This window comes from Streptomyces sp. NPDC006309, assembly GCF_040613095.1.
Taxonomy (GTDB): domain Bacteria; phylum Actinomycetota; class Actinomycetes; order Streptomycetales; family Streptomycetaceae; genus Streptomyces.
The window spans coordinates 171,944-223,299 of record NZ_JBEXRO010000011.1 but is presented as its reverse complement, the minus strand read 5'-3'; the positions used below and the strand labels follow the sequence as shown (position 1 = coordinate 223,299).

The 51,356-nt window shown below is 71.2% G+C and carries 45 protein-coding genes, 1 tRNA gene and 1 pseudogene (1 of these 47 cut by a window edge); 36 read left to right on the top strand and 11 right to left on the bottom strand.

The genetic code is table 11. The annotated features are described in order from the left end of the window. The first annotated feature begins 532 nt into the window (after nucleotides 1–532). Nucleotides 533–1,300 (top strand): hypothetical protein, encoded by a 768-nt coding sequence (locus ABZ117_RS17460; protein ID WP_356821612.1) that lies wholly within the window; start codon nucleotides 533–535, stop codon nucleotides 1,298–1,300. A 278-nt stretch (nucleotides 1,301–1,578) separates the two neighbouring features. Here the strand turns inward: ABZ117_RS17460 and ABZ117_RS17455 are convergent, their stop codons facing one another. The 3 genes from ABZ117_RS17455 to ABZ117_RS17445 all read right to left on the bottom strand — a co-directional run bounded on the left by ABZ117_RS17455 (nucleotide 1,579) and on the right by ABZ117_RS17445 (nucleotide 5,504). Next, nucleotides 1,579–2,403, bottom strand: a complete 825-nt coding sequence (locus tag ABZ117_RS17455; RefSeq protein WP_356821610.1) for a DUF4365 domain-containing protein — start codon at nucleotides 2,401–2,403, stop codon at nucleotides 1,579–1,581. Between the two features lie 1,074 nt (nucleotides 2,404–3,477). Beyond that, nucleotides 3,478–3,903 carry a hypothetical protein gene (locus ABZ117_RS17450; RefSeq protein ID WP_356821608.1) on the bottom strand — a complete coding sequence of 142 codons (426 nt, stop codon included), beginning with the start codon at nucleotides 3,901–3,903 and terminating at the stop codon, nucleotides 3,478–3,480. Nucleotides 3,904–4,406: 503 nt separating this feature from the next. Continuing rightward, entirely contained in the window at nucleotides 4,407–5,504 is a 1,098-nt protein-coding gene (locus ABZ117_RS17445) for a DUF1152 domain-containing protein (protein WP_356821605.1), read from the bottom strand. Between the two features lie 83 nt (nucleotides 5,505–5,587). Here ABZ117_RS17445 and ABZ117_RS17440 point away from each other — a divergent pair, with 83 nt between their 5' ends. From ABZ117_RS17440 to ABZ117_RS17420, 5 genes and pseudogenes are all read left to right on the top strand, one after another. Continuing rightward, nucleotides 5,588–6,328 (top strand): GntR family transcriptional regulator, encoded by a 741-nt coding sequence (locus tag ABZ117_RS17440; protein WP_356821603.1) that lies wholly within the window; start codon nucleotides 5,588–5,590, stop codon nucleotides 6,326–6,328. Nucleotides 6,329–6,421: 93 nt separating this feature from the next. Next, nucleotides 6,422–6,595: a hypothetical protein gene (locus ABZ117_RS17435; protein WP_356821601.1), complete on the top strand. Its 174-nt coding sequence runs from the start codon at nucleotides 6,422–6,424 to the stop codon at nucleotides 6,593–6,595. 5 nt (nucleotides 6,596–6,600) lie between these two features. Further along, the gene (locus ABZ117_RS17430) at nucleotides 6,601–7,038 is read left to right on the top strand and encodes an ATP-binding protein (protein WP_356821600.1); all 438 of its coding nucleotides are present in this window, start codon (nucleotides 6,601–6,603) and stop codon (nucleotides 7,036–7,038) included. Between the two features lie 92 nt (nucleotides 7,039–7,130). Then, entirely contained in the window at nucleotides 7,131–7,862 is a 732-nt protein-coding gene (locus tag ABZ117_RS17425; RefSeq protein WP_356821598.1) for a GntR family transcriptional regulator, read from the top strand. A gap of 34 nt (nucleotides 7,863–7,896) precedes the next feature. Continuing rightward, nucleotides 7,897–8,160: pseudogene (locus ABZ117_RS17420) on the top strand (integrase); the annotation flags it as partial. Between the two features lie 90 nt (nucleotides 8,161–8,250). Here ABZ117_RS17420 and ABZ117_RS17415 read toward each other — a convergent pair. Beyond that, nucleotides 8,251–8,324: transfer RNA gene (locus ABZ117_RS17415), tRNA-Gly, on the bottom strand. A gap of 281 nt (nucleotides 8,325–8,605) precedes the next feature. Here ABZ117_RS17415 and ABZ117_RS17410 point away from each other — a divergent pair. From ABZ117_RS17410 to ABZ117_RS17400, 3 genes are all read left to right on the top strand, one after another. Next, nucleotides 8,606–8,806: a hypothetical protein gene (locus ABZ117_RS17410; protein WP_356821596.1), complete on the top strand. Its 201-nt coding sequence runs from the start codon at nucleotides 8,606–8,608 to the stop codon at nucleotides 8,804–8,806. A gap of 73 nt (nucleotides 8,807–8,879) precedes the next feature. Beyond that, nucleotides 8,880–9,455 (top strand): dCTP deaminase, encoded by a 576-nt coding sequence (gene dcd, locus ABZ117_RS17405; RefSeq protein ID WP_121787742.1) that lies wholly within the window; start codon nucleotides 8,880–8,882, stop codon nucleotides 9,453–9,455. 13 nt (nucleotides 9,456–9,468) lie between these two features. Beyond that, nucleotides 9,469–9,972 carry a phosphoribosyltransferase gene (locus ABZ117_RS17400; protein ID WP_356821594.1) on the top strand — a complete coding sequence of 168 codons (504 nt, stop codon included), beginning with the start codon at nucleotides 9,469–9,471 and terminating at the stop codon, nucleotides 9,970–9,972. Between the two features lie 230 nt (nucleotides 9,973–10,202). Here ABZ117_RS17400 and ABZ117_RS17395 read toward each other — a convergent pair whose 3' ends face one another. Both ABZ117_RS17395 and ABZ117_RS17390 read right to left on the bottom strand, forming a co-directional pair. Beyond that, a complete protein-coding gene (locus ABZ117_RS17395; RefSeq protein WP_356821592.1) occupies nucleotides 10,203–11,306 on the bottom strand; it encodes a YIP1 family protein in 1,104 nt (367 codons plus the stop codon). Between the two features lie 86 nt (nucleotides 11,307–11,392). Continuing rightward, a complete protein-coding gene (locus ABZ117_RS17390) occupies nucleotides 11,393–12,877 on the bottom strand; it encodes an FG-GAP and VCBS repeat-containing protein (RefSeq protein ID WP_356821590.1) in 1,485 nt (494 codons plus the stop codon). 259 nt (nucleotides 12,878–13,136) lie between these two features. On the opposite strand from ABZ117_RS17390, the gene ABZ117_RS17385 reads away from it, so the two are divergent. Then, nucleotides 13,137–13,466, top strand: a complete 330-nt coding sequence (locus tag ABZ117_RS17385; protein ID WP_356821588.1) for an antibiotic biosynthesis monooxygenase — start codon at nucleotides 13,137–13,139, stop codon at nucleotides 13,464–13,466. Between the two features lie 186 nt (nucleotides 13,467–13,652). On the opposite strand, the gene ABZ117_RS17380 is transcribed toward ABZ117_RS17385, so the two are convergent. Further along, nucleotides 13,653–15,947 carry a (Fe-S)-binding protein gene (locus tag ABZ117_RS17380; protein ID WP_356821587.1) on the bottom strand — a complete coding sequence of 765 codons (2,295 nt, stop codon included), beginning with the start codon at nucleotides 15,945–15,947 and terminating at the stop codon, nucleotides 13,653–13,655. 208 nt (nucleotides 15,948–16,155) lie between these two features. Between ABZ117_RS17380 and ABZ117_RS17375 the strand changes: the two genes are divergently transcribed. From ABZ117_RS17375 to ABZ117_RS17345, 7 genes are all read left to right on the top strand, one after another. Continuing rightward, nucleotides 16,156–17,208 (top strand): MraY family glycosyltransferase, encoded by a 1,053-nt coding sequence (locus tag ABZ117_RS17375; RefSeq protein ID WP_356821585.1) that lies wholly within the window; start codon nucleotides 16,156–16,158, stop codon nucleotides 17,206–17,208. A 94-nt stretch (nucleotides 17,209–17,302) separates the two neighbouring features. Beyond that, nucleotides 17,303–19,147, top strand: a complete 1,845-nt coding sequence (gene dnaK, locus ABZ117_RS17370) for a molecular chaperone DnaK (protein ID WP_356821583.1) — start codon at nucleotides 17,303–17,305, stop codon at nucleotides 19,145–19,147. After that, on the top strand, nucleotides 19,144–19,797 hold the full coding sequence (gene grpE, locus ABZ117_RS17365; RefSeq protein ID WP_356821581.1) for a nucleotide exchange factor GrpE: 654 nt from the start codon (nucleotides 19,144–19,146) through the stop codon (nucleotides 19,795–19,797). Before dnaK ends, grpE begins: the two co-directional genes overlap by 4 nt. Nucleotides 19,798–19,830: 33 nt before the next feature. After that, nucleotides 19,831–21,006, top strand: a complete 1,176-nt coding sequence (gene dnaJ / locus ABZ117_RS17360; RefSeq protein WP_356821579.1) for a molecular chaperone DnaJ — start codon at nucleotides 19,831–19,833, stop codon at nucleotides 21,004–21,006. A gap of 5 nt (nucleotides 21,007–21,011) precedes the next feature. Continuing rightward, complete coding sequence (locus ABZ117_RS17355; RefSeq protein WP_121791104.1) at nucleotides 21,012–21,461, top strand: helix-turn-helix domain-containing protein; 450 nt, start codon at nucleotides 21,012–21,014, stop codon at nucleotides 21,459–21,461. A gap of 427 nt (nucleotides 21,462–21,888) precedes the next feature. Then, nucleotides 21,889–22,995 (top strand): substrate-binding domain-containing protein, encoded by a 1,107-nt coding sequence (locus ABZ117_RS17350; RefSeq protein WP_356821577.1) that lies wholly within the window; start codon nucleotides 21,889–21,891, stop codon nucleotides 22,993–22,995. A gap of 247 nt (nucleotides 22,996–23,242) precedes the next feature. Further along, the gene (locus ABZ117_RS17345) at nucleotides 23,243–24,286 is read left to right on the top strand and encodes a LuxR C-terminal-related transcriptional regulator (protein ID WP_356821576.1); all 1,044 of its coding nucleotides are present in this window, start codon (nucleotides 23,243–23,245) and stop codon (nucleotides 24,284–24,286) included. A gap of 42 nt (nucleotides 24,287–24,328) precedes the next feature. Here the strand turns inward: ABZ117_RS17345 and ABZ117_RS17340 are convergent, their stop codons facing one another. Then, the gene (locus ABZ117_RS17340) at nucleotides 24,329–25,339 is read right to left on the bottom strand and encodes a helix-turn-helix transcriptional regulator (protein ID WP_356821574.1); all 1,011 of its coding nucleotides are present in this window, start codon (nucleotides 25,337–25,339) and stop codon (nucleotides 24,329–24,331) included. 300 nt (nucleotides 25,340–25,639) lie between these two features. Here ABZ117_RS17340 and ABZ117_RS17335 point away from each other — a divergent pair, with 300 nt between their 5' ends. Beyond that, nucleotides 25,640–25,975 carry a hypothetical protein gene (locus ABZ117_RS17335; RefSeq protein WP_121787728.1) on the top strand — a complete coding sequence of 112 codons (336 nt, stop codon included), beginning with the start codon at nucleotides 25,640–25,642 and terminating at the stop codon, nucleotides 25,973–25,975. Between the two features lie 144 nt (nucleotides 25,976–26,119). On the opposite strand, the gene ABZ117_RS17330 is transcribed toward ABZ117_RS17335, so the two are convergent. Beyond that, a complete protein-coding gene (locus ABZ117_RS17330) occupies nucleotides 26,120–26,533 on the bottom strand; it encodes a TIGR03618 family F420-dependent PPOX class oxidoreductase (RefSeq protein WP_356821572.1) in 414 nt (137 codons plus the stop codon). 136 nt (nucleotides 26,534–26,669) lie between these two features. On the opposite strand from ABZ117_RS17330, the gene clpB reads away from it, so the two are divergent. Both clpB and ABZ117_RS17320 read left to right on the top strand, forming a co-directional pair. Next, a complete protein-coding gene (gene clpB, locus ABZ117_RS17325) occupies nucleotides 26,670–29,267 on the top strand; it encodes an ATP-dependent chaperone ClpB (RefSeq protein ID WP_356821570.1) in 2,598 nt (865 codons plus the stop codon). 225 nt (nucleotides 29,268–29,492) lie between these two features. Next, nucleotides 29,493–30,023, top strand: a complete 531-nt coding sequence (locus ABZ117_RS17320; protein ID WP_121787725.1) for a YbjN domain-containing protein — start codon at nucleotides 29,493–29,495, stop codon at nucleotides 30,021–30,023. A gap of 242 nt (nucleotides 30,024–30,265) precedes the next feature. On the opposite strand, the gene ABZ117_RS17315 is transcribed toward ABZ117_RS17320, so the two are convergent. Next, nucleotides 30,266–31,459, bottom strand: coding sequence for a pyridoxal phosphate-dependent aminotransferase (locus ABZ117_RS17315; protein ID WP_356821568.1), 1,194 nt, complete (start codon nucleotides 31,457–31,459; stop codon nucleotides 30,266–30,268). 800 nt (nucleotides 31,460–32,259) lie between these two features. On the opposite strand from ABZ117_RS17315, the gene ABZ117_RS17310 reads away from it, so the two are divergent. The 6 genes from ABZ117_RS17310 (at nucleotide 32,260) to fbaA (ending at nucleotide 39,111) form a co-directional block, all read left to right on the top strand. Continuing rightward, entirely contained in the window at nucleotides 32,260–32,805 is a 546-nt protein-coding gene (locus ABZ117_RS17310) for a DUF2617 family protein (protein WP_356821567.1), read from the top strand. 79 nt (nucleotides 32,806–32,884) lie between these two features. After that, a complete protein-coding gene (locus ABZ117_RS17305; RefSeq protein WP_356821565.1) occupies nucleotides 32,885–34,519 on the top strand; it encodes a polyamine aminopropyltransferase in 1,635 nt (544 codons plus the stop codon). Nucleotides 34,520–34,611: 92 nt separating this feature from the next. Then, nucleotides 34,612–35,379, top strand: a complete 768-nt coding sequence (locus tag ABZ117_RS17300; protein ID WP_356821563.1) for an SRPBCC family protein — start codon at nucleotides 34,612–34,614, stop codon at nucleotides 35,377–35,379. 1,209 nt (nucleotides 35,380–36,588) lie between these two features. Further along, nucleotides 36,589–37,377 carry an aldose 1-epimerase gene (locus ABZ117_RS17295; RefSeq protein WP_356821561.1) on the top strand — a complete coding sequence of 263 codons (789 nt, stop codon included), beginning with the start codon at nucleotides 36,589–36,591 and terminating at the stop codon, nucleotides 37,375–37,377. A 10-nt stretch (nucleotides 37,378–37,387) separates the two neighbouring features. Beyond that, entirely contained in the window at nucleotides 37,388–37,936 is a 549-nt protein-coding gene (gene pyrE / locus ABZ117_RS17290) for an orotate phosphoribosyltransferase (protein ID WP_356821559.1), read from the top strand. A 152-nt stretch (nucleotides 37,937–38,088) separates the two neighbouring features. Then, nucleotides 38,089–39,111, top strand: a complete 1,023-nt coding sequence (gene fbaA, locus ABZ117_RS17285; protein WP_356821557.1) for a class II fructose-bisphosphate aldolase — start codon at nucleotides 38,089–38,091, stop codon at nucleotides 39,109–39,111. Between the two features lie 217 nt (nucleotides 39,112–39,328). On the opposite strand, the gene ABZ117_RS17280 is transcribed toward fbaA, so the two are convergent. Continuing rightward, nucleotides 39,329–39,748 (bottom strand): DUF3151 domain-containing protein, encoded by a 420-nt coding sequence (locus ABZ117_RS17280; RefSeq protein ID WP_356821555.1) that lies wholly within the window; start codon nucleotides 39,746–39,748, stop codon nucleotides 39,329–39,331. Between the two features lie 250 nt (nucleotides 39,749–39,998). On the opposite strand from ABZ117_RS17280, the gene ABZ117_RS17275 reads away from it, so the two are divergent. The 10 genes from ABZ117_RS17275 to ABZ117_RS17230 form a co-directional block, all read left to right on the top strand. Then, entirely contained in the window at nucleotides 39,999–41,180 is a 1,182-nt protein-coding gene (locus ABZ117_RS17275; RefSeq protein ID WP_356821553.1) for a M23 family metallopeptidase, read from the top strand. A 237-nt stretch (nucleotides 41,181–41,417) separates the two neighbouring features. Next, nucleotides 41,418–42,266: a tryptophan 2,3-dioxygenase family protein gene (locus ABZ117_RS17270; protein WP_356821551.1), complete on the top strand. Its 849-nt coding sequence runs from the start codon at nucleotides 41,418–41,420 to the stop codon at nucleotides 42,264–42,266. After that, nucleotides 42,259–43,443: a kynureninase gene (kynU, locus tag ABZ117_RS17265; protein ID WP_356821549.1), complete on the top strand. Its 1,185-nt coding sequence runs from the start codon at nucleotides 42,259–42,261 to the stop codon at nucleotides 43,441–43,443. The genes ABZ117_RS17270 and kynU overlap by 8 nt, the downstream gene beginning before the upstream one ends. 257 nt (nucleotides 43,444–43,700) lie before the next feature. Continuing rightward, on the top strand, nucleotides 43,701–44,627 hold the full coding sequence (locus ABZ117_RS17260; RefSeq protein WP_356821547.1) for an alpha/beta hydrolase: 927 nt from the start codon (nucleotides 43,701–43,703) through the stop codon (nucleotides 44,625–44,627). Between the two features lie 160 nt (nucleotides 44,628–44,787). Next, nucleotides 44,788–45,831: an alpha/beta hydrolase gene (locus ABZ117_RS17255; protein WP_356821546.1), complete on the top strand. Its 1,044-nt coding sequence runs from the start codon at nucleotides 44,788–44,790 to the stop codon at nucleotides 45,829–45,831. Then, complete coding sequence (locus ABZ117_RS17250) at nucleotides 45,824–47,083, top strand: acyltransferase family protein (RefSeq protein ID WP_356821544.1); 1,260 nt, start codon at nucleotides 45,824–45,826, stop codon at nucleotides 47,081–47,083. Before ABZ117_RS17255 ends, ABZ117_RS17250 begins: the two co-directional genes overlap by 8 nt. Before the next feature lie 10 nt (nucleotides 47,084–47,093). Continuing rightward, a complete protein-coding gene (locus ABZ117_RS17245; RefSeq protein WP_356821541.1) occupies nucleotides 47,094–48,473 on the top strand; it encodes a sensor histidine kinase in 1,380 nt (459 codons plus the stop codon). Beyond that, on the top strand, nucleotides 48,470–49,153 hold the full coding sequence (locus ABZ117_RS17240) for a response regulator transcription factor (RefSeq protein ID WP_356821540.1): 684 nt from the start codon (nucleotides 48,470–48,472) through the stop codon (nucleotides 49,151–49,153). Before ABZ117_RS17245 ends, ABZ117_RS17240 begins: the two co-directional genes overlap by 4 nt. A 364-nt stretch (nucleotides 49,154–49,517) precedes the next feature. Then, entirely contained in the window at nucleotides 49,518–50,867 is a 1,350-nt protein-coding gene (locus ABZ117_RS17235) for a histidine kinase (protein ID WP_356821538.1), read from the top strand. Then, nucleotides 50,864–51,356, top strand: the 5' portion of a protein-coding gene (locus ABZ117_RS17230) for a response regulator transcription factor (protein WP_356821536.1). 173 nt of this gene lie beyond the right edge of the window; the window shows 493 of its 666 coding nt (coding positions 1–493); its start codon is at nucleotides 50,864–50,866; its stop codon lies beyond the right edge, outside the window. Before ABZ117_RS17235 ends, ABZ117_RS17230 begins: the two co-directional genes overlap by 4 nt.

Genomic DNA, 51,356 nt, shown 5'->3' with positions numbered 1-51,356 from the left:
CAAGGACTCGTTGCCTTGCTGACCTGCGGCGATAGAGCAGAGGCTCCTGACGGCTCGCCGTATTAGTCCCCGGTGTTCCCCGTCGCTCCCCGTTGGATCTGGCACGTGTCTGGCACGGACCCCTCGTCCGCAACTGCTGGTGGGACGGTCACTATCGGGCTACTCGTCTGTCCGTCGGCTACCCACTCGCGAGCGAAGGGCACATGAGGGCACTTAAGCCCCGAACCTGCGGAAGGGCATGGGAAGATGGGTAGTTACCCGTATTCATCCGCACTGCACCCGGGCGCCGGCGACTTACGGTGCAACTAGGCCGTCAGGGCTCGGAACGCGCAGCAAAGCGAAGGGACACCTGCCCGTGCCGTCTTCAGAGCCGACGAGCAACGCACGGACTACTGGACCTGTATCGACCAGTGTCGTGCGAGCTGCTATCGCTGTGTGCCGCGATGCCTTGCATTGGCGTGACGATCTGCGCGGCATCTTCTTGGCAGCGGGCGTCCCTCGCCAACTCTATGAACGGTACGACCAGCTGGGGATGAGCAAGGCAAAGATCGCTCGGGCCATCTTTGACGAGTTGCAAGAGCAGGGTTCGGCTGGACACGCGGCCCAGCGCAAGATCATTGAAGAGCTTTGCCACATGCGGAAGCCTCACGCGGATGCTCCGGACCAGAAGGCAGGCGCGGAAGCACTGGCCGAGCTGAAGCGAGCGGCCCAGGACCAAAAGATCCTTGTCGACCCGGAGCTCGCAGCCGCAGCTGCCCGCCGAGCTGCCAACAAGAGACGTCTCCGGGGGCTTCAGGAGCGTCAGCAGATCCTAGGAGAGCTGCGGCCTAAGTTCTTGGAGCTCGTGCGGCAAGACGCAGGCGAGGCGGCCCAACGGCGCGGATACGAACTTGAGAAGCTACTGGCACAGCTGTTCCGAGCCTACGACCTCGACTACCGTCCGTCCTACCGCACCGCCCACGAGCAGATCGACGGTTCGTTTCACTTTCGAGGCTTCACGTACGTCGTCGAGGCGCGTTGGAGGACGGCACAGCCGGACTTGGGTGACCTGCTCGGCTTCAAGGGAAAGGTTGACGGCAAGCTCGACAGTACCCGTGGCGCCTTCGTCTCGATGGCCGGGTACGACACTGAGATTCTTGACTACTTTGTGCGCAACTCCCGGGGCAGTCGAAACAACATCATCATGTTCACGGGGCGGGACATATCCCAACTATTTGAGGGACGCATCGGCCTGGTGGACGCGCTCACCAAGAAGGTCGACGCAGCCGAGCAGGAAGGCCGAGCGCTGTGCGAACTCTGATGGGAAGACGGTAGCTCTGGAGGCAGAACGGCAACGGTGCACCTCTGTGGCATACATCGACACTCGCTCTATGAGTTCGATCCATCCGGGGGCATTGGGGTCCATCCGCCTGCCGTGAGGCCATGGGCGACCGTCGACATCTACGGCTGTGCGTAGTCGTTGATGTCAGCGTTGGATGTCAGTGCATTAGCTCTGGCCCTGAGCAGAGCCGCTGAGTCGGGTGTGAACGGATGCGTCCTGGGAAGTGGTGTACCGGTTCCCAGGACGCAACCACGCAGTCAGTTGTAGTCGGGGTCTCGGGCCCATCGACTTGCACTAAAGCAGGCTGCCAGCCAAGTGGCCTCATCGTCATCGAGAATTACATCTCCCACCGTCGGAACGTTGGCGAAGGCCCGCATCCATTCCGGCAGCTCGTCAAGCTGGTATCTGGCAGTGAGCCCCCCACAGAAGCGCAGCATGTCTGGTGTGATGCGTTGGGGGTCCCAGTCCAGGTCACTGTGAAGCAAGGTGGCGAAGTCCTCACCTCTTCGCTGCCAGAAGATCAGATCTTCGCCGTGGACATTGATGAAGTGCAAGACGAGATCAGCCGTCCCGAACTCCACGCCGGCCATTTCACCTAGCTCTGTGAGCAGGGCTCGGTTGCCGCGATAGCGGCCCACGTAATGACGCACCCGGGAGACGAAATCGGGCAGAGAGGCATCGTTTAGCAGTGCCTCGGAGGGTACCCGGATGGTCTTCAGCGCCACGCGCTCTCGACGCGCCCGCAGCAACTGAACCGTCGCGTTTGCCCAGTACAACTCTTCGTCGTCTGGGTCGTACACCACACAAATAACCGGAACATTTCCATTGGCCCACGTCTCGGAGTGCTGCGCGACAGGCACGCCGTAGCCGTATGAGCGACGCCAAGACTTGCCGCCCTTCACCTGTACCTTGACTACGTCACCGGTGGTTTGTCCGCCATCGGTGAAGGTGACGTACAGGTCCTCACCAAAGTCGTTCTGTCCATCGACCTCCTGAACGATGTGATCATGCCGCTCCAGTAGTGCTCGGAGACAGTTAACTGCCGCTCGCCCGGTCCGTCGGCTGCGCGGTACGCCCGCCATGTGCCCTCCCCTGCAGCCCTTCGGCTAGAAGGCGAACTGTAAGAGACGGCAGTGACAACGCTTGAGCTTCTGGTCCGTAGCTCTACAGGGATCGGTCAGAAATGGTCATACAGGTCACGCTTTGACTCCATGGCGGACGCTGCGGGGTGGGGCGGGTTGCTGCGGTTGCTGTATCCGGCTGTTACGGCTTCGCTGCTGCATGATGCGGCTCGTCTGGCACTCTCGGTCGCCATCGGTCGACCTCGGGCGCTCTTGCGCGGCCCAGAGCTGATCACCGCAGGCACCCGTCCGACGGCTGCCACCTTCGATGCGGGCGGCCTAGACCTCGGCCAACGACAGTCAGCCACGACGGCGGGTGCGCCGACCGACCAGGCACGCGTATGCCTCGCTGCACCGCCACAGACCTCAGCCACGCTGCTTCTCTGTCGTGCCGGACGGACGAGCCCGACGACGACACCCCTGTCGGCCGGCCTTGTCGTGTCTCCAATGCCGCACGGCTCAACACAGCCACAACTGATCACCGGCGGCCGTGACCTGCGGTCGCCTAATCGATCACCGCTCTGACCTGCTGCTGAGCTGTCGGCACCTGTCGACGTTGGTCACCATTGAGCACCCTTCCTCGGCCCGAGGACGGCCCGGGAGGGCGCTCGTGCGTGAGGGTCTGACGTCCCTTCTTGCCCCGCTCACAGTGTGTTGCCGTCCTGGGTAGTCAATCACTCGTTGACAAGCTTGGGATCTTGGACGGAGACCTTCGAGGCCCTCACCTGTGACGTTGCGAGCCGTGGGGTCTTATAGGTCCGGATAACATTTTCCTGTTCTGCGGCCCCTTCCTTTACAAGTGTCACTATTGCTTAGTCGGTAGCAGCATTCCGGAAGGTAAAGGGGTGGACCTACTAATGCGAACCTCCCGATACGGGAAAATGATGACCCTCGCGCGCGTTCTCAATTTGAGGATGTTCGTCCAACTTGGGCTACTCATTGCCTGTTCGCAATTCGTCAGTCCAGAGCAGATGACGGCTGTGTCGGGGATGCTCCTGTTGATCCAACAAGTCCACGTCCACGGAGGGGGTGCGTCTAGTTCTCGCCCTCAGGATCCTGCGCGACTTCCTCCGGAAGGTCTGCATCAAACGCAATCCAGCGGAACGCCAGATTCAGGTTCGTGATGTGGTTCTCGTGCCTGTCCTGGGCGTCTACGACATACCCGAAACGCGCCTGGCGGCGGCGATTCATATGATTCTGTTCGGCTTCTCCCTTGCCTCCGGCGAGGCGGATAAAGCGCTGTTCTGCGGATTGCCTGCTTCGCATGGTCATGGCATCGGCTATCTCGCGAAACGTGATCCCTCGACGTCGAGCCTCTCGGAGCAGTCGCTCCTCTGAAGCCTCCAGTAGTACCTGCATTTCAGCCACCAGGGTCAGGGCGTCTAACACGTCCTGATCTGTTCTGCGCGTCCCGCGGGACGGGTGCGACATGATGGAGATGAATGCGGCGACGTCGATCATAAAATGCCGCGCTTCTTGGAATTTCTTTTCATGCCGTTTGGATAGCCGAATGCAGGCGCGTACTGCTTGGTGAGGTAGCCAGGTATACCGATCCATTCTGTTCTGATCGCGAGGAGCCATACGGCAACTCTAGATCCGTCGGGTGAGACGGGAGTCTCGTTCAGTGAAGGTCGGTGGAGCGGCTTTGGGCTGGAGCTGCTTTGGCGCGAGTGATCATGGCCCCGCAAGCTTCCGGCGCGTCGGGCAGTCTGTGGACCTGCCCGCTAAAGCACGACGTTGGGGCCATGATCTTCGAGGCTCGCGCCAAAGTGGCTGCCTAAAGCCGTGGAGCCGACCACCCCAGCCACGACGTGCCTCTTCTGGCATCAGGTGGCTGGCTGCTTTGAGCGCGGCCCGGGTGTCGGCCGGGCTGAGCGGGGCGGAGACAGGTGCGCAGGCCCGGCCGGGGGCCGGGCCGCGCGCGGGGAGCGGAGCGAGCCGCCTCGAACCCGTAAAGAAGGTTGTTACTCAGCTCGGTTGGCCATACGCCACAAGGGTGCCTCGTACTGCTCCGGATGGTTCCTGATCAGCAGTTCACGCAGGCTCTCGCGCTGGGTACCGCTGTAGTTGAGGGCTTCGGTGATGCGGCGGAACGTCGTGTGGGTCACTCCGCGGCCAGTGGCTTCCGCCTCGAACACTTCGAGTTGGGCCAGGACGGTATCCGGGTTCAGGTCCGCCGGCGGCTGGTCCTTGAGCCATGTGGCCTTGTTGCGTTCGTAGTCGATTTCCGAGTAGCCGCAGACCTCGCGGCTGTGGGCCTCGACCTCGTCGAGTGTCTCGGTCGTCATGATGGCGCGGGCGAGCTGGTTGCGGCTGACGGCGTCGTCCAGGTCCACTTCGTGGACTGTCGGGCTCTCGTCCGTGAGGTGGACGGGCAGGCCGGCGTCTCGGATCTCGCAGGTTCCGCGGACGCCTCGTGCGGTGGCTGCGAGCATCCCGGTTGCCTCGGAGGGGTGCCAGTCTAGGACCGTGCCGAGTCTGTCCACATCCGCTGCGGTGAAGGTGTGGATGAGGGGGCCGAGCAGGTCGCGGAAGTCGTCCGGGGGAAGCTCGCCGTCCAGACCGGGGCCGGCGACCAGGAGGCGGACGGGGGCGTTGACCTGGCAGCACGCCGCGAGGGTGAGCGCGTCGGCCAGAGGGCTTTTCAGCGTGGGCTCGTCGCCCCGGGCCAGGATGTCGCCGCCCACGTCCAGGAGATCGATCGACGTGGGGGACAAGTGGCTGATGAGTTCCTCGAGTTGGCGGGTGACGCCTTCCACGCCGTGGTGCGGGTCGAGCAGAGCGAAGGTGTGCGGGAGCTCTGCCGCGAGTCTGGGGAGGGTCGAGCCTGCTGGAGCGACAGGGCGAGCCTCTGCCGGTACCTGCCGTACAGCGGGAGTCATCGGGAGAAGGCCGGCGAAGTTGTCGGCTCCCCGCGGTCCCGGTACCGGATCGATCAGCAGGCGGTCCCACGCGTACGTGAGGATCACCGCCCGGTCCTCTTCGCCGTAGAGACCCGCGTCAAGCATCGCGGCGGCGACCGTGTCGCCTCCGCCTCCCGCTGCGACGATCAACCGCGTCATGCTTTCAGCCTACGGGTTCCGGGGTTGACCACTCACCCTATAGTGGCCAGAGGCTATAGCCACTTGTCGACTCAGGAGGGGACATGCCGCAGATCGAGGAGACCCAGCCGAAGTATCTCCAGATCGCTCATTACATCCGTGACCAGATCTTGCGTGGTGATCTGCGGCCGGGTGACGAGGTTCCTTCGGAGCGGCAGTTGGCGGCCGACTGGTCCGTTTCCCGGCCGACGGCCGCCCGGTCCTTGGAGGCGCTGAGTCATCAGGGCCTGGTCGAGAAGCGTCAGGGTTCGGGTACCTACGTGCGGAGCCTCGAAGTGAACCGGCGTGCGCGGGAGTTGTACGGGCGGGCACGGCAGACCGGCAAGATCTACACCGCCGGTGAGTACGCGGTGATCACGTCGGCCGGCTGGCTGGATGCGCCGGACCATGTGGCCGAAGCGCTGGGGTTGGTCAAGGACCGCCGGGCCGTCCACCGGCGTCGCGTCACGAACAACCAGGACGGGCCGATCAACCTGTCCACCTCGTGGTTCGCGCCGGATGTCGGCCAGCGGGCGCCCAAGCTCCTGGATGCCGAGCGCATCCAGGAGGGGACTCTGATGTACGTCGAGAACATGACCGGTCGACAGGGGAGTTACGCCGAGGACCGCATGTGTGCGCGGCAGGCCACGGACGAGGAAGCGGAGGAACTCCGCCTCGCCCCGGCGTCGGCGGTGCTGATCGTCCACCAGGTCGTCTACGACCTCCAGGACCGGCCGCTCGAGTTCGCCGAAGCCACCTATCCGCCGCACCGCTGGGCCTTCGAGCAGGGTTACCCGCTGACCTGAAGTGAGCGGTGGTTCTGCTGAACCGCTTGCACGCTCAGAGTGGCTAATGCCACTATCCACGAAGTGGCTAAGGCCACTTGAGGAGGGCATGGCGTGACGAGTCAGCGGTCGGACGAGGGGACGCTCAGCAACTGCCGGGGATGCCGGGGGCGCGGATGGAAGCGCGTCGGCTCCCGTACGGCTCTGGCGCTCTCGACGGCCAACGACCGCACCCGTGCCACATCGAAGCGGCGCTGCCTCGACTGTGACGGCAGCGGCAAGGAGTGAGCGCGATGACCTACACGATCGACCGCTATCCCTGCGAGGACTCGCCGCGATTGGGAGCAATGAGCTTGCACCCGACTGCGGAATCCGTACCGCGGGCCCGGCGCTGGTTCCGGAAGTTCATCGCCCCCTACAACCCGGCCTGTTCGGTCGACGACTGCACGCTGATGATTTCGGAACTGGTCACCAACGCGATCCTCTACGGGCGGTCGGACGAGGGATGGGTCGTACGCGTGGAGTGGTTCCGGGAGGGAACCTCACTCCGTGTGGAGGTGCACAACCCCGGATTCCCGGCGAGCGTGCGTCTTCGTCGGCCGGACGCCAATGACGCGCACGGGCGCGGGCTGCTCCTCGTCGACTCCATCGCCGAGTCGTGGCACTCCGGGCCCAGTCGCTTCGGTGGAACGGTGGTCTCCTTCCGGGTGGCCGATGCCTGGCCTTCCTGAGGGAGGGATGCCCTGCTTCTACTGCCACAGTAGGAATGTCGCTGGTCTGGTTGACCGGTTGACTTGGCCAATCTTGACAGGCGGCGGCGTTCATGGCGTATGAAGTGGAGGCACCCAAGTACGTGCGCCTCGCGCAGACGATCCAACGTCGCATCGAGGACGGGACGTACGCGCCCGGCACGCGGGTCCCCAGCGAGAACCAGCTGGTGCAGTCCTTCGGGATGTCCCGCCCCACGGTCGTGCGGGCCTTGGAGCTGCTGAAGCGGGACGGCTGGCTGGAGTCTCGGCAGGGGTACGGAACGATCGTGCGCGGGCGTCCCGCGGTCGTCGAAGAGAAGGATCGGCGCGGGCTCGAAGCTCTGGCGCGCGATGAGTCGCGGACCCCTGGGCGCCTGGTCGACGTCGGTCAAGTGGCCGTGCCGGCGCGCGTGGCCTCGGCTCTGGGGCTGCCCAAGACGGCCAAGGTGCTCAGGCGCCGGTTCGTGGTGGAAGAGGACGGCGAACCGGTCGAGCTGACCTCGTCGTATTTCCCTGCCGACCTTGTCGACGGAACCGACCTGGCTGACGAGGGCACGCTGACGTCCGGCGTGCGCGAGCACCTGGAGACGCGCAAGAAGGTCCGCTTCGACCACGTGACGGAGCGGGTGTCCGCGCGTTTGGCCGATGCCGCTGAAGCCGAGTTGCTTGGGGGGCTGCCGGATGATGTCCCTGTCCTGAGCGTCCTCGTCATCGCCTGCGACGCCTCCGGGCGGGCGCTGCAAGTCTCTGACGTGCTTCTTCCCGCCGACCGGCAGGAACTGGAAGACACCTACCGCCTGAACTGAGCCGCCTGACGGCACCTCAAATCACTTCGCCGCCGGGCTTCCGGACGGCTTCCGCTTCCACGACCTTCGGCACACCGGACACACGCTCTCGACTCGTTCGGGTGCCACCCTCAAGGACACGACGGTCCGCGCCGGCCAGTCGTCCGAGAAAGCCGCGCTGATCTATCAGCACTCCGACGAGGAGCGGCAGCGCGACTTGGCGGCCGGCCTCGACGACCTGGTCCGCGCCGAACGTGCGAAGCACCACAAGGGCAAGGATCACGACCCTGCGCACCCCGAGAAGCCCACGAGCAGCTAGTCGCGCCTTTATGGTGCGGATGTGGTGCGCACCCCGCCCAACGGTCTAGACAACAAAGAACCCCCGGGTCATCGACCTGGGGGTTTCTGCTGGAGCGGGTGACGAGAATCGAACTCGCGCTCTCAGCTTGGGAAGCTGATGTTCTACCATTAAACTACACCCGCGTAAGTACGGACGGGCCCGTGTGGAGCCGGTGTCCGGACGTTCGCTCACTTTACATCATCGCGGAGCCCTGGTGGCGGCAGGTCAGGGGTTTGAGTCGGGCGCAGCGTGGGATACGGCTACGGGCGGGCGGAGTTGGCGCGTACCGTGGAGCGCCGGCCGCGGGGTGCGGTGAGGCCGGAGTGCCGCCTGGAGAGTCGTCTCTTTGATCCCGTAATGTGGCTTTTGTCGTTCGGGCAGCAACGCCGGACGCGGCTCTTGGGGAAGGGACTTGAGGGACTTGATGGAACGCACCGTTGTCCGTTGCGCGGACGGGCACGTCTTCAGCACCGCGTCGTTCCCGATGCAGCAGGCCGGGCGGCTCGGCCCCGGCCGGCTCGTGCGGTGTCCGCGCTGTGCCCGGCTCCGCAGCGCGGTCCCGGTCGTGCCGGAACTCCCGGTCGTGCCGGAGCGGCAGGCGGTGGTGACGGGGCACGCCTCGTAGCCGGGGCGTCACCGCGGGCGCGCGGAGCCGTCGGGATTGTCGTGGCTCCGCGTGGCTTGCGTATCCTCGCTACGTGCTTCTCTCAGACAAGGACATCCGGGCCGAGATCGACGCCGGGCGGGTACGGATCGATCCCTACGACGAATCCATGGTGCAGCCGTCGAGCATCGACGTACGGCTGGACCGGTACTTCCGGGTGTTCGAGAACCACCGGTACCCGCACATCGACCCCTCCGTCGAGCAGGCGGACCTGACGCGGCTGGTGGAGCCGGAGGGCGACGAGCCGTTCATCCTGCATCCCGGGGAGTTCGTGCTGGCGTCGACGTACGAGGTCATCTCGCTCCCCGACGACCTGGCCTCGCGGCTGGAGGGGAAGAGCTCGCTCGGGCGGCTCGGGCTCGTCACGCACTCCACCGCCGGGTTCATCGACCCCGGCTTCAGCGGGCACGTCACCCTGGAGCTGTCCAACCTGGCCACGCTCCCCATCAAGCTGTGGCCGGGGATGAAGATCGGGCAGCTGTGCATGTTCCGGCTGACCTCGCCGGCCGAGTCGCCGTACGGCAGCGAGCGGTACGGGTCCCGGTACCAGGGACAGCGCGGGCCGACAGCCTCGCGCTCCTTCCTGAACTTCCATCGGACCCAGGTGTGAGGGCGGCGACGACATGAGCGACGCACCCGTGCGGGAGAACCTGACCTACGAGCGGTTCGGGTCCGCCATCCGTGAGCTGGCGCAGACCATCGCCGACGACGGGTACGAGCCCGACGTCGTGCTGAGCATCGCGCGCGGCGGCGTCTTCGTCGCCGGCGGGCTCGCCTACGCCCTGGACTGCAAGAACATCCATCTCGTGAACGTCGAGTTCTACACCGGTGTGGGGACCACCCTGGAGATGCCGGTCATGCTCGCGCCCGTGCCGAACGTGATCGACTTCTCCGACAAGAAGGTGCTGATCACCGACGACGTCGCCGACACCGGCAAGACGCTGAAGCTCGTACGCGACTTCTGTCTCGACACCGTCGCCGAGGTGCGCTCCGCGGTGGTCTACGAGAAGTCCCACTCCCTCGTGAAGTGCGAGTACGTGTGGAAGCGCACCGATGACTGGATCAACTTCCCGTGGAGCGTCGAGCCGCCCGTGGTGAAGCGGGCCGGGCAGGTTCTCGACGCCTGACCCCTCCGACGGTGCGGACCCTCCCGCCGATGGTGCGGCCAGTCCGTCCACGATGCCGACAGTTCCGCCGATGGTGCGGCCAGGCCCGTCAACGCCGCCGGCAGTCCCGCTGACGCCGCCGACAGTCCCGTCAAAGCAGCCGACAGTCCCGCCGGAGACGCCGACAGTCCCGCCCCCCCCACGCACAAGAGCCCCCGGCTGTCCTGCCGGGGGCTCCTCCGTGTTGACCGTCAGAACGTGCCCAGCTTCACGATCGACAGCAGGGCGACCAGTTGGAGCGACGACGCGGCCAGCGCCTTCGGCCAGGGCAGGTCGTGGGAGCGGGAGACCATGAGGGTCAGCAGGGCGCCCGCGCCGATCCAGGTGGCCCAGCCGAGGATCTGGACGAAGCCGGCGTCGCCGCCGAAGAACATGGCGAAGACCAGGCGGGGTGTGTCCGTGAGGGCCGTGATGAGCATGGACAGGCCCACCGTGGGCTGCCAGGCGCCGTCACCGCCGAGCTGGCGGGCCAGGGTGTGGGTGACCACGCCGAGGACGAACAGGCCCAGCGCCATCACGACCGCTGTCACCAGCACGATCGGCACCGCGTTGGACAGCGTGGCGCTGATCGCGTCCGCGCGGGCGCCGTCGAAGCCGAAGACGGCGAGCAGGCCGTAGAGGAAGGTCACGACGAGGGCGGGGACCCACATCGTGTAGTCCCGCATCCGCAGGAAGGTGTCGTTCGGGGAGAGGACGATCCCCCGCAGCAGTTCCTTCCAGTGCAGGGGCGGGCCGAGCGGTGCGGCGGGTGCGGCGGGCGAGCCGGCGTGGTAGGTCGCGCCCTGGGTGTAGCCGGCGGCCTCGTCGACCGAGAACGCCTGGGTGTGGCCCGGGTTGTTGGCCGCATAGGGGTCGTGCGTGCCGGGGCCCTGGCCCGGGTGGCCGTCGTCGCCGAAGTACTCCGGCCCGTCGCCGGCCGGTCCCGGATAGCCGTACTGCTGTCCGGCCGGTGGGTACGGTTGCCCCGCCCGGGGGTACGGCGGTTGCGGCGCCGACGGGTAGCCGTACGAGGGGCCGCCGCCCTGCCGTCCGCGCGGCGGCTGGCCGTGCGGGGGCCGGTCGTACGGCGACTGGCCGTGCGGCGGCTGACCGTGCGGCGGCCCCCCGGCCTGAGCGGGGCCGCGGCCGCGTCCGTACGACGGTCCCTGCGGCGCCTGTTGTCCCTGGGGGGTGCGGTTGTTTCGGCCCCCGCGTCCGATCCTGAATCCAGCCACGTCATCGAACGTACCTGGTCCCGGCGGCCGACGTGCCGGGCCCGGCGGTCCGGGCCCGGCTTTGCGGCCGACCTGTGACATCCCCTAAGGGACCGTCAGCAGGACAACCAGGGGTTCTTCGGGGTTTCCCCGGTACGTGCCCGGTCCCCGCCCCCCGTGGGGGCCGGTCAGTCCGCGAAGACGGCGCTGAACTGCGGGGTGCCGGTGGTGGAGACGCCGACGGTGGACGCGCCGAGGGCACGCGAGCCGGTCGTGGTGATCTTCGTGCCGTCGGACGGCAGGTAGGTGACCGCGCCGTCGCCGCCGTTCTCGTACGAGCCGATCATCAGGTCGGCCCTGCCGTCGCCGGTGACGTCGTCGAGCTTGACGTCGGCGCCGAACAGGTCGGACTTCTCGTCGCCGCCGGGGACGCCCGCGGAGTTCTGGGAGAAGGCCTGGGCGCGGGAGGCGGTGTTCACGCCGGAGGCGGAGCCGTACAGGACGGTGACGCTGCCGGTGTCGGGGACGCCGTCGATGTCCTCCTGCGGGCTGCTGACGACGAGGTCCTGGTAGCCGTCGCCGTTGATGTCGCCGAGGTCCAGCTCCCAGCCGAAGGCGTCGCCCTTCTCCGAGGAGCCGGGCACGCTGCCGGTGTTCTGGGTGATGCCGGTGGTGGCGGCCGGGCCGGACGCGGAGCCGTAGGTGACGTTGACCTTGCCGCCGGTGGCGGAGTCCGGGATGGCCGTGCCGTCGTCGGTCCTGGTGTCCCAGTCGGCGCCGCTGACGATGTCGCCGAAGCCGTCGCCGTTGATGTCGCCGATGGCGGTGATGATGCCGGCCTTGAGGGCCTTGGCCGAGGCGCCGCTCAGGCCGCCGCTGGTACCGGGCAGCCAGTAGTTGGTGTTCCAGCCGTACTGCGTCTTGGTCTCGTAGCCGTCGACGACGAGGTCGGTGCGGCCGTCGCCGTTGATGTCGCCGGCGGTCAGGTTCAGCGGGCCGTAGGGGTAGTCGTCGCTGCCCGTCCGGATCGGCGGCTTGACGGTGGTCCGGCTGCCGTAGCCGCCGGCGGTGGTGAAGCCGCCCTTGTACAGGTACAGGGTGCTGGCGGAGCTGCCGACGACCAGGTCGGCCCTGCCGTCGCCGTCGAAGTCGCCGGCGGCCAGGTTCTGGCCCCAGTGGTCGTGGGAGGAGGCGGCCGGGTCGGGCACGTCGATGCCCTTGCCGGTCAGGCCGCTGCTGGAGCCCCACAGGATGGCCACACCGCCGCCGTTGGTGTCGGTGCCCACCTTCTCGTCCGGGGTGCCGACGGCGAGGTCGTCGTAGCCGTCGCCGTTGAGGTCGGCGTAGGCCAGCTCGGCGCCGAAGAAGTCGCCGGCCTCGGCGGTGCCGGGGACACCGGAGGTGTTCTGGCTGATGGTGGTGCGCTTTGCGGAGGAGACACCGGTGGCGGTGCCGTACAGGACGACGACCTGTCCGGCGTTCTTGTGGCCGCTGACGTAGGCGCCGGCGGCCGCGGTGGCGATGTCGCCGATGCCGTCGCCGTTGAAGTCGGCCTTCGCGACCTTGGCGGAGTCGGCGGCGGTGGCGGGGGAGACGGCGAACGTGAGCAGGCCGCCCGTCAGCGCGGCGGCGACGGCCGTCGCGAGGACCGGTCGCGGATGGTGCGTGTGCATGCGTTCTCCTGCGGCATGCGGGGGATGCCTGGCGGGGCATCCGCAGCTGATGGGGTGCGTCCGTCCGTGTTCATCACGGGTTGTTCCGCGGTTCACGGGCGGTCGGCGATCAGGAGACCCGCCGTGGTGCGCAAGGGTTGTAGGTGTGTTCGGTAACGGTATGGGGCCGCTGTGACAGGTGGGGCGCGGGAGGTGGCGACGGGCGCGCCTTCACCGCCGTCCTCCGGTGCGGGCCGGGGGCATGGTCCAGGATGGGTCCATGAGCGTAGTGAAGATCAACGTGCTGAGCGTGCCCGCCGAGCAGCGGGAGACGCTGGAGAAGCGGTTCGCCTCGCGGGCCCACGCCGTGGAGAACTCCGACGGCTTCGAGTGGTTCGAGCTGCTGCGGCCCGTCGAGGGCACCGACCAGTACCTCGTGTACACGCGCTGGCGTGACGAGGAGTCCTTCCAGGCGTGGATGGAGGGTCCGATGAAGTCCGCGCACCAGGGCGGCGGCGAGGGCGGCGGCGAGCGGCCGAAGCCGGCCGCCTCCGGTTCGACCCTGTGGTCGTTCGAGGTGGTGCAGCAGGCGGGCGCCGGGAACGCCTGACCGTACCCGCCCCCGGCCGCGCGGGTTCCTGACCCGCTCGGCCGGCCGGGTGCGGTACGACGGCCGGGTGCGGTACGACGGCCCGTCCGGTCCCCTCCCGGACACGAGCGCCACCCCACACGCGACGACACCCCCTGCCTGTGCGGGTCAGGGGGTGTCGTCGGGTTCCGGTCGGTCAGGAGGCCGTTACTTCACCGGCTCCGGCTCCGGCTCGTTCGCCGAGTCGGCCGTGCCCGCCGGGGGCTCGTCGTCCGCGACCGGGGTCCGGACGGATTCCAGCAGCAGCTGGGCGACGTCCACGACCTGGATGGACTCCTTGGCCTTGCCCTCGTTCTTCTTGCCGTTCACCGAGTCCGTGAGCATGACCAGGCAGAACGGGCAGGCGGTGGAGACGATGTCCGGGTTGAGGGAGAGGGCCTCGTCGACGCGCTCGTTGTTGATGCGCTTGCCGATGCGCTCTTCCATCCACATCCGGGCGCCGCCGGCGCCGCAGCAGAAGCCCCGCTCCTTGTGGCGGTGCATCTCCTCGTTGCGCAGCCCCGGGACCTTGCCGATGATCTCGCGCGGGGGCGTGTAGATCTTGTTGTGGCGGCCCAGGTAGCACGGGTCGTGGTAGGTGATGAGGCCCTCGACCGGGGTGACCGGGATCAGCTTGCCCTCGTCCACCAGGTGCTGGAGCAGCTGGGTGTGGTGGATGACCTCGTAGTCGCCGCCGAGCTGCGGGTACTCGTTGCCGAGCGTGTTGAGGCAGTGCGGGCAGGTGGCGACGATCTTCTTCGCCGACCTCGGCTTCCTGGACTCCGCCGTGACCTTGCCGTCGTCGTCCAGCTCCTCGCCGAACGCCGTGTTCAGGGCCATGACGTTCTCCATGCCCAGCTCCTGGAACAGGGGCTCGTTGCCGAGGCGGCGGGCGGAGTCACCGGTGCACTTCTCGTCGCCGCCCATGATCGCGAACTTGACGCCCGCGATGTGGAGGAGTTCGGCGAAGGCCTTGGTCGTCTTCTTGGCGCGGTCCTCGAGGGCGCCGGCGCAGCCGACCCAGTACAGGTACTCGATCTCGGTGAGGTCCTCGATGTCCTTGCCGACGACCGGGACCTCGAAGTCGACCTCCTTGGTCCACTCCAGGCGCTGCTTCTTGGCCAGGCCCCAGGGGTTGCCCTTCTTCTCCAGGTTCTTGAGCATCGTGCCCGCCTCGGACGGGAACGCGGACTCGATCATCACCTGGTAGCGGCGCATGTCGACGATGTGGTCGACGTGCTCGATGTCGACCGGGCACTGCTCGACACAGGCGCCGCAGGTGGTGCAGGACCACAGGACGTCCGGGTCGATGACGCCGTTCTCCTCGGCGGTGCCGATCAGCGGGCGCCCGGCCTCGGCGAGGGCGGCGGCGGGGACGCCGGCCAGCTGCTCCTCGCTCGCCTTCTCCTCGCCCTCCACGGTCTTGCCGCCGCCGGCCAGCAGGTACGGGGCCTTGGCGTGGGCGTGGTCCCGCAGGGACATGATGAGGAGCTTGGGGGAGAGCGGCTTGCCGGTGTTCCAGGCGGGGCACTGCGACTGGCAGCGGCCGCACTCGGTGCAGGTGGAGAAGTCGAGCAGGCCCTTCCAGGAGAACTGCTCGACCTGGGAGACGCCGAAGACGTCGTCCTCGCCGGGGTCCTCGAAGTTGATCGGCTTGCCGCCGGAGGTCATCGGCGCCAGGGCGCCCAGGGCGGTGGAGCCGTCGGCGTTGCGCTTGAACCAGATGTTCGGGAACGCCAGGAAGCGGTGCCAGGCCACGCCCATGTTGGTGTTGAGCGAGACCGTGATCATCCAGATCATGGTCGTGCCCAGCTTGATCATGGCGGCGAGGTACGTGAGGTTCTGGAGCGTGCTGAGGCTCAGGCCCTTGAAGGCGAGGACCAGCGGGTACGAGGCGAAGTAGGCGGCCTCGTAGTGGTCCACGTGGTGCAGGGCGCCCTCGAGGCCGCGCAGGGTGTAGATCGCCAGGCCGATGATGAGGATGACGTACTCGACGAAGTACGCCTGGCCCATCTTCGAGCCCGCGAACCGGGACTTGCGGCCGGGGCGCGACGGCAGGCTCAGCAGGCGGATGACGATCAGCGTCGCGATGCCGAGGGTGGTCATCGCGCCGATGAACTCGATGTACAGCTCGTACGGCAGGAAGCCGCCGAGGACCGGGAGGGTCCAGTCGGCCTGGAAGAGCTGTCCGTAGGCGTTGATGATGGTCGGCGGCAGCGTCAGGAAGCCGATGGCCACGAACCAGTGGGCGACGCCCACGATGCCCCACCGGTTCATCCGGGTGTGCCCGAGGAACTCCCGGACCAGGGTCACGCTGCGCTGGTAGGGGTTGTCGGTCCGGGATCCGGCGGGGACGGGCTGGCCCAGCCTGAAGTGCCGGACGAACTGGCCGATGGCACGGGCGAGCAGCGCGACGCCGACCACGGTCAGGACCAGCGACACGATGATCGCGGCGAGTTGCATGGGGGCTCCTGAGGCGGCCTCGAATTAACCGAGCAACATTACTAAGCGGTAACTTATGCAGTTCGTCTGAGACTACCCCCATCATCCGCCGGGATGCAGCACGGTGCGGGGTGATCTGGGTCGCTGAGGTGGCCCGCCTCCGCGTTCCCCAGGCAATCCGATCGTGTTATTCATCCCGAATTGCTACATTCGCCCCTACCTTAGAGCCGTGCTCTACGGGATCGCCGCCGCAACAGCAGCTCTGCTCCTCGCCGCCGTGCTGGCGGCGCTGCTCCGGGTGCCCGCACTGCGGCTGGGCGTCCTCGACCGGCGCCGGCAGCGTCCCCTGCCGGTGCTGGGCGGGCTCGCCGTCGTGGTCGTCACCTGTCTGGTCGCCTGGGTGGGTGAATGGACCCGGGTCGCCCCGCTCGGCGAGGGGGTGGGGAAGCTGCTGGCGGCAGCCGCCGCGGTCGCCCTGCTCGGTCTGGTGGCCGACGTGTGGCGGCTCCGCGCGCGCGTGCTCGTCGCCGGTACGGCCGTGGCGGCGGCCTGTGTGGTGCCCTACGACGAGACGGGCGTGCCGGGCGGTGCGCTCGCCGTGGGCTGCATCGTGCTCGCCTCCCTGGCCTTCAAGGGCCTCGACCACGCGGACGGCCTGGCGGGGACGGTCGGAGTGATCACCGCGTTCGGCGCGGGAGCCTGTGCCGCCGCGGAGGTGATGGACGGGCTCGCCGTGCTGCTGAGCGTGTTCGCCGCCGCCCTCACCGGCTTCCTGATGCACAACTGGCATCCCGCGCGGGTCGGCATGGGGGCGTGCGGATCGCTGTTCACGGGGTTCCTGCTGGCGTCGTCCGTGGTCTTCACGCGCGCGGGGTACCCGCTCGGGCCCAGCGCGGCGGTGGCGTTCTGCCTCGGCGCGGTCGCCGCCGCCGACGCCGTTCTCGTGGTCCTGGCCCGGCTCCTGGCCCGGCACCCGCTGCTGCGCCGGCGCCCGGACCACCTCGCGCACCGGCTGCGGCGGATCGGGCTGACCCCGCCGGGGTCCGTCGTACTGCTGGGTGCCGGTGCCTTCTCGGCCGTGCTCGTCGGGGTACTCGTCCACACGGGGTGGACGGGCGCCGGGGCCGCGCTGTGGGTCGCGGGGACGGCGCTGTTCACGGTGCTGGTGCTGCTGCGCGTCCCTGTCCCGCCGCCCCGGCGCGGGCCGCGCGTTCCCGGGCAGCCACCCCGGCGCGAGGCGTCGACGCAGGTCACAGGCCGCTTGCGCGTAAGGAACGGATAAGACTTGAGTCTCATTGGCTCAGGTCTGTTGACCCATCGCCTCTCCTCATGCACACTTGAGTCTGTTCCACTCAAGTCAGCTGGAGGAATCAACCATGGCACGTGCGGTCGGCATCGACCTGGGCACGACTAACTCCGTCGTCAGCGTTCTGGAGGGCGGCGAGCCCACCGTCATCACCAACGCCGAGGGCGCCAGGACCACGCCGTCCGTCGTCGCCTTCGCCAAGAACGGTGAGGTGCTCGTCGGCGAGGTCGCCAAGCGCCAGGCGGTCACGAACGTGGACCGGACCATCCGCTCGGTGAAGCGCCACATGGGCACCGACTGGAAGATCCAGCTCGACGGCAAGGACTTCAACCCGCAGCAGATCTCCGCGTTCATCCTTCAGAAGCTGAAGCGCGACGCCGAGTCCTACCTGGGCGAGAAGGTCACGGACGCGGTCATCACCGTCCCGGCCTACTTCAACGACTCCGAGCGCCAGGCGACGAAGGAGGCCGGTGAGATCGCCGGTCTGAACGTCCTGCGCATCGTCAACGAGCCCACCGCGGCGGCGCTGGCCTACGGCCTCGACAAGGACGACCAGACGATCCTCGTCTTCGACCTCGGTGGCGGCACCTTCGACGTGTCCCTCCTGGAGATCGGCGACGGCGTCGTCGAGGTGAAGGCCACCAACGGTGACAACCACCTCGGCGGTGACGACTGGGACCAGCGCGTCGTCGACTACCTGGTCAAGCAGTTCCAGTCCGGCCACGGCGTGGACCTGTCCAAGGACAAGATGGCCCTCCAGCGTCTGCGTGAGGCGGCGGAGAAGGCCAAGATCGAGCTCTCCTCCTCCACCGAGACCTCGATCAACCTGCCGTACATCACCGCGTCGGCCGAGGGCCCGCTGCACCTGGACGAGAAGCTCACCCGCGCCCAGTTCCAGCAGCTGACGGCCGACCTGCTGGAGCGCTGCAAGACGCCGTTCCACAACGTCATCAAGGACGCCGGCATCCAGCTCGGCGAGATCGACCACGTCGTCCTGGTCGGCGGTTCCACCCGTATGCCCGCCGTCGCCGAGCTCGTCAAGGAGCTGACCGGCGGCAAGGAGGCCAACAAGGGCGTGAACCCGGACGAGGTCGTCGCCATCGGCGCCTCGCTCCAGGCCGGTGTCCTCAAGGGTGAGGTCAAGGACGTCCTGCTGCTCGACGTCACCCCGCTGTCCCTCGGTATCGAGACCAAGGGCGGCATCATGACCAAGCTGATCGAGCGCAACACCACGATCCCGACCAAGCGCTCGGAGATCTTCACGACGGCCGAGGACAACCAGCCGTCGGTGCAGATCCAGGTCTACCAGGGCGAGCGCGAGATCGCGGCCTACAACAAGAAGCTCGGCATGTTCGAGCTGACCGGTCTGCCGCCGGCGCCGCGTGGCGTCCCGCAGATCGAGGTCTCCTTCGACATCGACGCCAACGGCATCATGCACGTCACGGCGAAGGACCTCGGCACCGGCAAGGAACAGAAGATGACCGTCACCGGCGGCTCCTCGCTGCCGAAGGACGAGGTCGACCGCATGCGCGAGGAGGCCGAGCGCTACGCGGAGGAGGACCACAAGCGCCGCGAGGCCGCCGAGACCCGCAACCAGGGCGAGCAGCTCGTCTACCAGACCGAGAAGTTCCTCAAGGACAACGAGGACAAGGTCCCCGGTGAGATCAGGACCGAGGTCGAGGCCGCGATCGGCGAGCTGAAGGAAGCCCTCAAGGGCGAGGACACCGGCGAGATCCGCTCCGCCACGGAGAAGGTCGCCGCCGTCTCGCAGAAGCTCGGCCAGGCGCTGTACGCCGACGCCCAGGGCGCCCAGGCCGCCGGTGGCGCCTCCGCCGGTGCCGGTGAGGCCAAGGCCGACGACGACGTCGTCGACGCCGAGATCGTGGACGACGAGCGCAAGGACGGTGCCGCGTGACGGAGGAGACCCCGGGTTTCGAGGAGAAGCCCGACGTCCCCTCCGGCGCCACCCCCGACGACGCCGAACCGAAGGCCGCTCCCGATGAGGGGGCGGCCCCGGCCGGGGACGTAAGTGCAGACCCGGGCCTGGTGGCCCAGCTGGACCAGGTGCGCACGGCGCTCGGCGAGCGCACGGCCGACCTCCAGCGCCTCCAGGCCGAGTACCAGAACTACCGCCGCCGCGTCGACCGGGACCGGGCCGCGGTCAAGGAGATCGCCATCGCGAACCTCCTGACCGAGCTCCTGCCCGTGCTGGACGACATCGGCCGCGCGCGGGAACACGGCGAACTGGTCGGCGGCTTCAAGTCGGTGGCCGAGTCGCTGGAGACCGTCGCGGCCAAGATGGGCCTCCAGCAGTTCGGCAAGGAGGGCGAGCCCTTCGACCCGACGATCCACGAGGCCCTGATGCACTCCTACGCGCCGGACGTCACCGAGACGACCTGCGTGGCGATCCTCCAGCCGGGGTACCGCATCGGCGAGCGCACCATCCGCCCCGCGCGGGTGGCCGTCGCCGAGCCGCAGCCCGGCGCGCAGGCCGTCAAGGCGGAGGACGCCGAGGAGGCCCCGGCGGCCGACGACAAGGAGAGCGGTGGCCCGGACGAGGGCTGACGTGAGGACCCGGGGGAAGGAGGGACGTCGAGGATGAGCACCAAGGACTTCATCGAGAAGGACTACTACAAGGTCCTCGGCGTCCCCAGGGACGCCACCGAGGCCGAGATCAAGAAGGCGTACCGCAAGCTCGCCCGCGAGTTCCACCCGGACGCCAACAAGGGCAACGCCAAGGCGGAGGAGCGCTTCAAGGAGATCTCCGAGGCGAACGACATCCTCGGCGACCCCAAGAAGCGCAAGGAGTACGACGAGGCACGCGCCCTGTTCGGCAACGGCGGCTTCCGCCCCGGGCCGGGCGCGGCCGGCGGCTCCTTCAACTTCGACCTGGGCGACCTCTTCGGCGGCGGAGGGGGCACCACCCAGGCCGGCGGCTTCGGCGGCGGCATAGGTGACGTCTTCGGCGGCCTGTTCAACCGCGGCGGCACCACGGGCACCCGTACCCAGCCCCGGCGCGGCCAGGACGTCGAGTCCGAGGTCACGCTGAGCTTCACGGAGGCCATCGAGGGCGCCACGGTGCCCCTGAGGATGTCCTCCCAGGCGCCCTGCAAGGCCTGTTCGGGCACCGGCGACAAGAACGGCACACCGCGCGTGTGCCCGACCTGTGTCGGCACCGGGCAGGTCGCCCGGGGTTCGGGCGGCGGCTTCTCGCTCACCGACCCCTGCCCCGACTGCAAGGGCCGCGGCCTGATCGCCGAGCACCCCTGCATGGAGTGCAAGGGCAGCGGGCGCGCGAAGTCCTCCCGGACGATGCAGGTCCGCATCCCGGCGGGCGTCACCGACGGGCAGCGCATCCGGCTGCGCGGCAAGGGCGCGCCCGGCGAGCGCGGCGGACCGGCGGGCGACCTCTACGTGGCCGTGCACGTCGGCGAGCACCCGGTGTTCGGGCGCAAGGGCGACAACCTCACCGTCACCGTGCCGGTGACGTTCGCCGAGGCGGCCCTCGGCGGCGAGGTGCGGGTGCCGACCCTCGGCGGTCCCGCCGTCACCCTGAAACTGCCCCCGGGCACCCCGAACGGCCGTACGATGCGGGCGCGGGGCAAGGGCGCGGTCCGCAAGGACGGCACGCGCGGCGACCTGTTGGTCACCGTCGAGGTGAGTGTCCCGAAGGACCTGTCGGGGAAGGCTCGTGACGCACTGGAGGCGTATCGCGAGGCGACCGCGGGCGAGGACCCGCGGGCGGAGCTGTTCGAGGCCGCGAAGGGAGCTTGAGAGTGATGGACGGCCGTCGGCGCAACCCCTATGAACTGACCGAGGAGACCCCGGTCTACGTCATCTCGGTGGCGGCCCAGCTCTCCGGACTCCACCCGCAGACGCTGCGCCAGTACGACCGCCTGGGCCTCGTCTCCCCGGACCGCACCGCGGGCCGGGGCCGGCGCTACTCGGCCCGTGACATCGAACTGCTCCGCCAGGTGCAGCAGTTGTCGCAGGACGAGGGTGTCAACCTGGCCGGCATCAAGCGCATCATCGAACTGGAGAACCAGGTCGCCGCGCTCCAGTCCCGCGTGGCGGAACTGGAGTCGGCGCTGGACGGCGCGGCGACGGCGATGCGGCAGCGCGAGGCCGCCGTGCACGCCTCCTACCGGCGCGACCTGGTGCCGTACCAGGAGGTCCAGCAGACCAGCGCGCTGGTGGTGTGGCGGCCCAAGCGGCAGCAGCAGGACTGAGCGGTACCGAGCAGCACCCAGCAGCAGCGAGCGGGTCGGAAGGGGCCGGCGGGAGCGATCCCGCCGGCCCCTTCCGTGTGCCCGGGGGCGGTGGCGCCCCGGCTCCTGACGGCCGTGAATCTGGCCGAGTTTGTTCGCTCTCCTGATCGAGTCGACGCGTGGCCCGGAGGTGTGCGATCACGGGGCGTGGCGGACCGGGCGGGTTGTACGGAACTTTGCCGACGCGTGAACTCCCTTTGGATGAAGGGTCCGTAAAGAGCGTTTGAAGGGGGTTTCGCGGAACCTCCACAGGGTCAGCTGTGCGTGGCGTTGCGCACTCGTTAAGTGATTCTTCTTGACGCCGGGTGGGGCCTGAGCGTTGTCTTTTCAGACACCTGGGTCGTATTGCAGCACCCACGTCCGGAACGCACCTGAAGTGAGCCCTCGAATGCGCCGTATCGCCATATCCGTGGCCGCGTCCACGATGACCCTCTCGCTCGCCGGCTGTGGCGTGCTGAACGCGACGGGGGACGGAGCGAGCGCGAGCCCGACGAAGGGCAACGACGTCACCGTGGGTCTGCTGCTCCCCGAGAAGGCCAACACCCGCTACGAGAAGTTCGACTACCCCATCATCAAGGACAAGGTGGCCGAACTCACCAAGAAGCAGGGCAAGGTGAAGTACGCCAACGCGAACGCCAGCGCCGCCCGCCAGGCCGAGCAGCTCCAGAACATGATCGACGACAAGGTCGACGTCATCCTGCTCGACGCCGTGGACGCGCACGTCATCGCTCCCGGGGTGAAGAAGGCCAAGGACGCGGGCATCCCGGTCATCGCCTACGACCGCCTCGCCGAGGGCCCGATCGACGCGTACGTCTCCTTCGACAACGAACTCGTCGGCGAGGTGCAGGGCCGCACCCTGCTGGAGGCGCTGGGATCGGGCGTCAGCACCTCCGACAAGATCGTCATGATGAACGGCTCGCCCACCGACCCGAACGCCAAGCAGTTCAAGGAGGGCGCGCTCTCCGAGCTGAACGGCAAGGTGGACATCGCGGAGAGCTTCGACACCGCCGACTGGAAGCCGGAGAACGCCGAGGCCAACATGGCCCAGGCGATCGCGCGGATCGGCAAGAACAACATCGCCGGTGTCTACGCCGCCAACGACGGCATGGCGGGCGGCGTCATCAAGGCCCTGAAGGCGGCCGGCGTCACCGCACTGCCCCCGATCACCGGCCAGGACGCCGAACTGGACGGAGTCCAGCGGGTGGTGAGCGGCGAGCAGTACATGAGCGTCTACAAGTCCTACCCGGACGAGGCGGCCGCCGCCGCCCAGATCGCCGTCACCAAGATCCAGGGCAAGGACATCCAGTTCGACGCCCTCACCCAGGACCGCGTCGACAGCCCCACCGCCAAGGGCATCCCGTCCAAGCTGGTCCAGGTGAGCGCGCTGACGAGGAAGACGGTCAAGGACACCGTCATCGCGGACGGCATCTACACCGTCGGCGACATCTGCACCGCCAGGTACAAGGCGAACTGCGCGGCGATCGGTCTGAAGTAGCGGCAACTGCCCCGAGCCGTACGGCCCCCGGCCGTGCGGCTCACCGGCATGTCACCGCTCCGGGTGACGGCCCCGGAGCGCCTGCCGCACCCTCGGCTCGTCGCGGCGACAGGCGCGGAGCAGGGGCGGAACCCGGGCACAGCGCCGCGATCCGGCGGCCGGGGTCCGGGGAGCCGTGTTGCGGACCCGGTCGGCGCCGCGCATAGTTGCGCTGCGGACGGGCAGCACACCGGGGGTGGAATGGGCGATGGCCGGGCACGGGACGGAGGAACATCCTCACGGTGCCGACCGGCTGTGCGAGGCCGGGGATCGGGTGTATTCCCGGGCCGTACGCCGGGGACGGGTGCCCCGCACGGACGCCGGACCGGTGCCCTGCCTGCTGGAACTGGCCCTGCTGCACCCGGATCCCGACGACATGGACTGGCTGGTGCCGACCTCCCCGCAGGAGGTCATGACCCGGCTGCTGCGCGGGGTCTACGACGAGGTCAGCGAGAGCCAGCGGCGGTTGGGCTCGGCGGTGGCCGCCGTCGAGTGGTACGCGGGCCTGGGCCGGCGGCCCCAGACCCTGACGGCGTCCGCCGAGGGCAGCGCCATCCGCGTACTGGACGGGCTCTCCCGCATCCAGGCCGCGATGGACGAGGCCACCGAGGCGTGCACCACCGAGGTGCTCACCGTGCAGCCGGGCGGCATCCGGCGCGAGGCCGAGCTGACCGAGGGCCTGCACCGGGCGCTGGCCCTGCGCGGCCGGGGCGTGCGTATGCGGGACCTCTACACGCACGTGGCCCGGCACGGCCAGGGCCTGCTCAACTACCTGGAGCTGATGGGTGACACGGTCGAGGCCCGCACCCTGGACGAGGTCATCGACCGGCTGATCCTCTTCGACCGCACGGTGGCCTTCATCCCCGCCAACACCGACCGCACGATGGCCCTGGAGCTGCGCCACCCGGCCCTGGTCGAATATCTCGTGACCGTCTTCGAGCGCCTGTGGCGGCTGGCGATCCCGCTCACCGCCCCGCTGCCCGACACGGGGATCGAGGGCATCTCGCACCGCGAGCAGTCCATCGCGGCGCTGCTCGCCGAGGGCCACCAGGACGCGGTGATCGCCGAGCGGCTCGGCATCAGCGTGCGCACCTGCCGGGCCCATATCGCCCGGCTGTCGGAGACGCTGGGCGCGGCGAGCCGTACCCAGCTCGGCGTGCGCATCGCCCAGGCGGGCCTGGACGGCCTCCAGCGCCCCGCCCCGACCACCGCCCTCACCGGATCCGACCGGGAGTCCCCGAGGGCGCGCTGAGGCGTGTGGGCGGCGCTCCCGGCCGGGTCCGGGGCGACGGCCTCACTGGTCCCGGTCGAGGATGCCCGACTGGGCGATGAGGTAGCCGAGCTGGGCGCGGCTGCCGCTGCCGAGGGCCTGGGCCAGTTTGGCGATGTGGGCCCGGCAGGTGCGCACGTTCATGCCGAGGCGGCGGGCGATGGCCTCGTCCACGTGGCCTTCCACGAGGAGCTTGGCGATGGAGTGCTGGATGTTGGTGATGCCGTCCGCGGCCGTCTCGTAGGGGGCGCCGGCGCTCAGCGGGACCGCCCGGTCCCACATGAACTCGAAGACCTTGATCAGGTAGCGGACGAGGCCGGGGTGGCGCAGTTCCAGGGCGACCTGCTGGTCGTCCCGGGTGGGGATGAAGGCGACGGTCTCGTCGCAGATGATGAGGCGCTCCACCAGTTCGTCGATGGTGCGGTACTCCGCCTTGCCGTTGGTGAGCTGGGCGACGTAGGCCAGCTTCTCCGGGTTGTACCGCGCGGTGTGCTGATACAGCGTCCGGATCTTCACACCACGTTCGATCAGCGGCCGGTCGCGTTCCAGTCCCCGCAGGAGGCTGCGCTCGGAGTAGCGGTTGCTCGGCTGCACCGTGAGCACCTCGCCCTGGCACTGGGCCGTGGCCAGGTTCAGCGCCGCGTTGATGCGATCGCCGCCCTCCAGCACCGTGATTGAATCGGTGGTCGCGGTCATGGGGCTGCTGAGTGCCATGAACGGCTCGAAGACGTCGGCCAGTTGGATCGACAGCCGCCGGCGCTCGGTGATCTCGCGCTCCAGGGGGCTGAGCCGCTGGGCGAGCGCCAGGGGTGCGGGAACCGGGCGGAGCCATTCCGGATCGTCGGGGTCGGGGTGCAGGAGGGCGAACTCCAGCAGGCACGGAGCGGATTCCGCCTCGGCGCGGGCGATGCGTCCGGCACGCAACGCATCGGCGTAGAGACGGCCCCCTTGCTCGCACATCTCCGTCACCGCATGGGGATGTGTAGCTTTAGTCTGATTCGTTGCCAAATCTCCACCCCCCAGGGTCCTGAACATGCAGGAACATGATGCATTGATTATGTGGCCACGACGTGCCCGAATGAGCCATCGTCGTACCCGACGGGGGAAGAGGGGACCTTCAAGTGAGGACGAAGCCGACTATGGGTAAGAGACTGCTTCGCTCGATACTTGTCGCCGCCTTCTCCGTTGTGGCGGCCGCGGGAGCGCTGGGCGGCCTCACCGGTGAGAAGAGCGACGCTCGAGCGGACACCAGCTGGCCGTCGGTGGCCACGACTACCGTGGTCGCCAGTGATACCAGTTGGCCGGTGATTCACAAGGATGCTGTGAGGAGCTGACGTGACGACCCCGCCAGACGACCGCTCCTTCCGTCGCGAGATGGCCACCGCCTACCGCTCCGGCTGGCACTTCATCGACCTGGTCACCGCCATCCCCCACAGCGGTGACTCGCTGATGGTGCCCGTGTTCGGCGAGCCGGTCGTCGTCACGCGGGACGAGGACGGGGACGTGCGGGCCTACCGGTGTCTGCGCAAGCCGCGTGGTGCGCCGCAGCCGGTGCGATGCGCCATCCGATACGGAATGATCTTTGTGAACCTGGACCAGCGGGACCACCGGCTGTGCGAACCGCCGGAGACCGACCTGAGGACCATCTCGGCCACCCCCCGCAGTGCCTGACGCGATTCCCCCGTCGTAACAGATCGCTCAGGTACTTCCCCCCGCAGCGGCGTCACCGTGACCTGAACACGGTGACGCCGCTGTCATTTCCGGGGTGTCTCCGGGTGTGGACGCGCCTCGACGGTGGCCGGAACCAGCCGTTCCTCAGCCGTGCCCCAGTGCCCGCTCGACCTCGATCTCGATGACCACCCGGGACGGGTTCGGGGCCGGCGTCCGCCCGTACCGCTCGGCGTACCGCCGCTCCGCCTCCCCGACCCGCTCCGGCTCGGTCCGCACGTGCGCGCGCCCCTCCAGCGTGGCCCAGCGCCGGCCGTCCACCTGGCACACCGCCACCCGCGCCCCGTCGGCCCCGGCGGCGCGCACGTGCGCCACCTTCGCGCTCGACCCGTTCGTGATCACCCGGGCCAGCCCCGCCCCGGGGTCGTACGTCACCCCGACCGGTACGACGTGCGGGCTGCCGTCCGGCCGCAGGGTCGTCAGCGTGCACAGGTGCCGTTCCCGCCAGAAGGCGAGGTACGGCTCGTCGGGGGAAGCCGGGTCTACGGAGTACGAGGCCATGCGGGAAACCTAGCCGACGCGGGTACACCTCTCGCCTTGAGTGGACTAGACTCAACTTTGTGTACGTTGGTTCAGGCAGGACCGCCGCACTGGGAGAGGCGGCCGTCGCGACGACGCCGAGGAGGAGAACGGACACGTGGACGCCGAGCTGACCAACAGGAGCCGGGACGCGATCAACGCGGCGAGCAACCGCGCCGTGACCGAGGGACACCCGGACCTCACCCCTGCCCACCTGCTGCTGGCTCTGCTCCAGGGGCAGGAGAACGAGAACATCACCGACCTGCTCGCGGCCGTCGAGGCCGACCAGGCCGCCGTACGCTCCGGCACGGAACGCATCCTCGCCGGCCTGCCCAGCGTGACCGGGTCCACCGTCGCCCCGCCGCAGCCCAACCGTGAGCTGCTGGCCGCGATCGCCGACGCCGGCGAACGCGCCCGGGCGCTCGGCGACGAGTACCTGTCCACCGAGCACCTGCTCATGGGCATCGCCGCGCAGGGCGGCGCGGCCGGGGACGTGCTCAGGCAGCAGGGCGCCGACGCCAGGAAACTGCAAGAGGCCTTCCAGAAGGCCAGGGGAGGACGCCGCGTGACCACCGCCGACCCGGAGGGCCAGTACAAGGCCCTGGAGAAGTTCGGCACCGACTTCACCGCCGCCGCCCGGGAGGGCCGGCTGGACCCGGTCATCGGACGGGACCAGGAGATCCGGCGGGTCGTGCAGGTGCTCAGCCGCAGGACCAAGAACAACCCCGTGCTCATCGGCGAGCCCGGCGTCGGCAAGACCGCCGTGGTCGAGGGGCTCGCCCAGCGGATCGTGAAGGGCGACGTGCCCGAGTCGCTGAAGGACAAGCGGCTGGTCGCGCTGGACCTCGGCGCGATGGTCGCCGGCGCCAAGTACCGCGGCGAGTTCGAGGAGCGGCTCAAGGCCGTCCTCGCCGAGATCAAGGACTCCGACGGGCAGGTCATCACCTTCATCGACGAGCTGCACACCGTCGTCGGCGCCGGCGCCGGCGGGGACTCGGCCATGGACGCGGGCAACATGCTCAAGCCCATGCTGGCCCGCGGCGAGCTGCGGATGGTGGGCGCCACCACCCTGGACGAGTACCGCGAGCGGATCGAGAAGGACCCCGCACTGGAGCGCCGCTTCCAGCAGGTGCTGGTCGCCGAGCCGAGCGTCGAGGACACCATCGCGATCCTGCGCGGCCTCAAGGGCCGGTACGAGGCCCACCACAAGGTGCAGATCGCGGACAGCGCGCTGGTGGCCGCCGCCACCCTCTCCGACCGGTACATCACCTCCCGGTTCCTGCCGGACAAGGCCATCGACCTGGTGGACGAGGCCGCCTCCCGGCTGCGCATGGAGATCGACTCCTCGCCCGTCGAGATCGACGAACTCCAGCGCGCCGTCGACCGGCTGAAGATGGAGGAGCTGGCCATCGCCAAGGAGACCGACCCGGCCTCCCTCGCCCGCCTGGAGAAGCTGCGCCGCGACCTCGCCGACAAGGAGGAGGAGCTGCGCGGCCTCACCGCCCGCTGGGAGAAGGAGAAGCAGTCCCTCAACCGGGTCGGTGAGCTGAAGGAACGCCTCGACGACGTGCGCGGGCAGGCCGAACGCGCCCAGCGCGACGGCGACTTCGACACCGCCGCCAAGCTGCTCTACGGCGAGATCCCGCAGCTGGAGAAGGAGCTGGAGGCCGCCTCCCAGGCCGAGGAGGAGGTCGCCAGGGACACCATGGTCAAGGAGGAGGTCGGCTCCGACGACATCGCCGACGTCGTCGCCGCCTGGACCGGCATCCCCGCCGGCCGTCTGCTGGAGGGCGAGACGCAGAAGCTGCTGCGCATGGAGGAGGAGCTGGGCAGGCGGCTCATCGGCCAGAGCGAGGCCGTACGGGCCGTCAGCGACGCCGTACGGCGCTCCCGGGCCGGGATCGCCGACCCCGACCGGCCCACCGGGTCCTTCCTCTTCCTCGGCCCGACCGGTGTCGGCAAGACCGAACTCGCCAAGGCGCTCGCGGACTTCCTCTTCGACGACGAGCGGGCCATGGTCCGCATCGACATGTCGGAGTACGGCGAGAAGCACAGCGTGGCCCGGCTCGTCGGCGCGCCCCCCGGATACGTCGGCTACGAGGAGGGCGGCCAGCTCACCGAGGCGGTCCGGCGGCGCCCGTACAGCGTCGTCCTGCTGGACGAGGTGGAGAAGGCCCACCCCGAGGTCTTCGACATCCTGCTCCAGGTGCTGGACGACGGGCGCCTGACGGACGGTCAGGGCCGCACGGTCGACTTCCGCAACACCATCCTGGTGCTCACCTCCAACCTGGGCAGCCAGTTCCTGGTCGACCCGCTGCGCAGCGAGACGGAGAAGAAGGAACAGGTGCTGGAGGTCGTCCGCAGCTCCTTCAAGCCGGAGTTCCTCAACCGGCTCGACGACCTGGTGGTCTTCTCTGCGCTGACCAAGCCCGAGCTGGAGCGGATCGCCCGGTTGCAGATCGAGCGGCTGGCCAAGCGGCTCGCCGAACGCCGGCTCACACTGGAGATCACCCCGGCGGCGCTGGCCTGGCTGGCGGAGGAGGGCCTGGACCCGGCGTACGGCGCCCGCCCGCTGCGCCGCCTGGTGCAGACCGCCATCGGCGACCGGCTCGCCAAGGAGATCCTGTCCGGCGAGGTCAAGGACGGCGACACGGTCCGCGTGGACCGCTTCGAGGACGGTCTGCTGGTCGGCCCCGCCACCGGCAAGACCCTGTAGGGCACGCTCACGGTCCCCTCCCCGGCCCGCCGGGGAGGGGGCCTCCGCGTTTCGGCGGGCGCCCGGGGTTCACTCGTACGGACGTACGGGCGCACCCCCGCGTCACCGCCCACGGCATGCCCTGCCGGATCATGTCCGCCACGGGCTGACAGGCCCCGTCAGGGCTTGCCACCCCCCTCCCCGCATGGGGGAGGATGGCGGCATCCGCATGAAGGGAAAAACACGGTGAGCATCGACCCGTCCTCGATTCCTAATTTCGGGGGCCAGCCCGAACCGCAGCCTCAAGGACCGGCGGGCCCCGTCCTCCCGGATCAGGACCTGGTGAAGCAGCTCCTCGAGCAGATGGAGCTGAAGTACGTCGTCGACGAGGAGGGTGACCTCGCGGCGCCGTGGGAGCAGTTCCGCACCTACTTCATGTTCCGCGGAGAGGCCGAACAGGCGATCTTCTCGGTGCGGACGTTCTACGACCGCCCCCACCCGATCGACGAGAAGCCGCAGCTGCTGGAGTCCATCGACGACTGGAACCGCCGCACCCTGTGGCCGAAGGTGTACACCCACACCCACGACGACGGCACCGTCCGCCTGATCGGCGAGGCCCAGATGCTGATCGGCACGGGCGTCGACATCAACCACTTCGTCTCCTCCACGGTCAGCTGGGTGCGGGCCGCGATCGAGTTCGACAAGTGGCTGGTCGAGCAGCTCGGCCTGGAGCAGGAGGTCGACGAGGCGGAGAAGCCCGAGGACGACGGGGAGTAACCCGGTCCGTGAGGTCCGGGGGCGGCGGCCCCCGGACCGCGCTCACGCCCGGCCCGGGTGATGACGACCTGTTCGCGGTCGTCGGTGACGGAGTTGAGCACCTCGGCGTACCGCGCGCGACTCGGAATACGTCATGGTCTTCATGATCGACCTCCTCCACGTACAGGAAGGTGTACGTAGTCTTCTGTGGTGCGGCAAGCGTCGCGGCGATGGCGCGACCGGCCGGCGCCGTGGGGCGGCCGTCAGCGCGCGAATGCCTTGCGGAGCCGTTCCGTCGCGTCCGCCAGTACCTCGATGCGCTTGCAGAACGCGAACCGGACGTAGGGTGCCCCCGTCTCTTTGTGGTCGTAGAAGACCGCGTTCGGGATGGCGACGACACCCGCCCGCTCGGCGAGGGCGCGGCAGAAGGCGAAGCCGTCGCTCTCGCCGAGGGGGCGGATGTCGGTGGTGATGAAGTACGTGCCCGCGGGCCGGAACACCGTGAAGCCCGCCTGCTCCAGCCCGTCCGCGAGCAGCTCCCTCTTGCCCCGCATGTCGGCGCGGAACTCCTCGAAGTAGCTGTCCGGCAGGCGCAGGGCCTGTGCGACCGCGTACTGGAAGGGCCCGGAGGCGACGTACGTCAGGTACTGCTTCACCGCCCGGACCGCGCCGACCAGCTCCGGCGACCCCGTCACCCAGCCGACCTTCCAGCCGGTGAACGAGAACGTCTTGCCGGCCGAGCCGATGCTCACCGTGCGCTCGCGCATCCCCGGGAACCCGGCGAGCGGCAGGTGCTCGGCGCCGTCGAAGACCAGGTGCTCGTACACCTCGTCGGTCACCACGAGCAGATCCCGCTCCACCGCGAGCTCGGCGATCGCGGCGAGTTCCGCGCGGCTGAGGACCGTGCCGGTCGGATTGTGCGGGGTGTTGAGCAGCAGCAGCCGGGTGCGGGCGGTGACGGCCGCGCGCAGCTCGTCCAGGTCCAGCCGGAAGCGTTCCCCGTGCGGCCTCAGCGTCACCGGCACCCGCGTGCCGCCGGCCATCGCGATGCTCGCCGCGTACGAGTCGTAGTACGGCTCCAGGGCCACGACCTCGTCCCCGGGCTCCACCAGCGCCAGCAGCGCCGCCGCGATCGCCTCCGTCGCGCCCGCCGTGACCAGCACCTCGGTGCCGGGGTCCCAGGACAGGCCGTACCGGTGCTGCTGGTGCGCGGCGATCGCGGAACGCAGTTCGGGGACGCCGGGACCCGGCGGGTACTGGTTGCCGCGCCCGTCGCGCAGCGCCCGCACGGCGGCCTCCCGGATCTCCTCGGGGCCGTCCGTGTCCGGGAAACCCTGGCCCAGGTTGATCGCCCCGGTCGCCACGGCGAGCGCCGACATCTCGGCGAAGATCGTCGTCCCGAACGCGGCGAGCCGGCTGTTGAGGTGAGGACGTGCGCTGGAGGTCATACCGGCCATCCTCCGCCCAAGCTCTGGACTTGCTCAACTGTGCTTTGGGCGGGGACCGGGGTGGGCATCTCCCGGTCACCGCGTCGGACGCGGTGACGGCGAGGCGCCCACGGGGGGTCGCTTCGGGGGACAGAAGGTGGGGGACGCCATGGTCATCGGCATCATCCTGGTGGTGGCGGCGGTACTGATCAGCGCGCGGGTGGCGGGCCGCAACCGCCGGAACCGGCAGGCCGGGCTGTCGCTCGGCAAGGGCGGCGGGCGCGGCCGGGCGTCCCGCTCGTCATCGTCATCGTCATCGACGTCGTCCGACGGTGGCAGCAGTTGGTGGGCCGGTGGGCTGGGCGGGTCGTCCGGGGGAGACGGCGGGCACGGGGGGCACGGCGGGCACCACGGAGGTCACTCCTGCGGCGGTGGCCACTCCTCGTGCGGCGGCGGTTCGTCGTGCGGCGGGGGCTCGTCGTGCGGCGGCGGAGGCGGATGCGGGGGAGGCAACTGACGCGGGCGGCCGATCTCCCGTGAAGCGGGGCGAGCCGCATCCGACGCCCGCCGGAAACGAACATCCGGCGGGCGTGCGCCCGTTCCCCTCCCGCGCCTGTCGTACGCGGTGGTTGAACAATTGAGCTGTGGAGCCCCCTGAGGGATGGAAACCCGGCGGAGTTGGGTAAAAACGCTGTGGCAGCACCGCAGTTCGTGGTTCTCTCTACAACGCCGACGCAGCCCCTCGGGCGTCCCCCCGGCCCCCTGGCGGCCGGGCCGACCGGACTGACAGGCCGATCTCCCTCCTCCTTGAGCGTTAGCGGAGCCGACCCATGCTCACGACCCTGAACACCTCCTACTCCGATACCCGGGCTGCCGACCTCGCCTGGGCCCTGGGACGCGAACCGCTGCCCGCCCTCGCCACCCTCGACCTCGAACTCACCGGCGCGAAGCTCCAGTTGCGGCTGCTCGGCGCGTCCCACCAGATCCTCCTCGAGGAGGAGCGGAGCAGCTGCTCGGAGACCGTGGCCTGCATCCCCGGCTCCAGCACCCCGCTGCCGGTGGGCGTCGCCAAACGCGTCGGCGACTGGGAGTACGAGTTCGCCGCCCGCGTCGAGGTCCTCCCGCCCGGCTCCTTCGAGGGCCGCGCCCAGGAACTGCTGGCCCTCGTCTCCGAGCATCCGCACGGCCTGGCCGGCGTCTTCCCCGGCAGCCCGCACGCCTTCACCGCGATGCTCGCCCAGCGGCAGGAGGGCCAGGTGCACTGGCGTACCTGGCACGCCTACCCGCAGGACGGGCAGCTGGTGGCCACCCGGACCCGGGTCGGCGCCCGGACGACGGCGGGGCAGCCGGGCCGGGGCCGGTCCCGGGCGGCATAAACCCGGGACGCGACAACCACCGTCAGGTTCACGCGTCCGGGTGACGAAGTGTGCCCGCCGTGTGACATACCGTCGCAACGTGATCGAAACGCACGCCCCCGCGCCCCCGGGCACCCCGCACTCCCTGGCGGGCCCCGCGCGGCTGCCCGTCCGGCCCGGCACCGGGCGGTTCCTGGTCCTCGTGTGCGTGTTCGTCTGCGCGGCCTGCGGGCTGGTGTACGAGCTGGAACTCGTCGCGTTCGCCTCGTACCTGATGGGCGACTCGGTCACCCAGGCCTCCGTCGTGCTGTCCGTGATGGTGTTCGCCATGGGCATCGGCTCCCTGGGCGCCAAACGCCTGCGCCGGCACGCGGCCGCCGGGTTCGGCGTGATCGAGTCGGCCCTCGCCCTGGTCGGCGGGGGCAGCGCCATGACGCTGTACGCCGTGTTCGCCTGGACCGGCGGCTGGGGCGGCATGTGGGCCGGCGGCCCGCGCTGCCTGCTGGTCACCTTCTCCCTCGCCATCGGCCTGCTCATCGGCGCCGAGATCCCCCTGCTGATGGAGCTGATCCAGCGCGTCCGCCGCCACGACGCGGGCGCCACGGTGGCCGACCTGTTCGCGGCGGACTACGTCGGCGCCCTCGTCGGCGGCCTGGCCTTCCCCTTCCTGCTCCTGCCGTACCTGGGCCAGCTGACCGGCGCGCTGCTCACCGGCACGGTCAACATGGTCGCGGGCGGCGCCCTCGTCCTCGGCCTCTTCCGCCGCGACCTCACCCGCCGCGCCCGCTGGACCCTGCTCGTCGCGGGCCTCCTCGTCCTCGGGATCCTCGGCACCGCCGCCGCTCTCGCAGGCGACTTCGAGCGGGCCGCCCGCCGCGCCGTGTACGGCACGGACGTCCGGGTGGCCGTGCGGACCGGCGTCCAGGACGTCGTCCTCACCGGCGGCACCGGCGGCAGGCCCCTCGGCCTCTACCTCGACGGCCGGCTCCGGGCCGGCGGCCGGGACGCGCCCCGCTACCACCGGGCCCTGGTCCGCCCCGCCCTCGCCGGCCCCCACGCACGCGTCCTGATCCTGGGCGGCGGCGACGGCCTGGCCGCCCGCGAGGTGCTGCGCCGGCGCGGGGTGCGCCGCCTCGACATCGTCGAACTCGACCCCGGCCTGGTGGACCTCGCCCGGCGCGACCCCGGCCTGACCGCCGCCAACGGGCACGCCCTCGCCGACCCGCGCGTCCACGTCACCACCGCCGACGCGCTCACCTGGCTGCGGGGGGCGCGCGGACCGGCGTACGACATCGTGATCGCCGACCTGCCCGACCCCGGTGTCACCGCCGGCACCAAGCTGTACTCCCAGGAGTTCTACGGCCTGGCCCGCCGGGTGCTGGCCCCGGACGGCCGGCTGGCGGTGCACGCCGGGCCCGTCACCAGCCGTCCCCGGGCCTTCTGGACCGTCGCCGCGACACTCCGCGCGGCCGGCTTCGCCGTCTCGCCCTACCGGGTCCCCGGCGACGGCTCCGGTTCCGGGTCCGGATCCGACCGCCCGGCCGGCGCCGCCGCTGCCCCGCGCGACTGGGGTTTCCTCCTGGCGGCGCCGGGCCGCACCCCGCCACCCCTGCGCCCGGCCCCCGGCCACCCGGCCGCCCCGGCCCGGGCGGCGCTCGCCTCCGACGCCGAGGCGGCGGAACGTACCCGCATCGGGGGCCTGCGGGCGTCGACCCTGCTCCATCCACGGTACTGAGACCCGGGCGGGCGGACGGGTTCCGGGAACGGGGGTGATGCCTGCGGCGGAGCCGGGTGCGTATCCGTGGGGACTGGGTAGGCTCACCGGACATGGAGCACCAGGTCTTCGTCCCGGTTTCCGCCGAACGGCTCAGGGCGGCGCTGGCCGACCCCGCGCGCGTCGCCCGGGCGGTTCCCGGACTGCAGCAGGACGCCGGTGCCGAACCGATCGCCGGCCGGCTGAGGCTGCGCGTCGGCGGACACTCCGTCACCTACCGGGGCGCGCTGCGGTTGGCGGCCCGGGCGGACGGCACGTACGCGGTCGACGGTGACGCGGGCGAGGCCCGCGGCGACGGGTCGGTCAGGCTCGCCCTGACGCTGCGTCTCGCGGACGGCGACGGCGGCTGCACGGTCACCGTGCGGGGCACGGCGGACGCGGACGGCCGCATCACGGAACTGCCGGCCCAGGCGGTGGCCTCGGCGGCGGCACGGCTGCTGGACCGCTTCGTGGCCGCGCTGGCGACGGACGGGGGCCAGGAGCCGGAGCCCGGCGCGGTGTCCGAGGTCGAGGTGTCCGTGTCGTCGCCGGAGCCCGGCGCCGACGAGGAGCCCGGGGGTGACGACGTGTGTCCCGACCGCCTCACCGACGCCTTCACCGACACCGCTGAGCCGCCGGCCGAGGCAGCGCACGCCCGCCGGACGATGATCGGCCGCAGCGCCGAGGAGGTCGACCACGCCCCGCCACGCGGCCGCTACGCCCCCGTACCGGCCCCCCAGACGATCGCCGGCAACCCCGCCCTGCGCTGGGCGGCCCCCGCCGCGGCGCTGGCCCTCGCCTCAGCGGTCGTGCTGACCCGCGCCCTGCGCAAACGCCACTGAGCCGCGCGGTGCGCTAGCGCCGCTCGCTGGGGCGGGAGCGTCGCCGACGGGCGCCCTGCGCGAGCGCCGCTGCCCCGCGCCGTGCGCGAGCGTCGTTCACCCGCGCCCTGCGTGCGCTGCCGAGCTGCGCCCTGCGCGAGCCTGCGCCCCGCGCGAACCCTGCTCGCCCGCGTGTGCGGGAGCGTTGCCGACGGGCGCCCTGCGAACGTCGCTCACCGCGCCCTGCGTGCGCTGCCGAGCCGCGCCCCGCGCGAGCCTGCGCCCCGCGCGAGCCCTGCTCGCCCGCGCGTGCGGGAGCGTTGCCGACGGGCGCCCTGCGCAAGCGCCACTGACCCGCGCCGTTCACCCGCGCCGTTCACCCGCGCCTTGCGCGCGCGGCGTGCCGCGCCCTGCGAATGTCGCTCACCGCGCCCTGCGTGCGCTGCCGAGCCGCGCCCTGCCCGAACGCTGCTCGCCCGCGCCCTGCGCTAACGCCGCTCACCCGCGGCGTGCGCGAGCGTCGTTCACCCGCGCCCTGCGTGCGCTGCCGAGCTGCGCCCCGCGCGAGCCCGCGCCCTGCGCGAACGCTGCTCGCCCGCGCGTGCGTGAGCGTTGCCGACGGGCGCCCTGCGCAAGCGCCACTGACCCGCGCCGTTCACCCGCGCCTTGCGCGCGCGGCGTGCCGCGCCCTGCGAACGTCGCTCACCGCGCCCTGCGTGCGCTGCCGAGCTGCGCCCTGCCCGGACGCTGCTCGCCCGCGCCCTGCGTAAACGCCGCTCACCCGCGGCGTGCGCTGAGGCGTGGGCTTTGCCGACGGGCGCCCTGCGCGAGCGCGGCTGACCCGCGCCGTGCGCAAGCGTCGTTCACCCGCGTCCTGCGTGCGCTGCCGAGCTGCGCCCCGCGCGAGCCCGCGCCCCGCGCGAACCCTGCTCGCCCGCGCGTGCGTGAGCGTTGCCGATGGGCGCCCTGCGCAAGTGCCACTGACCCGCGCCTTTCGCGCGCTGCCGAGCCGCGTCCTGCGCGAGCCCGCTCCCCGCGCCCTGCGCGAGCCCGCTCCCCGCGCCTTCCGCGCGCTGCCGAGCCGCCGCCCCGCGCGAGCATCGCCGACAGCCGCCCCGCGCGAGCGCCGCCGATAATCGCCCCGTGCGAGCGTCGCCGAGCCGCGTCCCGCCCGGCCCCGCCGGGCCGCTTGCGTCACGCCCTCTTGATCGCCCCAGTAGGGTCGGTTCCGTGAGCGACGAAGACATCACGCTGAGCGCGGGTGACGCGGAAGTGACCGTAAGGCCCGGCAACGGTGGCCGGATCGGCGGACTCCGGATCGGCGGTGCGGAGCTGCTGCGGCAGGGTGACCGCTACGGCTGCTTCCCGATGGTCCCCTGGTGCGGCCGGATCCGGGAGGGCCGGTTCCTGGACGGCGCCACCGTCCGCCGGATGCCGCTCAACGCCCCGCCGCACGCCATCCACGGCACCGCGCGTGACGGCGCCTGGCGCACCGCGCGGGTCACGAAGAACGAGGCGGTGATCACGTACGAGCTGACCGACCCCTGGCCGCACACCGGCCGTGTCACCCAGGTCGTCGCGCTCGCCGAGGACGCCCTGACGCTGACGATGTCCGTGGAGACGTACGACGACTCCTTCCCGGCGCAGATCGGCTGGCACCCGTGGTTCCACCGGAACCTCGGCGGCGAGGACGTGCGGCTGGACTTCACGCCCGCCTGGCAGGAGGAGCGCGGCGCCGACCACCTGCCCACCGGCCACCGCGTCGATCCGAAGCCCGGCCCCTGGGACGACTGCTTCGGCATGCCGGACGGCGTCGACGTCATCCTCACCTGGCCCGGGCAGCTGGAGCTGACGGTGACCAGCCGGCAGGAGTGGGTGGTGGTCTACGACGAGCAGGCCGAGGCCGTCTGCGTGGAGCCGCAGACCGGCCCGCCCAACGGCCTGAACACCCACCCGCGCCTGGTCACCCCCCTGGAGCCGCTGGAGGCGACGACCACCTGGAGCTGGCGGCGCCTTTAAGCTGGCTGCCATGACGGACGTACGTGGCGCGCTGCTTCAGCAGATCAAGGACAAGGCCGTGGTGCACGGCAAGGTGACTCTCTCCTCCGGTCTGGAGGCCGACTACTACGTCGACCTCCGCCGCGTCACCCTCGACGGCGAGGCCGCCCCGCTGGTCGGCCAGGTGCTGCTGGACCTGACCGAGGACCTGGAGTTCGACGCGGTCGGCGGGCTCACCATGGGCGCCGACCCGGTCGCCGCCGCCATGCTGCACGCCGCCGCCGCGCGCGGGCGCGGGCTGGACGCGTTCGTCGTCCGCAAGGCGGCCAAGGCGCACGGCTTGCAGCGGCGCGTGGAGGGCCCGGACATCGCGGGCCGCCGCGTACTCGTCGTCGAGGACACCTCCACCACCGGCGGCTCCCCGCTGACCGCCGTGGAGGCGGTGCGCGAGGCCGGTGCCGAGGTCGTCGCCGTCGCGACCATCGTGGACCGGGCGACCGGCGCCGCCGAGAAGATCCAGGCCGGCGCGGGCGTTCCGTACCGTTTCGCCTTCTCGAAGGATGAACTGGGTCTGGACTGACGGACCGGTATGACCTGGACTTGGCCGGGGTGCCCACCATCGCACCGGCCGGCACGGCGTGTCTGGAAAGATGGGGCCGACGATGACGTCGCACCCCAGGTCTAGGTCAGGGCCGTAACGCAGAATCCACCCGCAACACAAGGAGCGGACAGATGCCCATCGCAACCCCCGAGGTCTACAACGAGATGCTCGACCGGGCGAAGGCAGGCAAGTTCGCCTACCCGGCCATCAACGTCACCTCGAGCCAGACCCTGAACGCGGCGCTGCGCGGTTTCGCGGAGGCGGAGAGCGACGGCATCGTCCAGATCTCGACCGGTGGTGCGGAGTTCCTCGGCGGCCAGTACAGCAAGGACATGGTGACCGGCGCGGTCGCGCTCGCCGAGTACGCGCACATCCTCGCCGAGAAGTACCCGGTCAACATCGCCCTGCACACGGACCACTGCCCGAAGGACAAGCTCGACGGGTACGTACGCCCGCTCATCGCGCTGTCGAAGAAGCGCGTGGACGCCGGCCTCGGCCCGCTGTTCCAGTCGCACATGTGGGACGGTTCGGCCGAGACCCTCGCCGACAACCTGGAGATCGCGCAGGAGCTGCTGGAGCAGGCCCGCGCCGCGCACATCATCCTCGAGGTGGAGATCACCCCGACCGGCGGCGAGGAGGACGGTGTCTCGCACGAGATCAACGACTCCCTCTACACCACGGTCGACGACGCGATCCGCACCGCCGAGGCCCTCGGCCTGGGTGAGAAGGGCCGCTACCTGCTGGCCGCCTCCTTCGGCAACGTGCACGGCGTGTACAAGCCGGGCAACGTCGTCCTCCGCCCGGAGCTGCTCAAGGAGCTGAACGAGGGCGTCGCCGCCCGGTTCGGCAAGGCGTCCCCGTTCGACTTCGTCTTCCACGGCGGCTCCGGCTCCACCGAGCAGGAGATCCAGACCGCGCTGGAGAACGGCGTCGTGAAGATGAACCTCGACACGGACACCCAGTACGCCTTCACCCGTCCGGTCGCCGACCACATGTTCCGCAACTACGACGGCGTCCTGAAGGTCGACGGCGAGGTCGGCGACAAGAAGGCCTACGACCCGCGCACCTGGGGCAAGCTGGCCGAGGCGAGCATGGCCGCGCGCGTCCTGGCGGCCACGCAGCACCTCCGCTCCGCGGGCAACAAGATCAAGTAAGCGGGTAGACCCCCCGGTGGGCCCGGCAGCCGTCCCGGCGCCGGGCCTTCCACCTGTCCTGGCCCGGCACGGACGGGAGGGCCGATCGCCCGCGTCCGGGCCGGGCGACCGGCGTCCTGCCGTCGCGACCATCGCTTCAGCCCGTCGTGACCATCGCTTCAGCCCGTCGTGACCACCGCTTCACGCTGTGGGTGACCACCGCTTCAGACCGTGGCGACTACCGCTTCAGCTCGGCGTACGCCTCGGCGCTGCTGTCCTGGAGGAACTGCCAGCAGCGCTCCGTCTCGTCCTTCTCGCCGATCTCGCCGGCGGCACGGGCGAGCGCGGCGAGGCAGCGCAGGAACCCGCGGTTGGCCCGGTGGTCCCAGGGGATGGGGCCATGGCCTTTCCAGCCGGCCCGGCGCAGGGCGTCCAGACCGCGGTGGTATCCGGTGCGCGCGTAGGCGTACGACTCGATCACTCGCCCCGCCTCGAAGGCGTCGTCGGCGAGCACGGCCCAGGCGAGCGCGAAGGTAGGGTGCTTCGCCGCGACCTCGGCCGGCGGCAGAGAGTCGTCGCTCAGCAGGCGGTACGCCTCTTCGTTCTCCGGCAGGAACGTCGGTTCGGGGCCGCCGAGCAGGTTCTTGTGAGTCGTCATGAATGCAGTCTCCCACCTGCGGCCAGGTCTTCAGGATGCCCGTGAGGGGTCTCGGCCCGGGCCCCGGCGGACGTGGGCGCGGCGGGTGCGCGACCGATCGCGGTGACCGCCGGCTGCCCTGGCTGCCGTGCCGCCCCGGGCAGGCGCCTGGGCCGGCCGATCCGAGAGGCAAGGCGCCGGCGCGCATCCTCGACCGGCGGATCCGCGTCCCGAATGACAGGTACACCTTTCGGGAACGGAGTCCACGATCATGTCTGCGCCGCACCTTCCGCCGCGGTCACCGGAGGCTTCGGCTCTGACGCGATTCCTCACCGCGGAGCCGGACGAGTGGCCCCGCCTCGCCCCGCGCGTGGTGGAAGAGGCCGGCGTGGACACCCTGGAGCGGATCGTCCGCGCCACGACCGCCCGCGTCGGGGAAGCCGTCACTGTGCTGGACAGCCCCGAAGGGCTGATCGTGTTCGGCGGCGAGGGCCAGGTGCGGGCATGGGCCCAGGTCGCTCCGGACGGCGAGCTCACGGCCCTGCGCGTCGAGGGCGCCCGCTACACCCCGCCCCGGGGGCGTCGGCGCCTGCCCGCACCCCTGACCTTGGTGGTCTGTCTCACCCTGGTCGCCCTGTGGAACGGGGTGAGCGTCTGGACGGCCACCGACCGCATCGCGTGGCTCGGTGACATGGCGGCCCTCGCCGCCTTCTATGTGGTCGTCGAGGGGGTCGGTGCACCGGCGCAGCAGCCCCGTCGGCTGCGCCGTACGGTCGAGGCGGGCGCCGTCGCGGCCCTCGCCTCCGCATGGCGGCTGCCCGGTCTGCCGGCAGGCCACGGCGCCCTCCGTGCCGCCGGGGGCATCGCGCTTCTCGCGGGAAGTGTGTGGCTGGTCGCCGCGGCCCGCCTGCACCGCTGGCGGGCACCGCTGTCCCAGCCTCTGCTGTTCCCGCTGGAAGGCACCTGGTACGTGGTGCAGGGCGGCGGCCGCGTGCTCAACCACCATGCCCGGATACCCGAGCAGCGCGGCGCCCTCGACCTGGTCGCACTCGGCCCGCACGGCACCCGCGGCCGTCCCGGCCGTGAGCTGACCGCATACGTCGCCTACGGGCGTCCCGTCCGCTCACCCTGCGACGGCCGGGTGGTGTCCGCCGCCGACCTGGTCCAGGACCAGAAGCCGGGCGAGATCCGCTACCAGCCGCCCTACGGCAATCACGTGTTCCTCGACACCGGCCGGGAGATCGTCAAACTGGCTCATCTGCGCCCCGGTTCGGTGACGGTGGCCAAGGGGGAGACCGTTCGCCGGGGCCAGCTCATCGGTGAGGTCGGCAACACCGGCAACACCACCGAGCCTCACCTGCACATCCACGCCGAACGTGACGGGGTCGGCCTGGACCTCAGGTTCACCGGCGTGCCCGGTCGGCTGTACCGCGGGCGAGTGGTCCGCGCCTGATACGGCACGCCTCCGCCGGCACCCCGTGACGCGACACCTTCCCCAGGACGGACGCCGCGCCCACGGCGGTCAAGAGGCCGGGCCGACCTGGGACGCGGTGGCCGGTGTGGCCCGTCCGGCAGCGGGCGGGCCTTGCCGTTTCCGGGGGGAATGCGGAGGATGCGGTGTGGGGACCGGGGCCCCCGTGCCGGCATCGGCAGGGGCGGACCGCTACCCGGAGTAACACAGGAGACAGCGATGTCCCACCAGGCTCACCTCCCTTCCGAGGCCACTGAGCCCGAGACCCCGCATCTCGACTTCGCGGGTACGACGCCGTACGAGGACTACGTCAAGGCGGACGTGCTCACCCATCTCCAGCACACCCTCTCCGACGACCCCGGAGAGATGGTCTTCCTGGTGACCACCCAGGTCATGGAGCTGTGGTTCACGGTCCTCGTGCACGAGTGGGAGACCGCCGCGAAGGCGCTCCGCTCGGACGACGTGCCCACCGCGATCGCCGCGCTGAAGCGTTCGGTACGCGAACTGGAGGCCCTGAACGCCTCCTGGAAGCCGCTCGGACAGCTGACCCCCGCGCAGTTCAACAGCTACCGCAGCGCGCTCGGCGAGGGCTCCGGCTTCCAGTCGGCGATGTACCGGCGCCTGGAGTTCCTGCTCGGCGACAAGTCGGCGTCCATGCTCGTCCCGCACCGTGGCGCCCCGCGCGTCCACGCGGAGCTGGAGAAGGCCCTGCACGAGCCGAGCCTGTACGACGAGGTCGTACGGCTCCTCGCGCGCCGCGGCCACGCGATCCCCGACTCCGTGCTGCACCGCGACGTCACGCGGCGGTACGAGCCGTCGGAGGCCGTGGAGGCCGCCTGGGCCGCCGTCTACGCGGACGACGAGAGCGACGAGATCGCCCGGCTGGGCGAGGCGCTGACGGACGTGGCCGAACTGGTGTGGCGCTGGCGCAACGACCACCTCGTCGCCACGCGGCGCGCGATGGGCGCCAAGGCCGGCACCGGCGGCTCGGCCGGCGTGGCCTGGCTGGAGAAGCGCGCCCGCAAGAACGTCTTCCCCGAGCTGTGGACGGCGAGGTCCCATGTCTGAGCTGCGCCTGCTCGCGGAGAAGCTGGACGCGGCGGACGAACTGGCCCCGCTGCGCGACCGCTTCGTCCTCGACGACGTGATCTACCTGGACGGGAACTCGCTCGGCGCCCTGCCCGCGCACGTGCCGGGACGGGTCGAGGACGTCGTCCGCCGTCAGTGGGGCGAACTGCGCATCCGCTCCTGGGAGGAGAGCGGCTGGTGGACGGCGCCCGAGCGGATCGGCGACCGGATCGCCCCGCTGGTCGGCGCCGCCCCGGGCCAGATCGTCGTCGGCGACTCCACCAGCGTGAACGTCTTCAAGGCGCTCGTGGCGGCGGTCCGCATGGCCGGCGAGGACCGCACCGAGATCCTGGTCGACGCCACGACCTTCCCCACGGACGGCTACATCGCCGGGTCGGCGGCCCGCCTGACCGGCCGCACCCTGCGCGCGGTCACCCCGGCAGAGGTGCCGGGGCTCCTGGGCGGCCGTACGGCGGCGGTCCTGCTGAACCACGTCGACTACCGCACCGGCCGCCTGCACGACCTGCCCGGGCTCACCGCCGCGGTCCACGCGGCCGGCGCCCTCGCGGTCTGGGACCTGTGCCACAGCGCGGGCGCGCTGCCGGTGGGCCTGGACGAGCACGGGGTCGACCTGGCCGTCGGCTGCACCTACAAGTACCTGAACGGCGGCCCCGGCTCACCGGCGTACCTGTATGTGCGCAGCGCGCTCCAGGACCGCTTCGACTCCCCGCTGCCCGGCTGGAACTCCCACGCCGACCCCTTCGGCATGAGCCCGGCCTACGCCCCGGCGCCGGGCGCCCCGCGTGGCCGGGTCGGCACGCCGGACATCCTCTCCATGCTGGCCCTGGAGGCCGCCCTGGAGGTCTGGGACGGGGTGCCCCTCACGGCGGTCCGCGCGAAGTCCCTCGCCCTGACGGACTTCTTCCTGCGGTGCGTGGCCGAGTACACCGGCCCGGGGCGGACGGAGTGCGTGACGCCCGGACGCCACGAGGAGCGGGGCAGCCAGATCGCCCTGCGCTGCCCGGACGCCGGCGAGGTCATGAAACGCCTCGTCGAGCGCGGGGTCGTCGGTGACTTCCGGCACCCCGACGTGCTCCGGTTCGGGTTCACGCCGCTGTACGTGGGCTTCCGGGACACCGAGCGGGCCGCGCGGATCCTGGCGGAGGTGCTGGCCTAGGGGACCGGGCGGGCCGGCGGGGGCGGGGAGACCTCGTCACCGGCCGGCCCGCCCCTACCGCACGGCCCCTACCGCACGGCCCCTACCGCACCGCGCTCCCCACTGAGCGCCCCCACCGCGCGCCCTCGCCGCGTGCACTTCACCATGCGTCACAACCAGGTATCCCCGCACGTCACCGGCCTGATACCGTCCCCGCCAACGGCCGGCCACCCCCCGCCCGGTCCGCCGATGCCGTTCCTTCGCTGAGAGGTTGGAGCATGCCGGACGACGCCGCCGCCGCAGCCCGCGCCGCCGCCGAGGAGGAGTCGGCCTTCTCGCACCCCCCGGTCGACCCCGACGCCACCGCCGCCTACGGTGACCACCCCGACCAGGTGATCGACTTCTACGCCCCGCGCCCCGGCACGCAGTCCGCCGCCTCCCCGGCCCCCCTGGTCGTCGTCCTGCACGGCGGCGCCTGGCGCGCCCGCCACGACCGCCGTCACATCACGCCCTTCGCGCACCACCTGGCCCGCAGGGGCTTCGCGGTGGCCAACGTCGAGTACCGGCGCGGCGGCCGGCCCCTGATCCCCGGACAGGACAACGGGACGCGCGAGCCGCACGCCGAGGCCGGGGACACGCCGCCGGCCGGCCGCTGGCCCGACACCCTCGACGACGTCGCGGCCGCCCTGGACGCCCTCCCCGCCCTGGTCCGTGAGGCGTTCCCGCAGGCGGACGCGGGCCGTACGGTCCTGACCGGCCACTCGGCGGGCGGGCACCTGGCCCTGTGGGCGGCGGCCCGCCATGTCCTCCCCGCGGACGCCCCCTGGCGCACCGACGGGCCTGCGGCGCTGCGCGGTGTCGTCGCGCTCGCGCCGATCGCGGACCTGAAGGTGGCCGAGAAGCTCGGCGTCTGCGGGCACGCGTCCCGGCAACTCCTCGGCGGGCAAGAGGTGTTCGAGGAGCGCCGGGCCTACGCGGACCCCGTCCTGCTCCTCCCGACGGGCATCGCCACGACCCTGGTCCAGGGCCGGGCGGACCTGGTGGTACCGCCGGCGGTCGCCGAATCGTACGCCGAGGCCACGGCGAAGGCGGGGGAGACGGCCGGGCTGACGCTCCTGGCGGACGTGGGCCACTTCCCGCTGATCGACCCGGCGGCGGACGCCTGCGCGGTGGTGGCGGAGGAGATCGCCCAACTCGCCTGGTGACCCGCCCGCTTCCCCACGTAGGGGCCGGTCCCGGTCATACCCGTAGTACCTGAGAGCTACGGCGCGGAACAGCTCCCCGGTGGGACGCCGACGACGGTCCTGACCTCCTAACTTCCTTGTCGGACAAGCCCGATGGCCGGGCCCCGAAAGGAAGCCACCCATGGGGCGACCCCGCACCGAAGTCCCGCGCCTGCCGGTCCCCGGTCCCGCCGAAGCCCCCCAGCCGCCGGCACCGGCTCCGCACCCGACAGCACGGCGCGCCCGGCGTTTCCTGCTCCCCCTGCTGCTCACCGCCGGGCTCGTCGTCCCCCTAGCCGGGGCGGCCCGGCCGGAGATCCCCGCCCCGGCACCCGCCGCCCTCAGCCGCCTCACCCCTGCCACCCTGCCGTCCGCGTACGAGGCGAACCGGGCCGACGCCGCCGAGGCGGGCCGGATGGCCGCCGCGCACGGGGACGCGCACCGGGCCGGCGCCGACCGGGCCCTGGCGGCGCGTTCCCGCCGGCTCCTCTCCTTCGACGGCCGGGGTCCCGGCCTGGCCACGGAGGTTCTCGGCGACCTGGCGCACGCCGACAGGGTGGCGGTCCTGGTGCCCGGCTCGGACACCTCCCTGGACACCTACGCCCGCTTCCACCGGGCGGCGGCGGCCCTGTACGGGGACCTCGGACACCGCGCCCCCGCCGGCATCCGCGTCGCCGTCGTCGCCTGGCTCGGCTACCGCACGCCGGAGACGGTCAGCACCGCGGTGGCGACCCCGGCCCGCGCCGAACAGGCGGCGCCCGGGCTGCGCGCGCTCGTACGACAGCTGCACACCCTCGCCCCCGCCCGGGCCCGCGTCTCCCTCCTCTGCCACTCCTACGGCTCGGTGGTCTGCGCCCGCGCCGCCGCGGGCCTGGACGTCGACGACATCGCCCTCGTCGGCAGCCCCGGCACCGGCGCCGACACGGTCGCCGGCCTGCACACCTCCGCCCGCGTCTGGGCAGCCCGCGGCAGCCGCGACTGGGTGGCGCACGTCCCGCACGTCCGCGCCGACCTGCTGTTCACCACCGTCGGCTTCGGCCCCGATCCGGTCTCCCGCGCCTTCGGCGCCCGGGTCTTCGACGCCGCCGGCGCCGACCACAGCGGCTACTTCCGCCCGGGCTCGGCCGCTCTCGCCAACCTGGCCCGGATCACCCTCGGCAGGGCCCCGGAGGTGTCCCGTGGCTGAGCCGTCCCCGAGCGCCCGTGCGCCGCGCCGCGCACCACACGCGATCCGCCGGGCCGCCCGGCGCGTGGACGCGGCCACCCCCGCCTCCCGCGACCGGGCGGTGGACGCCCTGCGGGCCTTCGCGATCCTCGGTGTCGTCCTCGGCCACTGGCTGGTCACCGCCCTGGTCGCGGAGGACGGCGCGCTGCGCACGGCGAGCCCGTTGCAGCACCTGCCGGGGCTGGCCCCGGTGTCCTGGGCGTTCCAGACGCTGGCCGTGTTCTTCCTGGTCGGCGGCCATGTGGCGACCCGCGGCCACGCCTCGGCCCGCGCCCGGGGCGTGCCGTACGGCGCCTGGCTGCGCGCCCGTCTGGCCCGCCTGCTCCGGCCGGCCGCCGCCCTGCTCGCGCTGTGGACGGTGGCGGCCACGGCCCTGCTGCTGACCGGCACTTCCCTCCTCACCCTCCACACACTGGTGAAAGTGGCCCTGTCCCCCCTGTGGTTCCTGCTGGTCCTCGCCGCCCTGACGGCCGCGACCCCGCTGGTCGCCCGCCTCCACCCGCTGTGGCCGCTGGCCGTCGTCCTGCACGTCGACATCCTCCGCTTCGGGCTGCACCTCGGCCCGTCCTGGCTGGGCTGGGTGAACGTGGCGGCGGGCTGGCTGGTCCCGTACACCCTGGGCGCGGCCTGGGCCCGCGGCGAGCTGGAGAGCCGCCGCGCCGCCCGGACCCTGCTGGCGGGCGGTACGGCGGCCACGGTCGCGCTCGTGCTGTGGGCGGGCTATCCCGCGTCCATAGTCGGTGTGCCGGGCGCCGCGGTCTCCAACCTCGACCCGCCGACGCTGGCGGCCGTCACCTTCGGCGTGGCCCAGTGCGGTCTGGCCCTGCTGCTGCGCGACCGGCTGCGCGCGGCGATGCGCCGCCCGGTCGCGTGGGCTGCGGTGGCCCTGGTCAACGTGTCCGCGATGACGGTCTTCCTGTGGCACCAGACGGCGCTGATGGTGACGACGGTCACCGCGCTCCCGGCCGGCCGCCTGCCCGGCCTGCACACGCTGCCCGATGGGCCGGCCTGGGTGGCGGCCCGCCTGCTGTGGCTCCCGGTCTTCGCCCTGGTCCTGTTCCTGTGCCGGGCCGCGTTCCGCTCCCTGGAGGAAGGGGCCCGCCGCCCCCGCCCGCGCCGGAGCGCACCGGCCGGCCGGGCGGACCCGCTCGCGGGTGGTGCGGGTGCGCCGGGGCCCGGACCGGGGGCCGCGCGGGTGGTGCGCCGTGTCTAAGGTGGGGAGCGTGACGGGATCGGGGGGCCGGCGGGTGTTCGTGGTGTGCACGGCCTGGATCCGGCGCCGGCTGCGGGTCCTGCGCGACGACCTGTGGACCGTACGGCCCGATCCGCTGCCCGCCTCCTTGTGGCTGCGCCGGGTGCCGCACGGCCTGCTGTGCCTGGCCGCGTTCGGGGTCACGCTCGGCGACGCGGCACAGCTCGGGGACAACGGGCACCTGGCTCCCTGGCCGGCCCTCGTGATCGCTCTCGCGCCGGGCGGCGCGGTCGTCCTCGCGCTGTGGCGGCCCGTCGCGGGCTGGTGGCTGTCCATGGCGGGGGCCCTGGTGGGAGCCGTCGCGGTCCACGGGCGGCTGGGCAGCGTGCCCGGGGCGGCGTTCACCTGGCCCTGGACCGCGGCCGGCGTCATCGCGCACCTGCTCGTCCTGCTGCTGCTCGCCCTGCGGGTGCGCACCCGGGCGGCGGTCGAGGCGCTGGCCCTGACCGCGCTGCTCACCTACCTCCTGGAGGCCGGGTGGGGCGGGGTGCGCTACCAGCCCACCGGGGTCGTCGCGGTGCTGCTGTCCACGGTCGTCGTGGTGCTCGGCAGCGCCCTGCGCGGCCGTCGGGAGGCACGCGCCCAGCTCGTCGAGCAGACCACCCTCACCGCCGAGGAACGGGCCCGCCGCACCCTGCTGGAGGAGCGCAGCCGCATCGCGCGGGAGCTGCACGACGTGGTCGCCCACCACATGTCGGTCGTCTCCATCCAGGCGCAGGTGGCCCCGCACCTCGTCGAACAGCCGCCGCCAGAGCTGGTCGAGAACCTCGCGGGCATCCGGCAGAACGCGCTGGAGGCGCTCACCGAGCTGCGCCGGGTGCTCGGCGTGCTGCGTTCGGAGAACCCCGAGGACCCGTACGGGCTGGGACACCCCGGCACCGGGGCGGCGCCCCATGCCCCCCAGCCCACGCTCGACCGGCTCGACGCGCTGATCGAGAACACCCGCGCGGCGGGCCTGGACGTGACCGGCGAGGTGACGGGCAGGGCCCGGCCCTACGCTCCCGGGGTGGAACTGTCGGCGTACCGGATCGTGCAGGAGGCGCTGAGCAACGCCCTGCGGCACGCCCCCGGGTCCCGGGTACGGGTGGAGGTCGCGCACCTCCGGGGCGGTGTGCGCCTGACCGTGACCAACTCCCGCCCGCACCACCCCGGCCCGCCCTCCGCGGGCGCCGGGCACGGGTTGCTCGGCATGCGGGAGCGGGCGGCGATGCTCGGCGGCACCGTCACGGCGGCCGGGACCCCGGCCGGCGGCTTCACCGTGGCGGCCTTCCTCCCCCGGGACGGCACACCGTCCGCGCTCCCGCCCGGCCCGACCCCGCCCCCGACCTTGTCAGGAGAACAGACCGCATGACGAGCGGCACCAGCGGCACCATCCGCGTACTCATCGCCGACGACCAGCAGATGGTCCGGCAGGGCTTCACCGTGCTGCTCGACATGAAGCCGGACATCGACGTGATCGGACAAGCGGTGGACGGCCGGGACGCGATCGCCAGGGTCGCCGAACTGGTCCCGGACGTGGTGCTGATGGACATCCGCATGCCCGGACTGGGCGGCATCGAGGCGACCCGCCGTATCACCGCGGACCACCCGGGCATCAGGGTCCTGATGCTGACCACCTTCGACCTGGACGAGTACGTGTACGAGGCGCTGCGCGCGGGGGCCTCCGGATTCCTGCTCAAGGACGCCTCCGCCGACCAGCTCGCCGAGGCGGTCCGGGTCGTGGCGGCCGGCGACGCGCTGCTGGCCCCCGGCATCACGCGCCGGCTGATAGCGGAGTTCTCCCGGCTGGACGGCTCCCCGCGGCCCCCGCTCCGGCAGCGCGTGGGCGAACTGACCGACCGGGAGACGGAGGTGCTGGCACTGATCGCCCAGGGCCTGTCGAACGCGGAGATCGCCGGGCGGCTGGTCGTGGCCGAACAGACCGTGAAGACACATGTGGGCCGGATCCTGCTGAAACTGGGCCTCAGGGACCGCACCCAGGCAGCGGTCTTCGCCTACGAATCCGGCCTGATCCGCCCCACCCCCCACTGACCCCACCCCCACCCTCCGGCCTCCGGCCCCCGCACCCCTCCGGGCGCCCAGTCTCCGGCGCCCAGGCCCTCAACCGCTGAGCCTCCGGCCTCCGGCCTCCCGGCCCTCCCGGCGTCCCGGCCTCCCGGCGTCCCGGCGTCCCGGCGTCCCGGCCCCGAGCCCCGGGCGCCCAGCCTTCGGGGCCCAGGCCAATGGCCTCCTGGCTTCCATTTGCCGACCACCGGCCCCCGGCCTCTCGGCCCCCGGCCTCCCGACGGCCCCGGTCGGCCACCCCGCCCCACCCCCCGTAGTACTTCCGGCGGACGTCGAACGCCCGTCTCACTGCTGACGACCGTGGGGCCGCCTGCGGCCTACCGTTCTGTTCGTGACCGAGACGACGCACACGCAGCCGATGAGGCCGTCCGTGTCCGGCAGGCCCCGCAGTCCGGAGTTCCGGCTGGCCGTGGATGCTCTGCGCGGGCTGTGGCAGGACCTGTTCCATGACGCCTTCGCCTACCGCCCGCTGCCCCCCGCGGCCGTGGGCGGCCCGCTGACCCGCCATCTGTCGGGCCGGCCGCGGGCGTACGCGGTCTGGATACCGCACGCGCTGGTGGTGGTCGGCGCGCTGGTGGCGCTGCTTGTCGGAACGGTGAACACGGCCGTGGGCGGGCCGTCCGTCTTCGGTGGACTGCTCGCCGCGGCCCCGGTCGTGCTGACGCTGGTGCGCCCGGTCGGCGCGTTCTGGCTGTCGCTGGTGGCGACCGGCGTGGCCGACGTCGTCGGCAGCAGCAGCTGGGGCAGCTGGCCGTGGCTGCCGGGCAGCTTCGTGTCCCATCTGCTGGTGCTCACGATCGTGGCGGCCCGCACCCGCCCGCGCACGGCGGCCTGGATGTGGGCGCTGACCGGCCTGTACGGCGTGTGGACCGACGGACTCTTCGGCTGGGAGCACGAGGGCACCGACGTGGGCCCGATGCTGGTCGTCTCCGCGCTGGCCCTGCTGGTCGTCGCCGTCCGGCAGACCCGCCGGCAGGCCCAGCGGGAGGTGTCCGCGCAGCGGACGGTCACCGCGGTGGAGCGTTCGCGGCGCACACTGCTGGAGGAGCGCACGACCATCGCCCGCGAACTGCACGACGTGGTCGCCCATCACATGTCGGTGGTGGCCATCCAGGCGGAGGCCGCGCCCTACCGGGTGGAGAATCCGCCGCCGGAGCTGGAGAAGGCCTTCGTCACCATCCGGGAGAACGCGGTGGCGGCCCTGACCGAGCTGCGCCGCGTGCTGGGCGTCGTACGCGCGGAGGACTACGAGGCGCCGGACGCCCCCCAGCCCACCCTCGCCGACCTGGACGCGCTGCTCGCCAACGTGCGGGAGGCCGGCCCGGACGTGAGCCGGACGGTGACCGGCGCGGTGCGGGAACTGCCGCAGGGCGTGGAGCTGTCGGCGTACCGGATCGTGCAGGAGGCGCTGAGCAACACCCTGCGGCACGCGCCGGGCGCGGACGCGCGGGTCGAGATCGCGTACGTCCTCGGCGGCCTGGGCCTGCGCGTCGTCAACGACCCGCCTCCGGCCCCGCACCTGGTCAGGGCCGTGCCCGGCGCCGGGCACGGCATCACGGGCATGCGGGAGCGCGTCGCCATGCTGAACGGCGAGATGACGGCGGGCCCGACGGACGGCGGAGGGTACGAGGTGACGGTGTTCCTGCCGGTGCCGGCGGCCGTGAACGAGGATGCGGCATGACCATCCGGGTACTGATCGCCGACGACCAGATGATGGTGCGCGAGGGCTTCTCGGTCCTGCTGAACGCGATGCCGGACATCGAGGTCGTCGGCGAGGCCGTCAACGGCCGGGAGGCGGTCGGCCAGGTGCGGCGGCTCGCCCCGGACGTGGTGCTGATGGACATCCGCATGCCGGAGCTGAACGGAATCGAGGCGACCCGCGAGATCGTGGCCGCGGACGCGGCGGCGAAGGTCCTGGTGCTGACCACGTTCGACCTCGACGAGTACGTGTACCAGGCACTGCGGGCAGGGGCCTCCGGCTTCCTGCTGAAGGACGCCTCGGCCCGGCAGCTGGCCGAGGGCGTCCGGGTGGTGGCGTCCGGCGAGGCCCTCCTCGCGCCCACGGTCACCCGACGGCTGATCACCGAGTTCTCCCGGCTGTCCGAGGCACCGCGCCTGATGCCGGCGGCACAGGCGGCGTTCGGGGAGCTGACGGAACGCGAGACGGAGG

What these genes read in the sequence shown, in the direction of transcription:
- ABZ117_RS17425 (WP_356821598.1), top strand. Translation starts at nt 7,131, where the DNA reads ATGGCGTATGAAGTGGAGGCACCCAAGTACGTGCGCCTCGCGCAGACG.
- ABZ117_RS17385 (WP_356821588.1), top strand. Translation starts at nt 13,137, where the DNA reads ATGAGCGTAGTGAAGATCAACGTGCTGAGCGTGCCCGCCGAGCAGCGG.
- ABZ117_RS17410 (WP_356821596.1), top strand. Translation starts at nt 8,606, where the DNA reads ATGGAACGCACCGTTGTCCGTTGCGCGGACGGGCACGTCTTCAGCACC.
- ABZ117_RS17300 (WP_356821563.1), top strand. Translation starts at nt 34,612, where the DNA reads ATGGAGCACCAGGTCTTCGTCCCGGTTTCCGCCGAACGGCTCAGGGCG.
- ABZ117_RS17455 (WP_356821610.1), bottom strand. Translation starts at nt 2,403, where the DNA reads ATGGCGGGCGTACCGCGCAGCCGACGGACCGGGCGAGCGGCAGTTAAC.
- ABZ117_RS17315 (WP_356821568.1), bottom strand. Translation starts at nt 31,459, where the DNA reads ATGGCCGGTATGACCTCCAGCGCACGTCCTCACCTCAACAGCCGGCTC.
- dnaK (WP_356821583.1), top strand. Translation starts at nt 17,303, where the DNA reads ATGGCACGTGCGGTCGGCATCGACCTGGGCACGACTAACTCCGTCGTC.
- ABZ117_RS17255 (WP_356821546.1), top strand. Translation starts at nt 44,788, where the DNA reads ATGGGGCGACCCCGCACCGAAGTCCCGCGCCTGCCGGTCCCCGGTCCC.
- ABZ117_RS17430 (WP_356821600.1), top strand. Translation starts at nt 6,601, where the DNA reads ATGACCTACACGATCGACCGCTATCCCTGCGAGGACTCGCCGCGATTG.
- ABZ117_RS17395 (WP_356821592.1), bottom strand. Translation starts at nt 11,306, where the DNA reads ATGTCACAGGTCGGCCGCAAAGCCGGGCCCGGACCGCCGGGCCCGGCA.
- ABZ117_RS17380 (WP_356821587.1), bottom strand. Translation starts at nt 15,947, where the DNA reads ATGCAACTCGCCGCGATCATCGTGTCGCTGGTCCTGACCGTGGTCGGC.
- ABZ117_RS17340 (WP_356821574.1), bottom strand. Translation starts at nt 25,339, where the DNA reads ATGTTCAGGACCCTGGGGGGTGGAGATTTGGCAACGAATCAGACTAAA.
- ABZ117_RS17355 (WP_121791104.1), top strand. Translation starts at nt 21,012, where the DNA reads ATGGACGGCCGTCGGCGCAACCCCTATGAACTGACCGAGGAGACCCCG.
- ABZ117_RS17440 (WP_356821603.1), top strand. Translation starts at nt 5,588, where the DNA reads ATGCCGCAGATCGAGGAGACCCAGCCGAAGTATCTCCAGATCGCTCAT.
- ABZ117_RS17400 (WP_356821594.1), top strand. Translation starts at nt 9,469, where the DNA reads ATGAGCGACGCACCCGTGCGGGAGAACCTGACCTACGAGCGGTTCGGG.
- ABZ117_RS17240 (WP_356821540.1), top strand. Translation starts at nt 48,470, where the DNA reads ATGACGAGCGGCACCAGCGGCACCATCCGCGTACTCATCGCCGACGAC.
- ABZ117_RS17310 (WP_356821567.1), top strand. Translation starts at nt 32,260, where the DNA reads ATGCTCACGACCCTGAACACCTCCTACTCCGATACCCGGGCTGCCGAC.
- ABZ117_RS17460 (WP_356821612.1), top strand. Translation starts at nt 533, where the DNA reads ATGAGCAAGGCAAAGATCGCTCGGGCCATCTTTGACGAGTTGCAAGAG.
- dnaJ (WP_356821579.1), top strand. Translation starts at nt 19,831, where the DNA reads ATGAGCACCAAGGACTTCATCGAGAAGGACTACTACAAGGTCCTCGGC.
- ABZ117_RS17390 (WP_356821590.1), bottom strand. Translation starts at nt 12,877, where the DNA reads ATGCACACGCACCATCCGCGACCGGTCCTCGCGACGGCCGTCGCCGCC.
- pyrE (WP_356821559.1), top strand. Translation starts at nt 37,388, where the DNA reads ATGACGGACGTACGTGGCGCGCTGCTTCAGCAGATCAAGGACAAGGCC.
- ABZ117_RS17280 (WP_356821555.1), bottom strand. Translation starts at nt 39,748, where the DNA reads ATGACGACTCACAAGAACCTGCTCGGCGGCCCCGAACCGACGTTCCTG.
- ABZ117_RS17450 (WP_356821608.1), bottom strand. Translation starts at nt 3,903, where the DNA reads ATGATCGACGTCGCCGCATTCATCTCCATCATGTCGCACCCGTCCCGC.
- ABZ117_RS17275 (WP_356821553.1), top strand. Translation starts at nt 39,999, where the DNA reads ATGTCTGCGCCGCACCTTCCGCCGCGGTCACCGGAGGCTTCGGCTCTG.
- ABZ117_RS17260 (WP_356821547.1), top strand. Translation starts at nt 43,701, where the DNA reads ATGCCGGACGACGCCGCCGCCGCAGCCCGCGCCGCCGCCGAGGAGGAG.
- ABZ117_RS17330 (WP_356821572.1), bottom strand. Translation starts at nt 26,533, where the DNA reads ATGGCCTCGTACTCCGTAGACCCGGCTTCCCCCGACGAGCCGTACCTC.
- ABZ117_RS17350 (WP_356821577.1), top strand. Translation starts at nt 21,889, where the DNA reads ATGCGCCGTATCGCCATATCCGTGGCCGCGTCCACGATGACCCTCTCG.
- ABZ117_RS17345 (WP_356821576.1), top strand. Translation starts at nt 23,243, where the DNA reads ATGGCCGGGCACGGGACGGAGGAACATCCTCACGGTGCCGACCGGCTG.
- kynU (WP_356821549.1), top strand. Translation starts at nt 42,259, where the DNA reads ATGTCTGAGCTGCGCCTGCTCGCGGAGAAGCTGGACGCGGCGGACGAA.
- fbaA (WP_356821557.1), top strand. Translation starts at nt 38,089, where the DNA reads ATGCCCATCGCAACCCCCGAGGTCTACAACGAGATGCTCGACCGGGCG.
- ABZ117_RS17445 (WP_356821605.1), bottom strand. Translation starts at nt 5,504, where the DNA reads ATGACGCGGTTGATCGTCGCAGCGGGAGGCGGAGGCGACACGGTCGCC.
- ABZ117_RS17270 (WP_356821551.1), top strand. Translation starts at nt 41,418, where the DNA reads ATGTCCCACCAGGCTCACCTCCCTTCCGAGGCCACTGAGCCCGAGACC.